Annotated in this window: 50 protein-coding genes; 7 read left to right on the top strand and 43 right to left on the bottom strand. The window is 70.7% G+C overall.

Annotation, left to right across the window (positions count from 1 at the left end; translation table 11 throughout):
* Nucleotides 1-144: 144 nt before the first annotated feature.
* From ACFYZJ_RS31555 to pyrR, 14 genes are all read right to left on the bottom strand, one after another.
* Entirely contained in the window at nt 145-2295 is a 2151-nt protein-coding gene (locus tag ACFYZJ_RS31555) for a primosomal protein N' (protein ID WP_388573621.1), read from the bottom strand.
* 154 nt (nt 2296-2449) lie between these two features.
* Nucleotides 2450-3658 carry a methionine adenosyltransferase gene (gene metK / locus ACFYZJ_RS31550; protein WP_388573619.1) on the bottom strand — a complete coding sequence of 403 codons (1209 nt, stop codon included), beginning with the start codon at nt 3656-3658 and terminating at the stop codon, nt 2450-2452.
* A 238-nt stretch (nt 3659-3896) separates the two neighbouring features.
* On the bottom strand, nt 3897-5099 hold the full coding sequence (coaBC, locus tag ACFYZJ_RS31545) for a bifunctional phosphopantothenoylcysteine decarboxylase/phosphopantothenate--cysteine ligase CoaBC (RefSeq protein WP_388573617.1): 1203 nt from the start codon (nt 5097-5099) through the stop codon (nt 3897-3899).
* Nucleotides 5100-5242: 143 nt separating this feature from the next.
* Nucleotides 5243-5515, bottom strand: a complete 273-nt coding sequence (gene rpoZ, locus ACFYZJ_RS31540; protein WP_200421180.1) for a DNA-directed RNA polymerase subunit omega — start codon at nt 5513-5515, stop codon at nt 5243-5245.
* 67 nt (nt 5516-5582) lie between these two features.
* Entirely contained in the window at nt 5583-6140 is a 558-nt protein-coding gene (gene gmk / locus ACFYZJ_RS31535) for a guanylate kinase (protein WP_388573615.1), read from the bottom strand.
* 37 nt (nt 6141-6177) lie between these two features.
* Nucleotides 6178-6501: an integration host factor gene (locus tag ACFYZJ_RS31530; protein ID WP_103844829.1), complete on the bottom strand. Its 324-nt coding sequence runs from the start codon at nt 6499-6501 to the stop codon at nt 6178-6180.
* A 310-nt stretch (nt 6502-6811) separates the two neighbouring features.
* Entirely contained in the window at nt 6812-7657 is an 846-nt protein-coding gene (pyrF, locus tag ACFYZJ_RS31525) for an orotidine-5'-phosphate decarboxylase (protein WP_388573613.1), read from the bottom strand.
* Nucleotides 7654-8760, bottom strand: a complete 1107-nt coding sequence (locus ACFYZJ_RS31520) for a quinone-dependent dihydroorotate dehydrogenase (RefSeq protein WP_388573798.1) — start codon at nt 8758-8760, stop codon at nt 7654-7656. The genes pyrF and ACFYZJ_RS31520 overlap by 4 nt, the downstream gene beginning before the upstream one ends.
* 86 nt (nt 8761-8846) lie before the next feature.
* On the bottom strand, nt 8847-12155 hold the full coding sequence (gene carB / locus ACFYZJ_RS31515) for a carbamoyl-phosphate synthase large subunit (RefSeq protein ID WP_388573611.1): 3309 nt from the start codon (nt 12153-12155) through the stop codon (nt 8847-8849).
* Nucleotides 12148-13290 (bottom strand): glutamine-hydrolyzing carbamoyl-phosphate synthase small subunit, encoded by a 1143-nt coding sequence (gene carA, locus ACFYZJ_RS31510; RefSeq protein WP_388573609.1) that lies wholly within the window; start codon nt 13288-13290, stop codon nt 12148-12150. The genes carB and carA overlap by 8 nt, the downstream gene beginning before the upstream one ends.
* Nucleotides 13287-13847: a hypothetical protein gene (locus ACFYZJ_RS31505; protein WP_388573607.1), complete on the bottom strand. Its 561-nt coding sequence runs from the start codon at nt 13845-13847 to the stop codon at nt 13287-13289. The genes carA and ACFYZJ_RS31505 overlap by 4 nt, the downstream gene beginning before the upstream one ends.
* Nucleotides 13844-15130 carry a dihydroorotase gene (locus tag ACFYZJ_RS31500; protein WP_388573605.1) on the bottom strand — a complete coding sequence of 429 codons (1287 nt, stop codon included), beginning with the start codon at nt 15128-15130 and terminating at the stop codon, nt 13844-13846. Before ACFYZJ_RS31500 ends, ACFYZJ_RS31505 begins: the two co-directional genes overlap by 4 nt.
* Nucleotides 15127-16131: an aspartate carbamoyltransferase catalytic subunit gene (locus tag ACFYZJ_RS31495; protein ID WP_388573603.1), complete on the bottom strand. Its 1005-nt coding sequence runs from the start codon at nt 16129-16131 to the stop codon at nt 15127-15129. The genes ACFYZJ_RS31500 and ACFYZJ_RS31495 overlap by 4 nt, the downstream gene beginning before the upstream one ends.
* Nucleotides 16132-16234: 103 nt before the next feature.
* Nucleotides 16235-16807: a bifunctional pyr operon transcriptional regulator/uracil phosphoribosyltransferase PyrR gene (gene pyrR, locus ACFYZJ_RS31490; RefSeq protein WP_388573601.1), complete on the bottom strand. Its 573-nt coding sequence runs from the start codon at nt 16805-16807 to the stop codon at nt 16235-16237.
* A 265-nt stretch (nt 16808-17072) separates the two neighbouring features.
* On the opposite strand from pyrR, the gene bldD reads away from it, so the two are divergent.
* Nucleotides 17073-17576, top strand: coding sequence for a transcriptional regulator BldD (gene bldD, locus ACFYZJ_RS31485; RefSeq protein ID WP_103844821.1), 504 nt, complete (start codon nt 17073-17075; stop codon nt 17574-17576).
* Between the two features lie 179 nt (nt 17577-17755).
* Here bldD and nusB read toward each other — a convergent pair whose 3' ends face one another.
* From nusB to ACFYZJ_RS31405, 16 genes are all read right to left on the bottom strand, one after another.
* The gene (nusB, locus tag ACFYZJ_RS31480) at nt 17756-18190 is read right to left on the bottom strand and encodes a transcription antitermination factor NusB (RefSeq protein ID WP_388573599.1); all 435 of its coding nucleotides are present in this window, start codon (nt 18188-18190) and stop codon (nt 17756-17758) included.
* Between the two features lie 2 nt (nt 18191-18192).
* The gene (efp, locus tag ACFYZJ_RS31475) at nt 18193-18759 is read right to left on the bottom strand and encodes an elongation factor P (RefSeq protein ID WP_365674035.1); all 567 of its coding nucleotides are present in this window, start codon (nt 18757-18759) and stop codon (nt 18193-18195) included.
* Between the two features lie 45 nt (nt 18760-18804).
* Nucleotides 18805-19911, bottom strand: coding sequence for an aminopeptidase P family protein (locus ACFYZJ_RS31470; RefSeq protein ID WP_388573597.1), 1107 nt, complete (start codon nt 19909-19911; stop codon nt 18805-18807).
* A gap of 90 nt (nt 19912-20001) precedes the next feature.
* The gene (locus ACFYZJ_RS31465; RefSeq protein ID WP_388573595.1) at nt 20002-20868 is read right to left on the bottom strand and encodes a Pro-rich N-terminal domain-containing protein; all 867 of its coding nucleotides are present in this window, start codon (nt 20866-20868) and stop codon (nt 20002-20004) included.
* 205 nt (nt 20869-21073) lie between these two features.
* Nucleotides 21074-22165: a 3-dehydroquinate synthase gene (gene aroB, locus ACFYZJ_RS31460; protein ID WP_388573593.1), complete on the bottom strand. Its 1092-nt coding sequence runs from the start codon at nt 22163-22165 to the stop codon at nt 21074-21076.
* On the bottom strand, nt 22162-22680 hold the full coding sequence (locus ACFYZJ_RS31455) for a shikimate kinase (RefSeq protein WP_388573591.1): 519 nt from the start codon (nt 22678-22680) through the stop codon (nt 22162-22164). The genes aroB and ACFYZJ_RS31455 overlap by 4 nt, the downstream gene beginning before the upstream one ends.
* Complete coding sequence (gene aroC, locus ACFYZJ_RS31450) at nt 22677-23861, bottom strand: chorismate synthase (RefSeq protein ID WP_388573589.1); 1185 nt, start codon at nt 23859-23861, stop codon at nt 22677-22679. The genes ACFYZJ_RS31455 and aroC overlap by 4 nt, the downstream gene beginning before the upstream one ends.
* A gap of 205 nt (nt 23862-24066) precedes the next feature.
* Nucleotides 24067-24903: a shikimate dehydrogenase gene (locus ACFYZJ_RS31445; RefSeq protein ID WP_388573587.1), complete on the bottom strand. Its 837-nt coding sequence runs from the start codon at nt 24901-24903 to the stop codon at nt 24067-24069.
* A gap of 5 nt (nt 24904-24908) precedes the next feature.
* Nucleotides 24909-26639 carry an endolytic transglycosylase MltG gene (mltG, locus tag ACFYZJ_RS31440; protein ID WP_388573585.1) on the bottom strand — a complete coding sequence of 577 codons (1731 nt, stop codon included), beginning with the start codon at nt 26637-26639 and terminating at the stop codon, nt 24909-24911.
* A 126-nt stretch (nt 26640-26765) separates the two neighbouring features.
* Nucleotides 26766-27230: a Holliday junction resolvase RuvX gene (gene ruvX / locus ACFYZJ_RS31435; RefSeq protein ID WP_388573796.1), complete on the bottom strand. Its 465-nt coding sequence runs from the start codon at nt 27228-27230 to the stop codon at nt 26766-26768.
* A 26-nt stretch (nt 27231-27256) separates the two neighbouring features.
* A complete protein-coding gene (gene alaS / locus ACFYZJ_RS31430) occupies nt 27257-29929 on the bottom strand; it encodes an alanine--tRNA ligase (protein WP_388573583.1) in 2673 nt (890 codons plus the stop codon).
* Nucleotides 29929-30279 carry a hypothetical protein gene (locus ACFYZJ_RS31425; protein ID WP_388573581.1) on the bottom strand — a complete coding sequence of 117 codons (351 nt, stop codon included), beginning with the start codon at nt 30277-30279 and terminating at the stop codon, nt 29929-29931. Before ACFYZJ_RS31425 ends, alaS begins: the two co-directional genes overlap by 1 nt.
* A gap of 2 nt (nt 30280-30281) precedes the next feature.
* Entirely contained in the window at nt 30282-30716 is a 435-nt protein-coding gene (locus ACFYZJ_RS31420) for a DUF948 domain-containing protein (protein ID WP_388573579.1), read from the bottom strand.
* Nucleotides 30717-30943: 227 nt separating this feature from the next.
* Nucleotides 30944-31558, bottom strand: coding sequence for a 30S ribosomal protein S4 (rpsD, locus tag ACFYZJ_RS31415; protein WP_388573577.1), 615 nt, complete (start codon nt 31556-31558; stop codon nt 30944-30946).
* A gap of 339 nt (nt 31559-31897) precedes the next feature.
* Nucleotides 31898-33253: a replication-associated recombination protein A gene (locus ACFYZJ_RS31410; protein WP_388573575.1), complete on the bottom strand. Its 1356-nt coding sequence runs from the start codon at nt 33251-33253 to the stop codon at nt 31898-31900.
* A gap of 47 nt (nt 33254-33300) precedes the next feature.
* Nucleotides 33301-33957, bottom strand: coding sequence for a vitamin K epoxide reductase family protein (locus tag ACFYZJ_RS31405; RefSeq protein ID WP_388573574.1), 657 nt, complete (start codon nt 33955-33957; stop codon nt 33301-33303).
* A gap of 141 nt (nt 33958-34098) precedes the next feature.
* Between ACFYZJ_RS31405 and ACFYZJ_RS31400 the strand changes: the two genes are divergently transcribed.
* From ACFYZJ_RS31400 to ACFYZJ_RS31385, 4 genes are read left to right on the top strand one after another with little or no spacing between them, the layout of a single operon-like run.
* Nucleotides 34099-34965, top strand: a complete 867-nt coding sequence (locus tag ACFYZJ_RS31400; protein ID WP_388573572.1) for an ABC transporter ATP-binding protein — start codon at nt 34099-34101, stop codon at nt 34963-34965.
* On the top strand, nt 34962-35807 hold the full coding sequence (locus ACFYZJ_RS31395) for an ABC transporter permease (RefSeq protein ID WP_388573571.1): 846 nt from the start codon (nt 34962-34964) through the stop codon (nt 35805-35807). The genes ACFYZJ_RS31400 and ACFYZJ_RS31395 overlap by 4 nt, the downstream gene beginning before the upstream one ends.
* Nucleotides 35804-37015, top strand: a complete 1212-nt coding sequence (locus tag ACFYZJ_RS31390; protein ID WP_388573794.1) for a sensor histidine kinase — start codon at nt 35804-35806, stop codon at nt 37013-37015. Before ACFYZJ_RS31395 ends, ACFYZJ_RS31390 begins: the two co-directional genes overlap by 4 nt.
* Complete coding sequence (locus ACFYZJ_RS31385) at nt 37012-37635, top strand: response regulator (RefSeq protein ID WP_388573570.1); 624 nt, start codon at nt 37012-37014, stop codon at nt 37633-37635. The genes ACFYZJ_RS31390 and ACFYZJ_RS31385 overlap by 4 nt, the downstream gene beginning before the upstream one ends.
* 259 nt (nt 37636-37894) lie before the next feature.
* Here the strand turns inward: ACFYZJ_RS31385 and hisS are convergent, their stop codons facing one another.
* Nucleotides 37895-39157, bottom strand: coding sequence for a histidine--tRNA ligase (gene hisS / locus ACFYZJ_RS31380; protein WP_388573569.1), 1263 nt, complete (start codon nt 39155-39157; stop codon nt 37895-37897).
* Between the two features lie 13 nt (nt 39158-39170).
* Entirely contained in the window at nt 39171-39878 is a 708-nt protein-coding gene (locus tag ACFYZJ_RS31375; protein WP_388573568.1) for an MBL fold metallo-hydrolase, read from the bottom strand.
* A gap of 167 nt (nt 39879-40045) precedes the next feature.
* On the opposite strand from ACFYZJ_RS31375, the gene ACFYZJ_RS31370 reads away from it, so the two are divergent.
* Together ACFYZJ_RS31370 and ACFYZJ_RS31365 are read left to right on the top strand one after the other, a co-directional pair.
* Entirely contained in the window at nt 40046-40867 is an 822-nt protein-coding gene (locus ACFYZJ_RS31370) for a peptidylprolyl isomerase (RefSeq protein WP_388573566.1), read from the top strand.
* Between the two features lie 135 nt (nt 40868-41002).
* Nucleotides 41003-42232 (top strand): DUF349 domain-containing protein, encoded by a 1230-nt coding sequence (locus ACFYZJ_RS31365; protein WP_388573564.1) that lies wholly within the window; start codon nt 41003-41005, stop codon nt 42230-42232.
* 88 nt (nt 42233-42320) lie between these two features.
* Here ACFYZJ_RS31365 and ACFYZJ_RS31360 read toward each other — a convergent pair whose 3' ends face one another.
* The 11 genes from ACFYZJ_RS31360 to pdxS all read right to left on the bottom strand — a co-directional run bounded on the left by ACFYZJ_RS31360 (nt 42321) and on the right by pdxS (nt 54019).
* Nucleotides 42321-44837: a RelA/SpoT family protein gene (locus ACFYZJ_RS31360; RefSeq protein WP_388573562.1), complete on the bottom strand. Its 2517-nt coding sequence runs from the start codon at nt 44835-44837 to the stop codon at nt 42321-42323.
* Nucleotides 44838-45043: 206 nt separating this feature from the next.
* Nucleotides 45044-45592: an adenine phosphoribosyltransferase gene (locus ACFYZJ_RS31355; protein ID WP_388573560.1), complete on the bottom strand. Its 549-nt coding sequence runs from the start codon at nt 45590-45592 to the stop codon at nt 45044-45046.
* A complete protein-coding gene (secF, locus tag ACFYZJ_RS31350) occupies nt 45589-46704 on the bottom strand; it encodes a protein translocase subunit SecF (protein ID WP_388573558.1) in 1116 nt (371 codons plus the stop codon). The genes ACFYZJ_RS31355 and secF overlap by 4 nt, the downstream gene beginning before the upstream one ends.
* A gap of 3 nt (nt 46705-46707) precedes the next feature.
* Nucleotides 46708-48489 carry a protein translocase subunit SecD gene (secD, locus tag ACFYZJ_RS31345; protein WP_388573556.1) on the bottom strand — a complete coding sequence of 594 codons (1782 nt, stop codon included), beginning with the start codon at nt 48487-48489 and terminating at the stop codon, nt 46708-46710.
* A 136-nt stretch (nt 48490-48625) separates the two neighbouring features.
* Nucleotides 48626-49111: a preprotein translocase subunit YajC gene (gene yajC, locus ACFYZJ_RS31340; protein ID WP_388573554.1), complete on the bottom strand. Its 486-nt coding sequence runs from the start codon at nt 49109-49111 to the stop codon at nt 48626-48628.
* 165 nt (nt 49112-49276) lie between these two features.
* Nucleotides 49277-50347, bottom strand: coding sequence for a Holliday junction branch migration DNA helicase RuvB (ruvB, locus tag ACFYZJ_RS31335; RefSeq protein WP_388573552.1), 1071 nt, complete (start codon nt 50345-50347; stop codon nt 49277-49279).
* 15 nt (nt 50348-50362) lie between these two features.
* On the bottom strand, nt 50363-50968 hold the full coding sequence (gene ruvA, locus ACFYZJ_RS31330; protein WP_388573550.1) for a Holliday junction branch migration protein RuvA: 606 nt from the start codon (nt 50966-50968) through the stop codon (nt 50363-50365).
* Nucleotides 50965-51507 carry a crossover junction endodeoxyribonuclease RuvC gene (ruvC, locus tag ACFYZJ_RS31325; RefSeq protein WP_388573548.1) on the bottom strand — a complete coding sequence of 181 codons (543 nt, stop codon included), beginning with the start codon at nt 51505-51507 and terminating at the stop codon, nt 50965-50967. Before ruvC ends, ruvA begins: the two co-directional genes overlap by 4 nt.
* Before the next feature lie 116 nt (nt 51508-51623).
* The gene (locus ACFYZJ_RS31320) at nt 51624-52376 is read right to left on the bottom strand and encodes a YebC/PmpR family DNA-binding transcriptional regulator (RefSeq protein WP_388573546.1); all 753 of its coding nucleotides are present in this window, start codon (nt 52374-52376) and stop codon (nt 51624-51626) included.
* A 77-nt stretch (nt 52377-52453) separates the two neighbouring features.
* Nucleotides 52454-53062, bottom strand: coding sequence for a pyridoxal 5'-phosphate synthase glutaminase subunit PdxT (gene pdxT / locus ACFYZJ_RS31315; RefSeq protein ID WP_388573544.1), 609 nt, complete (start codon nt 53060-53062; stop codon nt 52454-52456).
* Between the two features lie 45 nt (nt 53063-53107).
* Nucleotides 53108-54019, bottom strand: coding sequence for a pyridoxal 5'-phosphate synthase lyase subunit PdxS (gene pdxS, locus ACFYZJ_RS31310; protein WP_388573542.1), 912 nt, complete (start codon nt 54017-54019; stop codon nt 53108-53110).
* Nucleotides 54020-54233: the final 214 nt, after the last annotated feature.

Below are 54233 nucleotides of genomic sequence, written 5' to 3'. Positions count from 1 at the left end.
GCGAGGCCGACCGCCTTCCCCGGGCCGCGCAACGGCTGAGACCGCCCCCTTCGCCACTGCCTCCCGACCGCCCCGGGAGGCAGTGCCGTCCCGATCCGCGCCCCGTCGGGTCCGCCCTCGGTGTTCCCGGCTCGGTCGCTGCCGTCAGCCGATGTCCGGTGGGTCGATCCGGATCCGTACCGTGTCACCGTCGGCCCGTGCCGTACGGGTGGCGAGCGCGGTCTTCAGGGCGGTCGCCAGTGCGGCCCCGCTCCCGGGCGGTACGCGGACCAGCGCCCGCTCCCAGCGCTCCCCCGGCGGCGCTCCTCCGACCCTGCGGGGCCGCCCGGCCTCGGTGACCGGCAGCGGCACGGGCCCCAACACCTCGGCGGCGGGCGGGAGTCGGGCACCTGCGAGGAAGTCCGCGACGGCTTCGGCCGGCCCCGACACCGCCGCCATCCGCGACACCGGCGGAAACCCCAGCTCCGCCCGTTCCGCCAGTTCCCGCACCGCGTGCCCGACGGGGTCCCACCGGACGAGCGCCTGCACGGGCCGCAGTGTCGGCTCGGCGACGATCACGACCGTGCCGCCCAGGGACTGCGGCCTGACCAGCGCGCTCGCGCCGATCCAGCGCCGCAGCGCCTCCTCGCCCGCCCGCAGGTCGGGCCGCCCCAGCATCGCCCATCCGTCGAGGAGCAGCGCCGCCGCGTACCCGCCCTCGGCGACGGGCTCGGCCCCCGGGGTGCTGACGACCAGCGCCGGTGTCCCCGGCACCGTGTCCAGCACCTGCTCACGCCCCGAGGTGCGTACCGGAACGGCCGGGAAGGCCCGCCCCAGCTCCTCGGCGGTGCGCCGCGCCCCCACGATCTGCGCGCGCAGCCGGAACCCGCCGCATTGCGGACAGTGCCAGGCGCTCTCCTGCCGCCCGCACCAGCCGCACCTCAGCTCCCCGGCCTCCTGCCCCGCCAGCGGCCCGGCGCAGTGCCGGCAGCGCGCGGGGGCCCGGCACTGCGCGCAGGCCATCCGGGGCACGTAGCCGCGCCGGGGCACCTGCACCAGAACCGGCCCGTGCCGCAGTCCCTCCCGTGCGATCTCCCAGGCGAGCGTGGGCAGCCGTGCCGCCCGCGCCGCCTCGTCGCGCGCGAGGTCCCCGTCGCCGACCGTCCGTACGAGCGGAGCGGTGGCGCGCACCTGCTCGCGGTCGGCGACCAGGGGTGCGGCCCAGCCGGTCTCCACGAGCTGGGCGGCCTCGACGGTGCAGTTCCAGCTCCCCAGCAGGAAACCGCACCTCTCACGGGTGGCGCGCAGCTCCAGCACCTCGCGGACATGGGGAAACGGAGCATGGTCGTCACTGTGACTGGCGTCCCCGTCGTCCCACACGACGACGAGCCCCAGGTTCCGTACGGGGGCGAACATGGCGGCCCGGGTCCCGACGACGGCTCGCACGGCCCCGCGTCGTACGGCGAGCCACTCCCGGTAGCGCCGCTCCGGTCCGGCGTCGGCGGTCAGCACCGCGTGCTGCCCGTCACCGATCAGCTCCCGCAGCGCGGAGTCGACCCGCGCCACGGCCCGCCCGGCGGGCACGACGACCAGGGCGCCCCGACCGGAGGCGAGGGTGGCCTGCACGGCGCGGGCGATCTCCTGCGCCCACTGGGGCCCGGGCAGGGCGGTCCACACGGCCCTGGGCACGCCACCGGAGGCCAGCGACGCCAGGAACTCCGCGCCCCGCCCGTACCGCCGCCACGATCCGGGCTCCGGCGCGGACGGAGGCGCGGGCGGCGTGCCCGACGCCGCGGCCTCGGCGCGCGCGTGCCGCGGCGGGACCGCGAGCTGGAGCACGTCCGCGAGGCTGCCGGCATAACGGTCGGCGACGGCGCGGGCGAGGCCCAGCAACTCGGGCGAGAGGACGGGCTCGGGGGACACGACCTGGGCGAGCGCAGCGAGGGGCCCTGTGTAGTCGGACTCGGCCACCCGCTCGACCAGAAACCCGTCGATGAGCCCGCCGCCCTCGCGCCGCCCCTCCCGCACCGTGCGCCCGCCGGCCCCGAAGCGCACCCGGACCCTGACCCCGGGCCGGGCGACGGCGTCGAGCTCCTCCGGTACGGCGTAGTCGAAGTAGCGGTCCAGATGCAGCACGCCCTTGTCGACCACCACCCGCGCGACGGGCAGTTCCTTGGCCAGCGAGGCCCCCCGCCAGGTCCGCGGCCTGGCGCGGGGCGCCTTGGCCTTGCGGACCGCGTCCCGCAGCAGGGCAAGCTGCTCGGGCGGCGCGGCGTCCGGCCCACCCGCCCCCTGCTGCCCGTTCTCGCTGCTCACGCTTGCATTCTTACCAAACGCCACTGACATCGGCGTGCGTCGCGACGGCTCCGCCCGCCAAGGCCCCTGCCGCCGCCTCCACCGGCCCCGCTCCACGCACCGAGGCCCGGACACCCCGAAGGGTGCCGGGCCTCGTGACAGACGCTCTGGGGGCTTACAGACCCGCCGCCTTGCGCAGGGCGTCCACCCGGTCGGTGCGCTCCCAGGTGAAGTCGGGCAGCTCACGGCCGAAGTGGCCGTAGGCGGCCGTCTCGGCGTAGATCGGGCGGAGCAGGTCGAGGTCGCGGATGATCGCGGCCGGGCGGAGGTCGAAGACCTCGTTGATCGCATTCTCGATCTTCTCGGCGTCGACCTTGGCCGTGCCGAAGGTCTCCACGAACAGACCCACCGGCTCGGCCTTGCCGATCGCGTACGCCACCTGGACCTCGCAACGGGAGGCGAGGCCCGCCGCGACCACGTTCTTGGCGACCCAGCGCATCGCGTACGCGGCCGAGCGGTCCACCTTGGACGGGTCCTTGCCGGAGAACGCGCCACCGCCGTGGCGGGCCATGCCGCCGTAGGTGTCGATGATGATCTTGCGGCCGGTCAGGCCCGCGTCGCCCATCGGGCCGCCGATCTCGAACCGGCCGGTCGGGTTGACCAGCAGCCGGTAGCCGTCGGTCTCCAACTTGATGCCGTCGTCCAGGAGCGCCTTCAGCTCCGGCTCGACCACGAACTCACGGATGTCGGGCGCCAGCAGCGAGTCCAGGTCGATGTCGCTCGCGTGCTGCGAGGAGACCACCACCGTGTCCAGGCGGACCGCCTTGTCACCGTCGTACTCGATGGTGACCTGGGTCTTGCCGTCCGGGCGCAGGTAGGGGATCGTGCCGTTCTTGCGGACCTCGGACAGGCGCTTGGACAGGCGGTGCGCCAGGAAGATGGGCAGCGGCATCAGCGTCGGGGTCTCGTCCGAGGCGTAGCCGAACATCAGGCCCTGGTCACCGGCGCCCTGCCGGTCCAGCTCGTCGTCGTCGCCCTCGACACGGGTCTCGTACGCCGTGTCCACACCCTGCGCGATGTCCGGGGACTGGGCGCCGATCGACACCGACACACCGCAGGACGCGCCGTCGAAGCCCTTCTTCGACGAGTCGTAGCCGATCTCGAGGATCTTGTTGCGGACCAGGGTCGCGATGTCCGCGTACGCCTTGGTCGTGACCTCGCCGGCCACGTGCACCAGGCCGGTCGTGATCAGCGTCTCCACGGCGACCCGGGACGTCGGGTCCTCGCGCAGAAGCGCGTCGAGAATGGTGTCACTGATCTGGTCAGCGATCTTGTCGGGGTGACCCTCGGTCACGGACTCCGAGGTGAACAGGCGACGGGACACAACGCTCCCTGTGGTTGCAGCGGCTGCTGGCTGATCATGGGTGGACGGGACGGGGGCTGCGCCCGGCGTCGTCCGAGAACAGTTTATCGGTCGCGCTCTGCCACCGGCTCAGGTGTCTCGCCTCTCGGAAGCCCTGTGACCTGCGGCACGGGCATTCTGCCGAATGCCCCGCGCTGTTTCCAGGGTCGCCACGCGTCAATGTCCGAGGCTTGAACGAGCCGTAAAGCGCAGGACATGTTCAGGCGAGACGGCCCGAGACGAGGTCCCACACCGTCTCGGCAAGCGCTTCCTTGGGCCCGTAGGGCACCGGGGTCTCGCTGCCGTCGGCGCCCAGCACGACCGCCTCGTTCTCCTCGGAGCCGAACGTCCTGCGCTCCCCCACCTCGTTCACCACGAGCAGGTCGCAGCCCTTGCGCGCCAGCTTCGCCCGGCCGTTCGCCAGCACATCGTCGGTCTCCGCGGCGAAGCCGACGACGATCTGCTCCGGGCGGGCGCGGTCGGCGGAGATCTCGGCCAGGATGTCGGGATTCCTGACCAGGGCGACGGGCTCGGGGTCCTGCCCGTCCTTTTTCTTGATCTTTCCCGACGCGTAGGTCGCCGGACGGAAGTCCGCCACCGCCGCCGCCATCACCACGGCGTCGGCGTCCGCGGCCGCCTTGAGGACCGCCTCGCGCAACTGCACCGCGGTCTCCACCGGTACGACGTCCACTCCGGCCGGATCGGGCAGCCCCGTGTTCGCGGCGATCAGGGTGACTCGGGCGCCCCGGGCCGCAGCCGTGCGCGCGAGGGCGTAGCCCTGCTTGCCGGAGGAGCGGTTGCCGAGGAAGCGGACGGGGTCGAGGGGTTCGCGGGTGCCGCCGGCGCTGACGACGACATGCCGTCCCGCGAGGTCGGGCTCGGTGACGCCGCGGGCAAGGATCCGACGGCAGATCTCGAAGATCTCGGCGGGTTCGGGCAGCCGGCCCTTGCCGGTGTCGACTCCGGTCAGCCGGCCGACCGCCGGTTCGACGACGACCGCGCCGCGACGGCGCAGCGTCGCCACGTTCTCCTGCGTGGCCGGGTGCTCCCACATCTCCGTGTGCATGGCCGGGGCGAAGACGACCGGGCAGCGGGCGGTGAGGAGCGTATTCGTCAGGAGGTCGTCGGCGAGGCCGTGGGCCGCCTTGGCCAGCGTGTCGGCGGTGGCCGGGGCGACCACCACCAGGTCGGCGCTCTGGCCGATACGGACGTGCGGGACCTCGTGGACGTCGTCCCAGACTTCCGTGGAGACCGGGTTGCCGGAGAGGGCGGACCAGGTGGCGGCGCCGACGAAGTGCAGCGCGGAGGCAGTCGGCACGACGCGGACGTCGTGCCCGGACTCGGTCAGTCTGCGCAGCAGCTCGCACGCCTTGTAGGCGGCGATGCCGCCGCTGACCCCCAGAACGACCTTCGGCTTGCCCACCGGGCCTCCCCGCACTCGACATCTGAACGCCGCGGCTCATCGGCGTACGCGTCCATGAGACACCACGGGCCCGACAGTCGCGCTGCCGGGCCTGTGGAAAAGCCTACTGCGATCAGTAGATACTACTTAAAGCCACCGCATGGTCACTGGGCCGGGCCCTCGACGGACTCGGACGTCAGCAGACCCGCGTTGATCTCGCGCAGAGCGATCGAGAGCGGCTTCTCGTGGACGTGGGTGTCCACGAGCGGACCGACGTACTCGAGGAGACCCTCACCGAGCTGCGAGTAGTACGCGTTGATCTGGCGGGCCCGCTTGGCCGCGTAGATCACGAGGCTGTACTTCGAGTCGGTGGCCTCGAGGAGCTCGTCGATCGGCGGGTTGATGATGCCCTCGGGCGCGGTGATGGAAGAGGACACGCTCTACCTTCCGAAAGATGGGGAAAGATCAGTGCCGATCAGACAAACCCTGATCAGACAACCCTGATCACACAACGTTCATCAAGGCTAGCAGCTCGCGCGCCACATCCTCGACCGAGGTGTTGACGAGGGTCTCGTCGAACTCCGGCTCGGCCGCGAGCTCGGTCTTGGCCGCCTCCAGGCGGCGCTCGATGACCTCGGGCGGCTCGGTGCCCCGCCCGGTGAGTCTGCGCACGAGCTCCTCCCAGGAGGGAGGTGCCAGGAACACGAGCTGGGCCTCCGGCATGGACTCGCGGACCTGCCGGGCGCCCTGGAGGTCGATCTCCAGCAGGACCGGCACCCCGGTCTCCAGGTGCTCGATCACGGCGGCCCGCGGCGTCCCGTAGCGGTTGCCGGCGAACTCGGCCCACTCCAGCAGCTCGCCGTTGGCGATCAGCTTGTCCATCTCGTCGTCGGTGACGAAGAAGTAGTGGACTCCGTGCCGCTCACCGGGGCGGGGCTTGCGGGTCGTCGCCGACACCGAGAGCCATACCTCGGGGTGTTCCTTGCGCATATGGGCGACGACCGTGCTCTTGCCGACCCCCGAGGGGCCGGAGAGCACGGTCAGCCGCGGACGTTCACTCATGCAGCGATTATTCCAGCAATCCCGGAGTGCCCCGGACTCAGCTGGCGGTGCCGCCGAACTCACGCTCCAGGGAGGCGATCTGGTTGGAGCCGAGGCCCCGCACGCGGCGGCTCTCGGAGATCCCGAGTCGCTCCATGATCTGCTTGGCGCGGACCTTGCCCACGCCCGGCAGGGACTCGAGGAGGGCGGAGACCTTCATCTTGCCGATGACGTCGTTCTCCTGGCCCTGCTTGATGACCTCGTGAAGGGAGGCGCCGGAGTGCTTGAGTCGATTCTTGACCTCGGCCCGCTCCCGGCGAGCCGCGGCGGCCTTTTCGAGCGCGGCTGCGCGCTGTTCGGGGGTAAGGGGCGGAAGAGCCACGCCTACGTCACCTCGGATGTCGAACTGTCGGATACGGACCGGTGAGGAACCTAGTCGCCCCACACCTGGGGAGCCACGAGCAACACGCTTGCACGTTCTCCCCCACTGCCTTGGGGGCGTGGGAGGTGCCCCCACTCGTCGGAGACTAGCGGGCAAGTCCGCCAGAGTCAGCGAGAACAGCGGAAAAGTCCTGGTCAGCCTCTGCCGAGACGGGCCTTTCGGACATATTGCCCCGGATTTGAGGATGTATCCAGACCTCCGGCCGTCCCGGGAGAACTCTTCCGCGCACTCGTGGGCCACCCCGAGGCGGCTAGCCCGCGTTCAGGGCGCCCCTGATCTCGTCGGCGAAGCGTTGCGCGGCGTCACGCAGCGCGACGACATCGGGACCGTGACGAAGAACACCCCGGCTGACGTTCGGGACGACATTGCGCACCGTGGCGCCGAACACTCCTGGAAGATCGGCCGGTGTGGCCCCCTGGGCGCCGATCCCCGGGGCGAGGAGCGGCCCGTTGATGTCCAGGTCGTACGACGACAGGTCGCCGAGCGTGGCGCCGACGACCGCGCCGAACGAGCCGAGGGGCTCCTCCCCCGCGTTCTCGGCCGCGAGGTGGGCGAGCATCGTCGCCCCGACGTTCCGTCCGTCGGCCCGCAGGGCGTGCTGCACCTCGCCGCCTTCCGGGTTGGAGGTCAGGGCCAGCACGAACAGTCCGGCGCCGCTCTCCCGCGCCAGCTCCACGGCCGGCTTCAGGGAGCCGTAGCCGAGGTACGGCGAGACCGTCAGCGCGTCGGAGAACAGCGGGGCGTCCTTGTGCAGGAACGACTCGGCGTACGCGGCCATGGTCGAGCCGATGTCGCCGCGCTTGGCGTCCATCACGACCAGGGCCCCGGCCGCCCGCGCCTCGGCCACCGCCTTCTCCAGCACGGCGACGCCGCGCGACCCGAACCGCTCGAAGAACGCGCTCTGCGGCTTGAGCACGGCGACCCGGTCGGCCACGGCCTCCACGACCGTGCGGCTGAACCGCTCCAGGCCCGCGACGTCGTCGTTCAGGCCCCACTCGGTGAGCAGCGAGGCGTGCGGGTCGATCCCGACGCACAGCGGGCCCCGCTCGTCCATGGCGCGGCGCAGACGCGCGCCGAAGGGCTCCAGACCTGTCATGCGGACTTCCTCACGTCGGCGCCGACCGCGTCGGCGAGGGTGGCGTACGGGCTCGTACGGAGGCGTGCGACGAGTCCCTTGTGGATCGCACGGGCCCAGAAGGGGCCCTGGTAGATGAAGGCGCTGTAGCCCTGCACCAGCGTGGCGCCGGCCAGGATGCGCTGCCAGGCGTCCTCGGCGTTCTCGATGCCGCCGACGCCCACCAGGGTGATGCGGTCGCCCACGCGCGCGTAGAGGCGCCGCAGCACCTCCAGGGAGCGCGTTTTCAGGGGCGCGCCGGACAGTCCGCCGGTCTCCTTCACAAGTGCGGGCTCTGCCCTCAGACCGAGTCCCTCGCGCGCGATGGTGGTATTCGTGGCGATGATCCCGTCCAGGCCCAGCTCCACCGCCAGGTCGGCGACGGCGTCGATGTCCTCGTCGGCGAGGTCGGGGGCGATCTTGACCAGGAGCGGGACGCGGCGGGCCGGGACCGTGCGGTCGGCGGCCTCGCGCACGGCGGTCAGCAGCGGGCGCAGCGCCTCGGTGGCCTGCAGGTTCCGCAGGCCCGGGGTGTTCGGCGAAGAGACGTTGACGACCAGGTAGTCGGCGTAGGGCGCGAGCCGCTCGGTCGACTTCACATAGTCCTGGGCGGCCTCGGCCTCCGGGACGACCTTGGTCTTGCCGATGTTGACGCCCACGACCGTCCTGAAGACGGGCGTACGGGAGGCCAGGCGCGCGGCGACGGCCAGCGAGCCCTCGTTGTTGAAGCCCATGCGGTTGATCAGGGCGCGGTCCTGGACGAGGCGGAAGAGCCGCTTCTTGGGGTTGCCCGGCTGCGCCTCCCCGGTCACCGTGCCGATCTCGACGTGGTCGAAGCCGAGCATCGACATCCCGTCGATCGCGACGGCGTTCTTGTCGAAGCCGGCGGCCAGCCCGAAGGGGCCGTGCATACGCAGCCCGAAGGCCTCCGTGCGCAGCTCCTTGTAGCGGGGCGCGAGGGCGGCCGCGAGGAAGGTGCGCAGCACGGGGATATGGGCGGCGAGGCGGATCCAGCGGAAGGCCAGGTGGTGGGCCTGCTCCGGGTCCATCCGCCGGAAGACCAGGCGGAAGAAGAGCTTGTACATGTCTCGGGAGTCCTCAAGGGTCCTCATGAGGGCGGGAGTCCTCATGAAGAGGGGGACACCGTTTCCGGTGTCCCCCTCGTCGGCTGCTAGTCGCGGGCCGCGGTCAGGAATTCGGCGTGTTCCTGGAGCGAACGGACGCCCACGTCGCCGTGGTTGAGTGCGTCGATGCCCTGGACCGCCGCGGCCAGCGCCTGGACCGTCGTCAGGCACGGCACGGAGCGGGCCACCGCCGCCGTACGGATGTCGTAGCCGTCGAGACGGCCGCCGGTGCCGTACGGGGTGTTGACGATGAGGTCGACCTCGCCGTCGTGGATCATCTGGACGATGGTCTTCTCGCCGTTCGGGCCGGGTCCGTCGGACTGCTTGCGCACGACGGTGGCGTTGATGCCGTTGCGCTTGAGCACCTCGGCCGTTCCGGAGGTGGCGAACAGCTCGAAGCCGTGCGCGACCAGCTCACGCGCGGGGAAGATCATCGAACGCTTGTCGCGGTTGGCGACCGAGATGAAGGCGCGGCCCTTGGTGGGCAGCGGCCCGTAGGCGCCCGCCTGCGACTTGGCGTACGCCGTGCCGAAGACCGAGTCGATGCCCATGACCTCGCCCGTGGAGCGCATCTCCGGGCCGAGGACCGTGTCGACGCCCCGCCCGTGGATGTCACGGAAGCGCGACCACGGCATCACGGCCTCCTTGACGGAGATCGGCGCGTCCAGCGGCAGCTCGCCGCCGTCGCCGTTCTTCGGCAGCAGGCCCTCCTCGCGCAGCTGAGCGATGGTCGCGCCCAGGGAGATCCGGGCGGCGGCCTTGGCGAGTGGCACCGCGGTCGCCTTCGAGGTGAAGGGGACCGTACGGGAGGCGCGCGGGTTGGCCTCGAGGACGTAGAGGATGTCGCCCGCCATCGCGAACTGGATGTTGATCAGGCCGCGGACGCCGACGCCCCGCGCGATGGCCTCCGTGGAGGCGCGCAGGCGCTTGATGTCGAAGCCGCCGAGCGTGATCGGGGGCAGCGCGCACGCCGAGTCGCCGGAGTGGATACCGGCCTCCTCGATGTGCTCCATCACGCCGCCGAGGTACAGCTCCTCGCCGTCGTACAGGGCGTCGACGTCGATCTCGATGGCGTCGTCGAGGAAGCGGTCGACCAGCACCGGCCTGGAGGGGCTGATCTCGGTCGACTCCGCGATGTACGCGGCGAGGCGGGCCTCGTCGTACACGATCTCCATGCCGCGCCCGCCGAGGACGTAGGAGGGCCGGACGAGGACCGGGTAGCCGATCTCGTCCGCGATGGCCTTGGCCTCCTCGAAGGTGGTGGCGGTGCCGTGCTTGGGGGCCGGGAGACCGGCCTGAGCGAGCACGCGGCCGAAGGCGCCGCGGTCCTCGGCCGCGTGGATCGCCTCCGGGGAGGTGCCCACGATCGGCACGCCGTTGTCCTTCAACGCCTGCGCCAGGCCCAGCGGCGTCTGGCCGCCGAGCTGGACCACGACGCCCGCCACCGGGCCGGCCTGCTGCTCGGCGTGGACGATCTCCAGCACGTCCTCGAGCGTCAGCGGCTCGAAGTACAGGCGGTCGGAGGTGTCGTAGTCCGTGGAGACCGTCTCCGGGTTGCAGTTGACCATCACGGTCTCGTACCCGGCATCGCTGAGCGCGAAGGAGGCGTGGACGCACGAGTAGTCGAACTCGATGCCCTGGCCGATGCGGTTCGGGCCGGAGCCCAGGATGATCACGGCGGGCTTCTCGCGCGGCGCGACCTCGCTCTCCTCGTCGTAGGAGGAGTAGAAGTACGGCGTCTTCGCGGCGAACTCGGCGGCGCAGGTGTCGACCGTCTTGTACACCGGGCGTACGCCGAGGGCGTGCCGCACCTCGCGCACCACGTCCTCGCGCGAACCCCGGATCTCGGCGATCTGCTGGTCGGAGAAGCCGTGCCGCTTGGCCTCGGCGAGCAGGTCGGCGTCCAGGCGGTCGGCAGCGGCCAGTTCGTCCGCGATCTCCTTGATGAGGAAGAGCTGGTCGACGAACCACGGGTCGATCTTGGTGGACTCGAACACCTCCTCCGGCGTGGCGCCCGCGCGGATGGCCTGCATGACCGTGTTGATCCGGCCGTCGGTGGGGCGCTGCGCCGCCTCGAGCAGCTCGTCCTTGTCGCCGGGCTCGCCGGTGAACGCGAACTGGCTGCCCTTCTTCTCCAGCGAGCGCAGCGCCTTCTGGAACGCCTCGGTGAAGTTGCGGCCGATCGCCATCGCCTCGCCGACCGACTTCATGGTGGTGGTCAGCGTGTTGTCGGCGCTCGGGAACTTCTCGAACGCGAAGCGGGGAGCCTTGACGACCACATAGTCGAGGGTCGGCTCGAAGGAGGCCGGGGTCTCCTGCGTGATGTCGTTCGGGATCTCGTCGAGGGTGTAGCCGACGGCGAGCTTGGCCGCGATCTTCGCGATCGGGAAACCGGTCGCCTTGGAAGCCAGGGCGGACGACCGCGACACGCGCGGGTTCATCTCGATGACGATCACACGACCGTCCTCGGGGTTCACCGCGAACTGGATGTTGCAGCCACCAGTGTCCACACCGACCTCGCGGATCACGGCGATGCCGATGTCCCGCAGGATCTGGTACTCGCGGTCGGTGAGCGTCATCGCCGGGGCGACGGTGATGGAGTCGCCGGTGTGCACGCCCATCGGGTCGAAGTTCTCGATGGAGCAGACGACCACCACGTTGTCGTGCTTGTCGCGCATCAGCTCCAGCTCGTACTCCTTCCAGCCGAGGATGGACTCCTCCAGGAGCACCTCGGTGGTCGGGGAGAGCGCGAGGCCGGTGCCGGCGATGCGGCGCAGTTCCTCCTCGTCGTGCGCGAAGCCGGAACCGGCGCCGCCCATGGTGAAGGAGGGGCGGACGACGACCGGGTAGCCCCCGAGCTCCTCGACACCCGCCAGGACGTCGTCCATGGAGTGGCAGATGACCGAGCGGGCCGACTCGCCGTGCCCGATCTTCTTGCGGACCTCTTCCACGACCTCCTTGAACTGGTCGCGGTCCTCACCCTTGTGGATGGCCTCCACCTTGGCGCCGATCAGCTCGACGCCGTACTTCTCCAGGACGCCGTTCTCGTGCAGCTTGATGGCCGTGTTCAGGGCCGTCTGACCACCCAGGGTGGGCAGCAGCGCGTCGGGGCGCTCCTTGGCGATGATCTTCTCGACGAAGTCCGGGGTGATCGGCTCCACGTAGGTGGCGTCGGCGATCTCCGGGTCGGTCATGATCGTCGCCGGGTTGGAGTTGACGAGGATGACCCTGAGGCCCTCGGCCTTCAGGACCCGGCACGCCTGGGTGCCGGAGTAGTCGAACTCGGCGGCCTGGCCGATGACGATCGGGCCGGAGCCGATGACCAGGACGGACTGGATATCGGTGCGCTTAGGCACGCTGGCCCTCCATGAGCTTCACGAAGCGGTCGAACAGGTAGGCGGCGTCGTGGGGACCGGCGGCCGCTTCGGGGTGGTACTGGACGCTGAAGGCCGGCTTGTCGAGAAGCTGGAGGCCCTCCACCACGTTGTCGTTGAGGCAGACGTGGGAGACCTCGGCGCGGCCGTAGGGGGTTTCGGAGACCTGGTCGAGCGGGGCGTCGACGGCGAAACCGTGGTTGTGCGCGGTGACCTCGACCTTGCCGGTCGTACGGTCCTGCACCGGCTGGTTGATGCCGCGGTGGCCGTACTTCAGCTTGTAGGTGCCGAAGCCGAGCGCGCGGCCGAGGATCTGGTTGCCGAAGCAGATGCCGAACAGGGGCGTGCCGCGCTCCAGGACCGCCTGCATGACGGAGACCGGATGGTCGGCGGTGGCCGGGTCGCCGGGGCCGTTGGAGAAGAACACACCGTCCGGGTTCACGGCGTACACGTCCTCGACGGTCGCCGTGGCGGGCAGCACGTGCACCTCGATGCCGCGCTCGGCCATGCGGTGCGGGGTCATGCCCTTGATGCCGAGGTCGACCGCGGCGACGGTGAACTTCTTCTCGCCGATCGCGGGGACGACGTACGGCTCGGTGGTGGCGACCTCGGCGGAGAGGTCCGCGCCCTTCATCTCCGGTGCCTGACGCACCTCGGCGAGCATGGTGCCCTCGTCGGGCAGCGCCTCGCCGGAGAAGATGCCGACGCGCATGGCGCCGCGCTCGCGCAGGTGGCGGGTCAGGGCCCGGGTGTCGATGCCGCTGATGCCGACGACGCCCTGCGCGCGCAGCTCCTCGTCGAGCGAGCGCTTGGCGCGCCAGTTGGAGGGCTTGCGCGCGGGGTCCCGTACCACGTAGCCGGCGACCCAGATCCGCTTCGACTCGGGGTCCTCGTCATTGACGCCGGTGTTGCCGACGTGCGGGGCGGTCATGACCACGACCTGGCGGTGGTAGGACGGGTCGGTGAGGGTCTCCTGGTAGCCGGTCATGCCGGTGGAGAACACGGCTTCGCCGAAGGTCACCCCCACGGCCCCGTAGGCGCGGCCGCGGAAGATCCGGCCGTCCTCCAGGACGAGTACGGCGGGAGACTTGTCGGCTCCCCTGGTGGAGGTCGTCATCGTGCGCCTTCCGTCTTGTGGATCATCTGGTTCAGGGTGTCGACCCAGTCGTGGTGCTCGGCCGCGCGGTCCGAGCGGAAGCCCGAGTCGATCAGCTTGTCGCCGTGCGCCCAGGTCACGACCAGCAGCCCGCCCTCGGTGAGGACCTTGCCGGCGATGCCCTTGTCGAGCCGGGCCCCGCGCAGCTGCGCGGCCGGGACGAAGAAGTCGGTCGCCCCGGGACGTACGACGTCCAGGCCCGCCTCCGTCAGCGTGAGCTCGACACGGCTGCGGGTGCCCAGGCCGTGCGCCACGATGCGGTCCAGCCACTGCCCGGCGGTGGTGGAGCCGTGGTAGCGGCCGCTCATCGTCAGCTTCGCCGCGCCGGGGTCCTCGGGCGCGGTCGGCAGCTCCGGCAGGTCGCTCTGCAGGGTGCCGCGCCACTTCCAGCCCTCGCGCATCAGCCAGTAGACGAGCGCGATGAACAGGGCGAGTCCGACGAGCCAGCCGATGCGGTCGGTCCAGTCGGTGACCTGTGCCGATTTCTTCTCGGCTGCGAACAGGAGTACTGGTGTCACGTGAGCTTCCCGTCGACGAGCGTGGCCTTGCCCCGCAGCCAGGTGTGCGTGACCCGGCCCGGCAGCTCACGGCCCTCGTAGGGGGTGTTGCGGCTGCGCGAGGCGAAGCCCGCGGGGTCCACCGGACCACGGTATGCGGTGTCGACCAGCGTGAGGTTGGCGGGCTCACCTGCCGAGACGGGGCGGCCGTGACCGGTGGCCCGGCCGATCTTCGCGGGCTTGAACGACATGCGCTCGGCGACGCCCGCCCAGTCGAGCAGCCCGGTGTCGACCATCGTCTCCTGGACCACCGACAGCGCGGTCTCCAGGCCCACCATGCCCATGGCGGCGGCGGCCCACTCGCAGTCCTTGTCCTCGTGCGGGTGCGGGGCGTGGTCGGTGGCGACGATGTCGATCGTGCCGTCGGCGAGCGCCTCGCGCAGCGCCAGCACGTCGCGCTCGGTGCGCAGCGGCGGGTTGACCTTGTAGACCGGGTTGTAGGTGCGCACCAGCTCGTCGGTGAGGAGGAGGTGGTGCGGGGTGACCTCGGCGGTGACGTCGATGCCGCGGGACTTGGCCCAGCGGACGATCTCGACGGACCCGGCGGTCGACAGGTGGCAGATGTGGACGCGGGAGCCGACGTGGTCGGCGAGGAGGACGTCGCGGGCGATGATCGACTCCTCGGCGACGGCCGGCCAGCCGCCGAGGCCCAGCTCGGCGGAGACGACACCCTCGTTCATCTGGGCGCCTTCGGTCAGCCGCGGCTCCTGCGCGTGCTGGGCGACGACACCGCCGAAGGCCTTCACGTACTCCAGCGCCCGGCGCATGATCACCGCGTCGTCGACGCACTTGCCGTCGTCGGAGAAGACGGTGACACCCGCCGCCGACTCGTGCATGGCACCCAGCTCGGCGAGCTTCTTGCCCTCCAGCCCGACGGTGACGGCGCCGATGGGCTGCACGTCGCAGTAGCCGTGCTCGCGGCCCAGCCGCCAGACCTGCTCGACGACACCGGCGGTGTCGGCGACCGGGAAGGTGTTGGCCATCGCGAACACGGTGGTGAACCCGCCCTTGGCGGCGGCCCGGGTGCCGGTCAGGACGGTCTCGGAGTCCTCGCGGCCGGGTTCGCGCAGGTGGGTGTGCAGGTCGACCAGGCCGGGGAGCAGCACCTTGCCGTCGGCCTCGACGACCTCGGCGCCCTCGGCGGACAGTCCGGTGCCGACCGCCTCGATGACCTCACCGTCGATCAGCACGTCCTGCGGCCGGCCGCCGAGCACCTTCGCACCACGGATCAGGGTCTTGCTCATCGGTTCTGGTTCTCCTCGGTACGGGCGTTGGTCTCGGCGGCGACGTTCTTCGCATCGAACACGGCACCGCCCAGCAGCAGGTACAGGACCGCCATGCGGATGGAGACGCCGTTCGCGACCTGCTCGACGGCGGTGCAGCGGTCGGAGTCGGCGACCTCGGCGGTGATCTCCATGCCGCGGACCATCGGGCCGGGGTGCATCACGATCGCGTGCTCGGGCATCTTCGCCATGCGGTCGGCGTCCAGGCCGTAGCGCCGCGAGTACTCGCGCTCGGTCGGGAAGAAGGCGGCGTTCATGCGCTCCCGCTGGACGCGGAGCATCATCACCGCGTCGGACTTGGGGAGGGTGCTGTCGAGGTCGAACGAGACCTCGCAGGGCCAGGAGCCGACGCCGACCGGCAGCAGGGTGGGCGGGGCGACGAGCGTGACGTCGGCGCCGAGGGTGTGCAGCAGGTCGACGTTGGAGCGGGCGACCCGGCTGTGCAGCACGTCGCCGACGATCGTGATGCGCTTGCCGGCCAGGTCATGCCCTATGCCGGCGTCCCGGCCGACCAGGCGGCGACGCATGGTGAAGGCGTCGAGCAGGGCCTGGGTGGGGTGCTGGTGGGTGCCGTCGCCGGCGTTGATGACGGCAGCGTCGATCCAGCCGGAGTTGGCCAGGCGGTAGGGGGCTCCGGAGGCGCCGTGCCGGATGACGACGGCGTCGACACCCATCGCCTCCAGGGTCTGGGCGGTGTCCTTCAGGGATTCCCCCTTGGACACGCTGGACCCCTTGGCGGAGAAGTTGATGACGTCCGCGGACAGGCGCTTCTCGGCGGCCTCGAAGGAGATCCGGGTACGGGTGGAGTCCTCGAAGAAGAGGTTGACGACGGTGCGGCCGCGCAGGGTCGGCAGCTTCTTGATCGGCCGGTCCGCGACCCGGGCCATCTCCTCGGCGGTGTCGAGGATCAGGACGGCGTCGTCGCGGGTGAGGTCGGCGGCCGAGATGAGATGACGCTGCATCTTTCAGGCTCCGTAAGGCGGTTCATTCGGGAGATTTGGTACAGAGGGGCGCGTGCCGGGGCGCACTCGCGAGGCGTACGACGGCTCGACGTGCGCCGGAGTGCTAGTGCTGTGCGCCTTGGACGGTCTGCTTCACGCCGAGCAGCACGGTGTCGCGACCGTCCTCCTCGGCGAGCTGGACCTTGACCGTCTCCCGCAGCGACGTGGGGAGGTTCTTGCCGACGTAGTCGGCGCGGATCGGCAGTTCGCGGTGGCCGCGGTCGACGAGGACCGCGAGCTGGACCGCACGAGGACGCCCGATGTCGTTCAGGGCGTCGAGGGCGGCGCGGATGGTGCGGCCGGAGAAGAGCACGTCGTCGACGAGGACGACGAGGCGGCCGTCGATGCCGTCACCGGGGATCTCGGTGCGGGCCAGCGCCCGCGGCGGCTGCAGGCGCAGGTCGTCGCGGTACATGGTGATGTCGAGGGAGCCGACCGGGACCTTGCGGCCGGTGATCTGCTCTAGCTTGTCGGCGAGCCGCCGGGCGAGGAAGACGCCTCGGGTGGGAATGCCGAGAAGCACCACGTCGTCCGCGCCCTTGGCGCGCTCGACGATCTCGTGGGCGATGCGGGTCAGTACCCGCGCGATGTCAGGGCCTTCGAGGACGGGCCGCGCATCGGAATGCTGCGTGTCCATACGAAACGGACCTCCTTCTCCGCCTCACGGGACGGACCTTAAAGGACGTCGGAATTGCGCCATACACGGTACCAGCCCGCGGGCGGCGCCCGGTCACCCCCCTGGCGCACCGCGTCACCCGTCCGGCGTCTCCGCACGCCGCCTACCACGGAAGGGTCGGTCCGGACCATTCGGCTTGACGGGGCAGAGTCACGCTGCGTAACCTCACAGTGAGTTACCAGCCGCGCGGCCGAGCCGCACGTCGACACCGTGTCCGGGGAGCTATATGTCCAGCGAATACGCCAAACAGCTCGGGGCCAAGCTCCGGGCGATCCGCACCCAGCAGGGCCTTTCCCTCCACGGTGTGGAGGAGAAGTCCCAGGGACGCTGGAAGGCGGTCGTGGTCGGTTCGTACGAGCGCGGCGACCGCGCCGTCACCGTGCAGCGTCTGGCCGAGCTGGCGGATTTCTACGGGGTCCCGGTGCAGGAGCTGCTGCCCGGCACCACCCCGGGTGGAGCCGCCGAGCCGCCGCCGAAGCTGGTTCTGGACCTGGAGCGCCTGGCCAACGTGCCGGCGGAGAAGGCGGGCCCGCTCCAGCGCTACGCGGCGACGATCCAGTCGCAGCGCGGTGACTACAACGGCAAGGTGCTGTCGATCCGCCAGGACGACCTGCGCACGCTCGCGGTCATCTACGACCAGTCGCCCTCCGTCCTGACCGAGCAGCTGATCAGCTGGGGAGTCCTTGACGCGGACGCGCGCCGCGCCGTGGCCTCCCACGAGGAGAGCTGACCGCCTCCGGTCCCAGCAGAAAAGGTCCCAGCAGAAACGTGCCGCCGGGGTGGCCGGAGCCAGACGGTTCCGGCCACCCCGGCGGTGTTCTCGGACCGGTCACACCAACCACCACGCTCGAACGCCGGAGGGCCCGCAGCACACGCGCTGCGGGCCCTCCGGCGTGTTCGGGTACTTCTTCAGCTCTCGTCACGGCGCAACGACGGCTTCAGGTCCTTCAGACGGCCGAGGAGGCCGTTGACGAACGACGGGGACTCGTCCGTGGAGAACTCCTTGGCGAGCTGCACCATCTCGTCGAGCACCACGGCGTCCGGCGTCTCGTCGACCCAGATCAGCTCGTAGGCGCCGAGGCGCAGGATGTTGCGGTCGACCACCGGCATCCGGTCCAGCGTCCAGCCCACCGCGTACTGCGCGATCAGCTCGTCGATGCGCTTCGCGTGCTGCGCGTAGCCCTCGACCAGCTGCATGGTGTACTCGCTCACCGGCGGCTGCCGGGTGTCGGTCCGCGAGTGCCGGATCCAGTCGGCGAGGACCGTCAGGACGTCGGCCCCGCGCTGGTCACCTTCGAACAGGATCTGGAAGGCGCGCTTACGGGCCGTGTTACGGGCAGCCACGGTTAGCTGTTCACCCGGCCGAGGTAGTCGCTCGTGCGGGTGTCGACCTTGATCTTCTCACCGGTGGTGATGAAGAGCGGGACCTGGATCTGGTGGCCGGTCTCCAGCGTGGCGGGCTTGGTGCCGCCGGTGGAGCGGTCGCCCTGGACGCCCGGCTCGGTCTCGGCGACGGTCAGCTCGACGGCGGCCGGCAGCTCGACGAAGAGCACCTCGCCCTCGTGCTGGGCGACGGTGGCCTCGAAGCCCTCGATGAGGAAGTTCGCGGCGTCACCGACGACCTTGCGGTCGATGTGGAGCTGGTCGTAGGTCTCCAGGTCCATGAAGACGAAGTAGTCGCCGTCCATGTACGAGAACTGCATGTCGCGCTTGTCGACAGTGGCCGTCTCGACCTTGACACCGGCGTTGAACGTCTTGTCGACGACCTTGCCGGAGAGCACGTTCTTGAGCTTGGTGCGCACGAAAGCGGGGCCCTTGCCGGGCTTGACGTGCTGGAACTCGACGACGGACCAGAGCTGGCCGCCTTCGAGCTTGAGCACCATGCCGTTCTTGAGGTCGTTCGTGGAAGCCACGGTTGCGGAATCTCCTGGACTGACGTACGACCCCGGGGCAGGCACCTACAGCGCCAGCAGCTCCTTGGTCGTGATGGTGAGTAGCTCGGGTCCGCCGTCCGCCTCGGGGCGTACGACGAGCGTGTCATCGATCCGGACACCGCCCCGGCCCGGGAGGTGGACCCCCGGTTCGACGGTGACCGGCACGCAAGCGTCCAGTTTACCCATGGCCGCGGGGGCCAACTGAGGGTCCTCGTCGATTTCGAGTCCCACACCGTGCCCGGTCAGCGGCGGCAGCGCCCCGCCGTACCCCGCGGAGTCCAGCACGTGACGTGCGGCCCGGTCCACGTCGCGGTACGCGGCGCCGGGGGCGAGGGCCTGGCGGCCGGCTCGCTGAGCGGCGAAGACCAGGTCGTACAGCTCGATCTGCCAGTCGGCGGGCGAGGTGCCGATGACGAAGGTGCGGCCGATCTCGCAGCGGTAGCCGTGGTAGGCGGCGCCGAGACAGACGGAGAGGAAGTCACCCTCCTCCACACGCCGGTCGGTGGGGCGGTGGCCGCGGCGGCCGGCGTTCGGTCCGGTGGCGACGGAGGTGGCGAAGGCGGGCCCGTCGGCGCCGTGGTCGACGAGGCGGCGCTCCAGTTCCAGGGCGAGATGGCGCTCGGTGCGGCCGACGAGGATCGACTCCAGCAGTTCGCTCAGGGCCTGGTCGACGATCTCCGCGCCGATCCTCAGGAGGGCGATCTCCTCCTCGTCCTTGACGACCCGCAACTGCTCGACCGCGCCGCCGAGGTCGGTGAGCCGTAGCTTGGGTGCGACCGAGCGCAGCGAGCGGTGCCGGGCCACGGTGAGGTGGTGCTCCTCCACCGCCAGGGACTCGGCACCCTGGGCCGCGGCCAGGTCGGCGGCGGCCACGGCGGTGTCGCCGCCGGTCACCGGCAGCACGTGCACCCGCAGCGCCTCGTCGGGCCGCCCCTCGGCGGGGTGCTCCTCCGGCGGTCCGGCGCACAGCAGCACGTCCTCGTCCACGCCCAGCAGCAGGACGGCGCCCTTGGGCGCGGCGCCCGCGAGATACCGGACGTTGGCGGGGCGGGAGACCAGCGCCGTCCCGCTGCCACCCGCACTGCAGCGTTCCCTGAGCCGCTCCCGGCGGGCCGCGTAGACCTCTGACATGACCCGAGCCTACGAGCGGTGGCTGGATATCGCCGGTCCAGAGGGCCGGACGGGCGGCTGGGCACCCGGAGGAGACACTCCTCTACGGCGTCACCACTTCGGCGGGCTCGCGATGGCGCGGGCCAGGACCTCGTCCAGGACGCGGGCCGTGCCCTCCACGTCGAGCTGCGAGTTGTCGATGATCGGCAGGCCGGAGCCGTACCAGCCGGCCATGCGGCCGTGGATGCGGGCGACCTCCTCGTCGGTGAGCCGACGGTTGCCCGTGCGCTCCGCGTTGCGCTCCAGGACGATCTCCAGGCCGGGCAGAAGGACGACCGGCAGCAGGCCGGGGCCCACATGCCGTTTCCAGCCACCGAGACCGACCACCGGGCGGTCCGGGAAGACGGCGTCGTCGAGGATGCACGAGATGCCGTTGGCCAGGAAGTTGCGGGCCGCGAAGCCGCAGGTGCGGCGGGCCAGACGGTACTGCGCCTCCGAGTTGTCGTTCCACCCCGACTGCGGGTCGGCGAAGCCCGAGCGGACCCATTCCCGGACGTCGTCCAGGCTGATGTGCGCGGTGGGGACCCGGCGGTGCTCGGCCCAGTACTTCGCGACGCTGGTCTTGCCGGCGCCCGCGGGGCCGATGAGCAGCACGGCGAGTGTGGCGGACGCGGGGTCGGGCGTACCTGGGGCCGGCGGTGCGCTCGGCACGCCGACCGGGGCGCCCGGCGGGAGCCGCACGTGGCCGGTGGGGTCCGGCGGGGGCGGGACGGGCGTGTGCTGCGGCGGGAGGTGGGCGGGAGGCGCCCCCGGGGGCACCGGTGGCGCCGTGAAGCCCGGTGACGGCGTGGTGTGCGGTGCGGGGCCCGGGTGGGCGCCCGGCTGTCCCGGGTGGTGTGCGCCCGGTGACCAGGTGGTCGCCGGGCCGTACCCCGGCTGGTGGGGCGGCGGCAGCGGAGCTCCCACTGCGTGCTGCATCCGGTGGCCACTCCGTCTCGTGTCGGGGCTCGCAGGCGTTCGAACCGGCAGCGGGGACGAACCCGCTCCCTACCGAACGGTACCGTCCCCGGCCGCCGTTGTGTGAACGGCCGGGGGCGGCCCGAAGTGCCCGTCCCCGCAGGCGAGTCGGGGCAACCGGCCCCGAGGGGAACGAGTTGCCCGCCCGCCCCCGGGCCGTGCGGAGCTACTGCCCCACTTCGCCGTACGCGGCGAGCAGAACGGCCGGGTCGGGGCCCTCCAGCACGGTGGGCTTGGCCAAGCCGTCGAGGACGATGAAGCGCAACAGGTCGCCGCGGGACTTCTTGTCGACCTTCATCGTCTCCAGCAGCTTGGGCCACTGGTCGTAGCGGTAGTGCAGCGGCAGACCGACCGCCTCGAGGATGGTGCGGTGCCGGTCGGCGGTCGCGTCGTCCAGCCGCCCCGCCAGCCGCCCGAGTTCGGCCGCGAAGTGCATGCCGACGGCCACGGCGGCGCCGTGACGCCACTTGTACCGCTCGTTCTTCTCGATCGCGTGACCGAGGGTGTGCCCGTAGTTGAGGATCTCCCTCAGGCCCGACTCCTTCAGGTCGGAGGAGACGACCTCCGCCTTGACCCGGATGGACCGCTCGATCAGCTCCGCGGTGTGCGGCCCGGCCGGGGTGCGGGCGGCCTGCGGGTCCTCCTCGATCAGCTCCAGGATCACCGGGTCGGCGATGAAACCGGCCTTGATGACCTCGGCGAGCCCCGAGACGTAGTCGTTGACCGGCAGGGAGTCCAGCGCGGCCAGGTCGCAGAGGACACCGGCGGGCGGGTGGAAGGCGCCGACCAGGTTCTTGCCCTCGGCGGTGTTGATGCCGGTCTTGCCGCCGACCGCCGCGTCCACCATCGCCAGCACCGTGGTCGGGATGGCGATCCAGCGCACGCCACGCAGCCAGGTCGCAGCCACGAACCCGGCCAGGTCGGTGGTCGCTCCGCCGCCGACGCCCACGATGACGTCGGTGCGGGTGAACCCCGAGGTGCCCAGCGCCTTCCAGCAGTAGGCGGCGACCTCCGCGGTCTTGGCCTCCTCCGCGTTGGGCACCTGGATGGCCACGGTCTCATAGCCCTGCCCGGCCAGGTCGGCGCGCAGCGCCTCGCCCGTCTCGGCCAGCGCCTCGGGGTGGATCACCGCGACCCACTTGGCCTTGTGGCCGATCAACCCGGCCAGCTCGCCCAGCAGTTGGCGGCCGACCAGGACCTCGTAGGGCTCGGTGCCCGCCGTACCGCCGACCTGGATCCGGGTGACTGCCTCGCTCATGCTTCTTTCAGCTCCAGTGCGTCCAGGACGGCTCGGGTGACTTCTTCGGGGCTGCGCCCGTCGGTGGCCACGACCGCCGTCGCGACCTCCTCGTACAGATGGCGGCGGGCCTCCATCAGCTCCCGCCACTGCCGGCGCGGGTTGACCGCCAGCAGCGGACGGGCCGTGTTCAGCCCGGTGCGCCGGACCGCCTCCTCGACGTCCATCGAGAGGTAGACGACACGGTGCGAGGCGAGCAGCGCGCGGGTCTCGTCGTCGAGGATCGCTCCGCCGCCCAGCGCCAGCACCCCCTCGTGCTCGGACAGGGCCTTGTGCACCGCCGCCGTCTCCAGAGCGCGGAAGGCCGGCTCACCCTCGTCCACGAAGATGTCGGCGATGGGCCGGCCCTGCTCGGCCACGATGTCGTCGTCCGTGTCCCGGTAGCCGACGCCCAGCCGCTCGGCCAGCAACTGCCCCACCGTGGACTTGCCGACCCCCATCGGGCCGACCAGCACGACCACAGGCACGGCGCTCATCGGATCGCCAGGCTGTCGAGGTAGCCGCGTACGTTGCGGCGGGTCTCGGCCACGGAGTCGCCGCCGAACTTCTCCGCCACCGCGTCCGCCAGGACCAGGGCGACCATCGCCTCGGCGACGATCCCGGCCGCCGGGACGGCGCACACGTCGGAGCGCTGGTGGTGCGCCTGCGCCGGCTCGCCGGTGGCGACGTCCACCGTCTGCAGCGCCCGCGGCACCGTCGCGATCGGCTTCATCGCGGCGCGGACCCGCAGCAGCTCACCCGTGGACAGACCGCCCTCGGTCCCGCCGGAGCGGCCCGTGGCCCGCTTGATGCCCTCGGGACCGGTGACGATCTCGTCGTGCGCCTTCGAGCCCGGCACCCGAGCCAGCTCGAACCCGTCACCGACCTCGACGCCCTTGATCGCCTGGATCCCCATCAGTGCCGCCGCGAGCCGTGCGTCCAGCCGGCGGTCCCAGTGCACATGCGACCCGAGCCCCACCGGCACGCCGTACGCCAGGACCTCGACCACGCCACCGAGCGTGTCGCCGTCCTTGTGCGCCTGGTCGATCTCCGCGACCATCGCCTTCGACGTGTCCGCGTCCAGGCAGCGCACCGGGTCCGCGTCCAGCTTCTCGACGTCGGCGGGGGTCGGGTAGACGCCGTAGGGGGCCTTGGCTGAGGCCAGCTCCACCACATGGGAGACGATCTCGATCCCGGCCGTCTCCTTCAGGTACGACCGCGCCACCGCACCCAGCGCGACGCGCGCCGCCGTCTCCCGCGCCGAGGCCCGCTCCAGCACCGGGCGCGCCTCGTCGAACCCGTACTTCTGCATACCGGCGAGATCGGCGTGCCCCGGGCGCGGCCGGGTCAGCGGCGCGTTGCGGGCCAGGCCCTCCAGCACTTCCGGGTCCACCGGGTCGGCCGCCATGACCTGCTCCCACTTGGGCCACTCGGTGTTCCCCACCATGATCGCGACCGGGGAACCCAGCGTGAGACCGTGCCGGACACCGCCCAGGAACGTGACCTCGTCCCGCTCGAACTTCATCCGCGCACCGCGCCCATAGCCCAGCCGCCGCCTCGCCAAGTGGTCCGCCACCATCTCGGTGGTGATCGGCACGCCGGCGGGAAGGCCCTCCAGCGTCGCGACAAGTGCGGGACCATGGGACTCCCCCGCGGTCAGCCAGCGCAACCTGCTCAACGATGCTCCTCAGTGCTCGCGCCCTGGTACTGCCCTGTGTACGCGCGTCCTCGCGTACGGCGACGGCGCGACCGGGTGCGCGGCCCCTGTCCCGCCACCTCCGATCCTCCCACGACCGACGGCGGTGACCGGCCTCAGGTCCATCAGGCGGACGCGGCCGGAGCTCTGCCACAGGGCTGCCGGAGCGTCGGCCCGGGTCCTTCCCCTACCGGGCCGCCAGGGCGTGCTCCCCCGCCTTGCGCATGGCGTCCAGCGGGGCCGGGGCACGGCCCGTCATCTGCTCGACCTGGAGCACGGCCTGGTGCACCAGCAGGTCGAGACCGCTGACGACGGCACCGCCGTAGGCGGACCAGCGTGCGGCGAGGGCCGTGGGCCAGGGGTCGTAGAGCACGTCGAACAGGGCCGCGGGGCGTTCCGGGACGGCGGCGGCCAGGGCATCCGTCGTTCCTGCCGGTGTGGTGGCGACGACCAGTGGCGCACGCAGTGCGCGGTCGGCGTCCGACCAGTCGGCGGTACGGACGTCGACGTCGAGCCGCTCGCCCCACTGCCGCATCTCGGCGGCCCGGGCCTCGCTGCGGACGTAGGCGACCACCGGTCCCGTGCAGATCCGGGCCAGCGCGGCCAGCGCGGAGGAGGCGGTGGCGCCCGCGCCCAGGATCGCGGCGGAGGCGACCTCCTCGATGCCCCGCTCACGCAGGGCGGCGATCATGCCGGGGATGTCGGTGTTGTCCCCGACGCGGCGCCCGTCCTCGGTGAACACGACGGTGTTGACGGCCTCCACCGAGGCCGCCGTGTCACTGATCGCGTCCAGCAGCGGGATGACCGCCCGCTTGAGCGGCATGGTCAGCGACAGTCCCGCCCACTCGGGTCCGAGGTCCGCGAGGAAACCGGGCAGCGCCTGCTCGTCCACCTCGAACCGGTCGTAGGACCAGTCCTTCAGACCCAGCTCCTGGTAGGCGGTGCGGTGCAGCACCGGGGAGAGGGAGTGGGCGATCGGGGAGCCGAGGACGGCGGCCCGGCGCTTGCCGGCGGTGCCCGTCATGAGCCTTACTGACCCTTCTTCTGCTCTTGGAGGTACTTCTCGCGGTTGCGGTTCTGCTCCGCGTTGGTCTCCGCGAAGAGCGTCTCGTTCTCGTTGACCGAGACGAAGTAGTACCAGTTCCCCTTGGCCGGGTTGAGGGCGGCCCTGATCGCCACGTCCCCGGGGTTGTCGATCGGTCCGGGCGGCAGACCCTTGATCCTGTACGTGTTGTACGGGTCGTTGATCTGGCGCAGCGCGTTGACGGATCCGGTGTCGAGCTTGGACTGGCCGCGCAGGTAGTTGACCGTGGAGTCGAAGTCCAGCAGGCCGTAGGTCTCGGTGTTGTCCGGCTTGAGCCGGTTGTAGACGACCGTCGCGACCTTCTCGAAGTCGCGCTTGTACTTGCCCTCGGCCTGCACGAGGCTCGCGACCGTGAGGACCTGCAACGGGTTCTGCAGGTTGAGGCTCCGGGCCCTGGCCTGGATGCCGAACGCGGCGTACTTCTCCTTGGCCGTGTCGACCATCTGCTTCAGGACCTCCTCGGGCTTCATGTCCTTGGAGACCGGATAGGCGGAGGGGTAGAGGAAACCCTCCAGCGGGTCCTTGATGTCCTTGCTGGTGTTGGCCCAGTCGGGGAGACCGAAGGTCGACCACTCCTTCTTGGCGACCTCCTGGGTGGTTCCCGGCTTGAGCTGCAGCCGCTGGTCGATCGCCGCGTAGACCCTGGTGTTGCGCCACCCCTCGGCGATGATCAGGTTGTTCTTGCTCTTGGGGCTGAGCATCAACTGCACGGCGGCGGCCGCGGACATGTGCTTGTTCAGCGTGTACGTGCCCGCCTGGATGCTCTTGCCGTTGGGGTTCTGCTCCTGCGCCGCGACGAACGCGTCGACGCTCTTGACGACATCGGCCTGCTTCAGCACCTGGCCGATGGTGTAACCCCCGGCCCCCTTCGGAATGGTGACGGTGACCTGCTCGCCGTTGCCCTCGCCCGCGTAGTCGGGCGCCGCGCCGAAACGATTTTGGTAGAACTGGTACCCGAAATATCCGACTCCGCCGATACCGCCGCCGAAGACCAGCACGACCACCAGGCAGGCGCACCCGTTGCGGCGCTTCTTGCCCTTCGCCGTCTTGCCGCCGCGTCCGCGCCGGTCACCGCGGCCCCGCCGGCCGTCCGGCTCGTCGTCGGCGTCGTCCTCGTCGTCGCCGTCCGCGAAGAAGGCGTGCTCGCCCTCCTCCGGGTCGGGGTCCCAGTCGGTCTTCGGTTCCGGCTCGGCGCGCCGCCGGTTCGGCGGCTCCGGCGGCGGATACGCGTCGGGCGTCTGGTAGAAGTCGGGCTGCTCGCCGCCGTACGCACCGGGCTGGGCGCCGTAGGGGTCCGCCGGGTCGGGGGCGTACGGCACATGAGCCTGCCCGCCGCCGTCCCAGCCGCCGTTGCCGTAGTCCTGCTGCCCGTGACCGGGGTACTGCTGCCCGTGACCGGGGTACTGCTGCTCGTGCTGCGCCTGGGCGTCGTACCGCTGTCCGTCCGGATGCTGTCCCGACTGCTGGTACTGCTGCTGGTAGTCCTGCTGACCCTGGTGGTGCGTGCCCTGCGGGCCGCCTCCCCAGTCGCCGTAGTGCTGCTGCTCCGGGTGGTGTTGGCCGCCGTAAGGGGACGGGGCCGCGTGGCCCTCGTGTCCTCCCCATCCGCCGTCCCCGTACAACGGGTCCTCCGGATGCCACGGTGCGGGGCCTGGGCCCCGGCCATACTCAGTCATCGATCCCCTAGAGCCGCGAGGCTTCAGGTCGCGCGGCGCTGTGCTCGCCCGGCTCCCGTTCCGCCTCTTTCTGTGCGATGGCTGTTCGAACACCATCGCATCGCGCGGAACGTTACCGTATCGCGATCAGATGACCACTTCGACGCCTTCGCCGGGTGCTTTACCTGACACCCGTTCGGATTCCAGGGCCTGCTGCAGGATGATGACGGCGGCCGCCTGATCGATCACGGAGCGGCCCTTCCTGGACTTCACGCCGGAGGCGCGCAGTCCCTGACTGGCCGTCACCGTGGTCATGCGCTCGTCCACCAGTCTGACCGGAACCGGCGCGATCATGCGTGCGAGTTCCTGGGTGAAACCGCGGACCTTGACCGCCGCCGGACCCTCGCCCCCCTTGAGGGAGCGAGGGAGTCCGACGACGACCTCGATCGGCTCGTACTCCTCGACGAGTTGCTTCAGTCGCCGTTGGGCGGCCGGGATGTCCCGCCCCGGAACCGTTTCCACCGGGGTGGCGAGGATCCCGTCGGGGTCGCAGGAGGCGACCCCGATCCGGGCGTCACCGACGTCGATGGCGAGTCGGCGCCCTCTTCTCATCTTCACGACCGTTTCTTGACCGGTTCTTACTTGGCGGTCTCGGCGACCAGACGCTCCACGGCGTCGACGGCCTCGCCGACGGCGGCCGGGTTCTGGCCGCCGCCCTGGGCGACGTCCGGCTTGCCGCCACCGCCGCCGCCGAGGGTCTTGGCGGCGGTGCGAACCAGGTCACCGGCCTTCAGGCCGCGCTCGCGAGCGGCCTCGTTGGTGGCGATGACCGTGAGCGGCTTGCCGTTGTTGACCGTGAACAGGGCGACCACGGCGGCCCGGCCGCCCTGGATCCGGCCGCGCACGTCGAGGACCAGCTTGCGCAGGTCGTCGGGCGTGGTGCCGTCCGGAACCCGGCCGGTGACGACGGCGACGCCGTGGATGTCCTTGGCTGACTCGGCGAGCCCGGCGGCGGCCTGGAGCACCTTCTCGGCGCGGAACTTCTCGATCTCCTTCTCGGCGTCCTTCAGCCGGGCGAGCATGCCGGAGATCTTCTCGGGCAGCTCCTCCGGGCGGCCCTTGAGCAGCTCGGTGAGCTGGTTGACCACCGTGTGCTCGCGGGCGAGGAAGTTGTAGGCGTCCACGCCGACCAGGGCCTCGATACGGCGCACACCGGAGCCGATCGAGGACTCGCCGAGGAGCTTCACCAGGCCGAGCTGGGCGGTGTTGTGCACGTGGGTGCCGCCGCACAGCTCCTTGGAGAAGTCGCCGATGGTCACGACGCGGACGCGCTCGCCGTACTTCTCGCCGAACTCGGCGATGGCGCCCTGCTTCTTGGCCTCGTCGATGCCCATGATCTCGGCGTGCACGTCGAGGTCGCGGGCCAGCACCTCGTTGATCTTCTGCTCGACGTCGGTCATCACGGCCGTCGGGACGGCGGCCGGGGAGCCGAAGTCGAAGCGGAAGCGGCCGGGCTGGTTCTCGGAACCGGCCTGGGCGGCCGTCGGGCCGAGGGCGTCGCGCAGGGCCTGGTGGGTGAGGTGGGTGGCCGAGTGGGCGCGGGCGATGGCCTTGCGGCGGCGGTGGTCGATCGAGGCATGGGCCTTGGCTCCGACCGTCACCTCGCCGACCTGCACGACGCCCTTGTGGACGTACACGCCCGGGACCGGCTTCTGGGTGTCGCGGACCTCGATGACGGCACCGGAGTCCACCTTGATCCGGCCGGTGTCGCCGATCTGGCCGCCGCCCTCGGCGTAGAACGGGGTGCGGTCGAGGACGATCTCCACCTCGTCGCCCTCGGTGGCGGCCGGGGAGGAGACCCCGTCGACGAGGATGCCGACGATGGTGGACTCGCCCTCGGTGTCGGTGTACCCGATGAAGTCGGTCTCGCCGGCGGTGTCGGCGATCTCGCGGTAGGCGCCGAGGTCGGCGTGGCCGGTCTTCTTGGCCTGGGCGTCGGCCTTGGCGCGCTCCCGCTGCTCCTTCATCAGCCGGCGGAAGCCGTCCTCGTCCACGGACAGCCCCTGCTCGGCGGCCATCTCGAGGGTGAGGTCGATCGGGAAGCCCCAGGTGTCGTGGAGCAGGAAGGCCTTGTCGCCAGGCAGGACGTTCGAGCCGGCGGCCTTGGTCTCGGCGACGGCGGTGTCCAGGACGTTCGTACCGGCGTTGAGCGTCTTGAGGAAGCGGGCCTCCTCGGCGAGGGCGACCTTCTCGATGCGCTCCCGGTCGGTGACGAGCTCGGGGTACTGCTGGCCCATCATGTGGATCACCACGTCGATCAGGTCCTTGACGACCGGACCGGTGGCGCCGAGCAGGCGCATGTTGCGGATGGCGCGGCGCATGATGCGGCGCAGGACGTAGCCGCGGCCCTCGTTGCCCGGGGTGACGCCGTCGCCGATGAGCATGGTGGCGGTGCGCATGTGGTCGGTGACCACGCGCAGGGAGACGTCCGAGTCGTGCGAGGCGCCGTAGTGGACACCGGTCAGCTCGGTGGCCCGCTTGATGACGGCCATGGAGGTGTCGATCTCGTACATGTTCTGCACGCCCTGCAGAATCATGGCGAGCCGCTCGAGGCCGAGGCCGGTGTCGATGTTCTTGCTCGGCAGGTCCCCGAGGATCTCAAAGTTGTCCTTGCCGGTGCCCTCGCCGCGCTCGTACTGCATGAAGACGAGGTTCCAGATCTCCACGTACCGCTCGTCGTTGACGGCGGGGCCGCCCTCGACGCCGAACTCGGGGCCGCGGTCGTAGTTGATCTCGGAGCAGGGGCCGCAGGGGCCGGGGACGCCCATGGACCAGAAGTTGTCCTTCATGCCCAGGCGCTGGATGCGCTCGGCGGGGACGCCGACGACGTCGCGCCAGATCTGTTCGGCCTCGTCGTCGTCCTTGTAGACGGTGATCCACAACCGGTCGGGCTCCAGGCCGTAACCGCCCTTGTCCTGGGGGGTGGTGAGCAGCTCCCAGGCGAGCTTGATGGCGCCTTCCTTGAAGTAGTCGCCGAAGGAGAAGTTGCCGCACATCTGGAAGAACGTGCCGTGCCGCGTGGTCTTGCCGACCTCTTCGATGTCGGGCGTGCGCACACACTTCTGCACGCTGGTGGCGCGCGGGTAGGGCGGCTTGACCTCGCCGAGGAAGTAGGGCTTGAAGGGAACCATGCCGGCCGGGACGAGCAGCAGAGTCGGGTCGTCCGCGATGAGCGACGCCGAAGGGACGACGGTGTGCCCGCGCTCCTCGAAGAAGCTCAGCCAGCGACGGCGGATCTCAGCCGACTCCATCAGTGGTCCTCATTCCGGTTGTACGAGTACGCCGTGGTCTCGACGTACTTCGGGCTGTTGCGGTTCTCGATGGCGGCGTACCGCCGGGGGCCGGGGAGTTCGGGCTCGACGGGGGCGTTCAGACCGAGCGCGTCGCCGAGTTCGGCCTCACGCCGGTTCATGTTGTCGCGGACGTCGAGGGCGAATTCCACCGCGCGGTCCTTGAGCCGGTGGCCGGCCTCGATCGCCTTGTTCGCCGCTGTCGCGGCGAGGCTCTCGGGGGTCAGCTGCTTCAGCTTGCGGTTGACCTTGGTGGTGGCCCACACACCGGCGGCGACGCCCGTGGTGAACCAGAACGTACGGCGGAACATCGCTAGTCCTTCTTCCGCTTCGCCCGTCGCGGGGACGGGACGGTGCGGCCCACGATCACGGTACGTCGGGGGGCCTTGGCGGGCACGTTCTCCCGTCGGCCGGCGATCGCCCGGCGTACGCCGTAGCCGAAGGCCGCGACCTTGACCAGGGGGCCGCCGAAGGTCGACGCGACGGTCGTCGACAGCGCGGAGGCGTTGGAGGTGACCTCCTGGACGTCCGACGCGATGGCGTCGACCCGATCGATCTGGGTCTGCGCGGAGCGCACCGCCGCGGAGGCGTCGGCCAGCAGCGGGACGGCCTGGTCGGTCACGTCCGCCACCAGTTTGGTGGTCGCCTTGAGCGTCTGGGCCAGCCTCGCCAGCGCGACGGCGAGGAAGGAGACCAGGATCGCCCAGAAGACGGCCACCAGGATCCCGGCCACTTCTCCACCGGACACCGTTGTGCCACCCGCTCCCTGGAACGTGCCTGAACATCGAAAAGTCGGTTCCCCGAGCCTATCGCGCCCGGGCGGCCGCTCCGTACCGGATTAGGGCCGGGCACCACGGGGCCGCCGACGACGGGCTCGGGCGGAGCCGACGTGCGAAAGCCCGTCGTCCGCCCGCCCGGAAGGGCGGGAAGACGACGGGCTCGCGGGGTGGGAGTGCTACGTCCGCCGAAAAGTGATCAGCGGGCGTAGTACTCGACGACGAGCTGCTCGTCGCAGATCACCGGGATCTCCTTGCGGTTCGGCTCGCGGTCCAGGCGGAACGCCAGGGCCTTGAGGTTCACCTGGAGGTAGCGCGGGGTCTCGCCGTCGGGGGCGAAGCCACCCTCGCGGGCGACCTGGAAGAGCGTCTTCTCACGGCTGCGCTCGCGGACCATCACGACGTCGTCGGGACGGACGCGGTACGACGGCTTGTCGACCTTGTGGCCGTTGACCTCGATGTGGCCGTGGACGACCATCTGGCGGGCCTGGTAGATCGTGCGGGCGATGCCCGAACGCAGGACCAGCGCGTCGAGGCGCTTCTCCAGCTCCACGATCAGGGCCTCACCGGTCTTGCCCTGGACCTTGGAGGCACGCTCGTAGGCACGCACCAGCTGGCGCTCGGAGATGTCGTACTGAGCGCGCAGGCGCTGCTTCTCCAGCAGACGGACCTTGTAGTCCGAGTTCTGCTTGCGGCCGCGACCGTGCTCACCCGGCGGGTAGGGGCGGGCCTCGAAGTACTTGACGGCCTTCGGGGTCAGCGCGATGCCGAGGGCACGCGACTTCTTGACCTTGGGGCGGGACTGGTTCGCCATGAACCAAACACCTCGTGTTTCTGTGTGTAATCGGCTTCACCAGGGTTAGGGGAGGTCGCATCCGCAGCCGGGGAAACCCTGCGGGTCCGCGCGGGACCTGCCGGGCAGCCGCTCCCCTGGTCTGGGCACATACGTGCAGCACGCGAGTGGCCCACCGACCGCTCCCGGGCTCCGGGTGGTGGTGGGCTGCCCGCGACACCGTTCGACGGTGCGCGACGCTCCTGGACCCCCGTGCCGTACGGCGGTGGGGTTCCGGCTGGATGTCCCGCTCTGGTGGTGCCGGACCCCTTTGGGGTGCCGGACACGGGACGCAGCGCTTCTACCAAGTCTACAGGCCTGCTAGGACTGCCTGCGACCGAGGTGCTTGCGGGTCCACTCCACGGCGTCCGCGTACCGCGCCTCCGCGCCGTGCCGGGTAGGGGTGTAGTACTCGCGGTCCTTGAGGGCGTCCGGGGCGTACTGCTGGGCGGCGATGCCCTCCGGCAGATCGTGCGGGTAGACGTATCCCTGGGCGTGGCCGAGCTTGGCCGCGCCCTTGTAGTGGCCGTCCCGCAGGTGTGGGGGCACGGGTCCGGCCAGTCCCTTGCGGACGTCCTCCAGGGCCGCGCCTATCGCCGTGGTCGCCGCGTTCGACTTGGGGGCCAGGGCGAGGGCGATGGTGGCGTGGCTGAGGGTGAGCGCGGCCTCCGGGAAGCCGATCATCGCGACGGCCTGGGCGGCGGCGACAGCGATCGGCAGGGCGTTCGGGTCGGCGAGCCCGATGTCCTCGCTGGCGGAGATCATCAGACGGCGGGCGATGAAGCGGGGGTCCTCCCCCGCCTCGATCATGCGGGCCAGGTAGTGCAGGGCCGCGTCCACGTCGGAGCCGCGGATCGACTTGATGAGCGCGCTGGCCACGTCGTAGTGCTGGTCGCCGTCGCGGTCGTACTTCACCGCGGCCCGGTCGACGGTCTCCTCGAGCGTCGTCAGGCCGATCTGGGTCTCGCCCTTGTCGAGGGCGGCCCCGGCGGCGGCCTCCAGGGCGGTCAGGGCGCGTCGGGCGTCGCCGCCGGCGATCCGCAGCAGGTGGTTCTCGGTGTCCTCGGGGAGGGTGACGGCGCCCTTGAGGCCGCGCTCGTCGGTCAGCGCGCGGCGGAGCAGGCCGCGGACGTCGTCGTCCGTGAGCGGTTCGAGGGTGAGCAGGAGGGAGCGGGACAGCAGCGGGGAGATCACCGAGAAGTACGGGTTCTCCGTGGTCGCCGCGATCAGGGTCACCCAGCGGTTCTCGACGGCGGGGAGCAGGGAGTCCTGCTGCGCCTTGCTGAAGCGGTGGATCTCGTCCAGGAAGAGGACGGTCTCCTTGCCGAAGCCTCCGCTCGCGCGGCGGGCGCCGTCGATGACCGCGCGCACCTCCTTCACGCCCGCGGTGATCGCCGACAACTCCACGAACCGCTTGTTGGTGGCCTTGGAGACGACATACGCGAGCGTCGTCTTGCCGGTGCCGGGCGGGCCCCAGAGGATCACCGATGAGGGCCCGGCGGGGCCGCCGTTGCCCTCGCCGACCAGTCTGCGCAGCGGGGATCCGGGCTTGAGCAGGTGCTGCTGGCCCACCACCTCGTCGAGGGTGCGCGGGCGCATGCGGACCGCCAGGGGGCTGGTGCTCGGGTCCTTCTCCTGGCGTTCTTCTGCTGCGGCGGTGAACAGGTCGGGCTCCACGAGGAAAACCCTAAGTCACGGCACTGACATGACCCGCGGCCCGGGGCTCACGCCCAGAGCTGGCTGCCCCACCGGGTCAGGATCAGCATGGCGATCACACCGCAGTGCGTGACCGGCAGCACCCAGGTGAACTCGCCGAGGAAGTTCTTCACGCGGCGCGGGGCGGGCAGGAAGTCGTTGCGGACGTTGAACGAGGTCACGTACCAGAACATGGTGATCGTGGCGACCCAGGCCAGCGAGCACCACAGGCACAGCGCGTTGATCCGGTACAGCGACTCGAACTGCAGCCAGGTGACGAACCCCACGCCGAACAGCGTGCCGAAGTTGAACGTCAGCCAGTACCAGCGCGGGAAGCGGGCGCGGGCGAGCAGGCTCATGCCGACGCAGATGACGATGCCGTAGCAGACGAGACCGAGCATCGGGTTGGGGAAGCCGAAGACGGCGGCCTGCTTGCTCTCCATGACGCTGCCGCAGGACACGATCGGGTTGATGCTGCAGCTGGGGGTGAACGTCTTGCCGCTCACCTTGCCCTCAAGGATCTTGAGCTTGTCGATCGTGATGACCCACGCGGCGAGCAGACCGGCGGCACCGGTGATCACCAGCAGCAGGGCGAACGCGCGGCTGCCGCCCACGGTGCCGGGCGACGGGGTGCTCGCCGGCTCGGTGGATCCGGTGGAGACGTCCTTGACTGTCGTCTTGCTCATCACGCCGCTTCCGATGCTCGAGAGGTGGACCTGCGGGTTGGGGTCATTGTGCCGCACACGCGCGCGTGTCCACCGTTCGATGGACATAAGGAAGTACGCACGGTCGTCCCGGAGCGTTCGGTTCCGGCCGAAGCTCCTCATATGACCACACACGCGAACGGACTCGCGGTGGACGTACGGGGGCTGCGCAAGCAGTACGGGGACGTGACCGCGGTCGACGGCATCGATCTGGAGATCCCGCGCGGGGAGGTGTTCGGCCTGCTCGGGCCCAACGGCGCGGGCAAGACCACCACCGTGGAGATCCTCCAGGGCAATCGCGACCGGGACGCGGGCGAGGTGTCCGTGCTCGGGGCGGACCCGGCGCGGGGGACGCGCGCGTGGCGCTCGAAAGTGGGAATCGTCTGGCAGGACGAATCGGCGCCCGCGGAGTTGACGGTCCGGGAGACGGTACGGCACTTCGCGCGCTACTACCCGCGACCGCGGGACCCGGAGCGGGTCATCGCCCTGGTGGGTCTCGAGGCCAAGGCGAGCAGCCGGATCAAGGCGCTCTCCGGCGGCCAGCGCCGCCGCCTCGACGTGGCCCTCGGTGTGATCGGCGACCCCGAGCTGCTGCTCCTGGACGAGCCGACGACCGGTTTCGACCCGGCGGCCCGGCGCCAGTTCTGGGAGCTGATCCGTCTGCTCGCCGACGAGGGCACGACGATCCTGCTCACCACGCACTACCTGGAGGAGGCGGAGGCCCTGGCGCACCGGCTGGCGGTCGTCGCCCGGGGCCGGGTGGTCGCCGAGGGCACCCCTACCGCGCTGCGGGACCGTTTCGGCAGCGAAGCCGTCGTCGAGTGGACGGAGACGGACGGCAGCCGGCGCCGCGAGCGCACCGACACGCCGACCCGGACGGTCGCCGAGTTGGCCCGGCGCTTCGACGGTGAGGTCCCGGGGCTGCGGGTCGGCCGCCCCACCTTGGAGGACGTGTATCTGCGCCTGACCGGGCAGGAGGACGCTCGATGACCACGACGGCCGTACGACCCAGGACCCGGGCCGCCGCTCAACGGCTGCCCGGCGCCTGGACCCTCGGACTGCACCGGGGTGTGCTGGAGATCAGGCAGTTCTTCCGGCAGCGCGACCAGGTGGTGTTCACCTTCGCCTTTCCGGTCGTCTTCCTGTTCCTGTTCGCGTCGATCTTCCACGACGACGTGGGCGTCAAGGGGGTCACCGCCTCGCAGCTGTATGTGCCCGCGATGATGGCCTCGGGGATCATGTCGACGAGCTTCCAGTCCCTGGGGATCTCGATCGCGGTGGAGCGCGACGAGAAGGTGCTGCGCAGGCTGCGTGGCACGCCGATGCCGCCGGCGGCGTACTTCCTGGGGAAGATCTGGCTGGTTCTGTTCACCGGCGTCCTGGAGACGGCGATCCTGCTGCTCGTCGGCACCACGCTGTACGGCGTGGACCTGCCGTCGGACGCCGGGAGGTGGTTCGACTTCGGCTGGATCTTCGTGCTCGGGCTGACGGCGTGCGCGCTGCTCGGCATCGCGATCAGCTCGGTGCCGAAGTCGGGCAAGAGCGCCAGCTCGGTGGTCGTGCTCCCCTTCCTGCTGCTGCAGTTCATCTCCGGTGTCTACATCTCCATCGCCGCCATCCCGCGCTGGATGCTCGACGTCGGCGCGCTGTTCCCGCTGAAGTGGCTGTGCCAGGGGTTGCGGGGCGTGTTCCTGCCCGATTCGGCGCGCGTCCTGGAACAGGCGGGGAGCTGGGAGTTCGGGCGTATCGCCCTGGTGCTCGGGGCCTGGTGCGTCGGAGGATTGGCGCTGTGTCTGCTGACCTTCCGGTGGAAGAGCCGGCGCGACGGATGACGGAACTGCGCCGGGCGCTGGACGCGCACGCGTGGGACCGTTCGATCGGGCTGTGGGACGCGTACTTCGCGGTCGCCTGGGTGGCCACCCTGGCGTTCGTGTGCGCCGCGGACCATCCGGGGTGGCCCGCGCGTGCCGCGGCGGGCGGGCTGCTGGTGGCGCTGGTGCCCTGGTACGCGGTGCTGGGGCGCGGGCTGCTCCAGGAGGACCCGCCCGACGAGCGGCGGGCCCTTGTATACCTCGGTGGGGCGATGGCGCTGTTCCTGCCGTCGGCGATCCTGGCCGACGGGATGCGGCTGGTGTCGTTCGCGCTGATCCCGCAGTGCTTCATGACGCTGCGCACACGCTGGGCGCTGACCGCCGTGACGGTGATCAATCTCGTGCCACTGGCGGGCTGGGCGCTGCTGTGGCACCCCAGTGGCAAGGACCTGTTCTCCAGTTCCCTCTTCGCCGCGGTCACGCTGGTGTTCTCGGTGGTCATCGGCGGCTGGATCATCCGGATCATCGAGCAGAGCTGGGAGCGGGCCGAGCTGATCGCCGAACTGGACGCCAGTCGGCACGAGATCTCCCGGCTCTCGGCCGCACACGGGGCGCTCGCCGAGCGGGAGCGGCTCTCCCGGGAGATCCACGACACGCTCGCGCAGGGCTTCACCAGCCTGCTGATGCTGGTGCAGGCGGTGGAGGCCGAGCTGGAGCACGACGTGCCCCAGGCCCGCCACCATCTGGCGCTGATGGCCGAGACGGCCCGGCAGAACCTCGCCGAGGCGCGGGCACTGGTGGCCGGGGGCGCGCCGGCCGACCTGGAGGGGGCCTCGCTGCCGGACGCGTTGCGGCGGCTGGCGGCGCGGCACGACGCGGAGCTGGAGGTCACGGGGCCGGTGCGGACGTTGCCGGCCGGGCCGGAGGTGGTGGTGCTGCGGTCGTGCCAGGAGGCGCTGGCCAACACGCGTAAGCACGCGGGGAGTTCCGCCTCGGTCGCGATAGCGCTGGCGTACGCCGACGACACGCTGACTCTGTCCGTCCGGGACGACGGTTGCGGTTTCGACCCGTCCGCGCCGACCGGGGGCTACGGTCTGAGCGGGCTGCGGGCGCGGGCCGCCGGGGTGGGCGGCACGGCGGAGGTCCGCAGCGCGCCGGGCGAGGGCACGATCGTCACCGTGCGGCTGCCCGTCCTGCCCGTGCTGCCTGTTCTCGGGGGTGCCTCATGATCCGGATCGTCCTCGCCGACGACCATCCCGTCGTCCGGGAGGGGCTGCGCGCGATGCTCAGCGCGGAGCCCGATCTCGAAGTGGTCGCGGACGCGTCGAGCGGGCCGCAGGCGGAGGCGCTGGCGGCCGAACTCCGGCCGGACATCGTGCTGATGGACCTGCGGATGCCGGGCGGCGGGGGCGTGGACTCGATCGAGCGGATGGCTCAGGCCGGGCTGCCGTGCCGGGTGATCGTGCTGACGACGTACGAGACGGACCGGGACATCCTGCGGGCGGTGGAGGCGGGCGCGGCGGGCTATCTACTGAAGGACCTGCCGCGGGGTGAGCTGGCGGAGGCGGTCCGTGCCGCGGCGCGCGGCGAGACGGTTCTGGCGCCGTCGGTCGCGGCCCGCCTGGTGGACCGGCTGCGGGCCAGGCCGGAGCGGCCGAGGCTGTCGGAACGGGAGACGGCGGTGTTGCGGCTGGTGGCGGAGGGGTGCACGAACGCGGAGATCGGGCGGCGGCTGTTCATCGGGGAGTCGACGGTGAAGACGCATCTGCTGCGGGTCTTCGGGAAGCTGGGGGTGGATGATCGGACGGCGGCGGTGACGAGTGCAATGCGGCACGGCCTGCTCGACTGAGGGGTTCCGCCCCCGCGGCTCCGCCCCGCACCCCGTTCGGGCCCACCACCGGGCCCCGGCGCCTCGAACGCCGGAGAGGCTGAAACGCGGCGACCGGCGAAGAGGCTGATCTCTCCACCGCCGGTCACCATGATCAGCCCGTCCGGCGTTTGAGGACGAGGCCGTTCAGGCCGAAGCGGGCGTCTGGGGGCAGCCCCCAGGGACGGGAAGGGTAGGGGCGCCGGGGGCGAGACCTCCGCGGCCTCCGCCCCCGGAGGGGTCAGCCCAGGCGGGACTCCAGTTCCGCCACGATCTCGTTGACGGCGACCGCGACCTGCTCCCCGGTCTCCATGTCCTTCAGCTGGACCACGCCGTCCGCGAGGTCGCGCTCGCCGGCCACGATCGTGTAGCGGGCACCGCTGCGGTTCGCGTTCTTCATCGCGCCCTTCAGGCCCTTGCCGCCGTAGGCGAAGTCCGCCGCGACGCCCAGCTTCCGCAGCTCCGTGATCTTGGCGAACAGGACCCGGCGGGCCTCCTCGCCCAGCGGGACCGCGAACACGCTGGTGGACGCGGGGAGTTGCAGCTCGATGCCCTCCGCCTCCAGCGCCAGCACCGTACGGTCGACGCCCAGCGCCCAGCCCACCGACGGCAGCGCGGGGCCGCCGATCATCTCCGACAGGCCGTCGTAGCGGCCGCCGCCGCCCACCGCGGACTGCGAGCCGAGGCCGTCGTGGACGAACTCGAAGGTCGTCCGCGTGTAGTAGTCCAAGCCGCGGACCAGCTTGGGGTCGTCCTCGAAGGCCACGCCCGCCGCGGTGATCAGCTCGCGGACCTCCTCGTGGTAGGCCTTGCACGCGTCGCAGAGGTAGTCCCGCAGCAGCGGCGCGCCGTCCAGCTGCTTCTGGACGGACTCCCGCTTGTCGTCGAGGACCCGCAGCGGGTTGATGTCGATGCGGCGCCGCGTGTCCTCGTCCACGTCGAGGCCGCGCAGGAAGTCCTGGAGCGCTGAGCGGTACACCGGGCGGCACTCCTTGTCGCCCAGGCTGTTCAGCAGGATGCGGAAGTTCCTGAGGCCCAGCGAGCGGTACGCCTGGTCCGCCAGGATGATCAGCTCGGCGTCCAGTGCCGGGTCCTCCGCGCCGATCGCCTCCGCGCCCACCTGCGAGAAGTGGCGGTAGCGGCCCTTCTGCGGGCGCTCGTAGCGGTAGTAGGACCCCGAGTACCAGAGCTTGACCGGCAGGTTGCCCGCCTTGTGCAGGTTGGCCTCGAGGGCGGCGCGCAGCACGGACGCCGTGCCCTCGGGGCGCAGGGCCAGCTTGTCGCCGCCCTTCGTCTCGAAGGCGTACATCTCCTTCGTCACGATGTCCGTGGACTCGCCCACGCCCCGCGCGAACAGTTCCACGTTCTCGAAGCCCGGTGTCTCGATGTATCCGTAGCCGGAGTTGCGCAGCGGGGCCGCGATCGCCTCACGGACGGCCAGGTACTTGGCGGATTCCGGCGGGATCAGGTCGTACGTGCCCTTGGGGGCCTTGAAGGTGCTCACGGAAGGTCTCTCGTCACATTCCTCGTCGGGGAGCGTCCTGGGCTCCCTGGCCGGCGGCCACCTGCCGCAGATACGGGTTGGTGGCGCGCTCACGGCCGATGGTCGTCTGGGGGCCGTGGCCGGACAGCACCACGGTCGAGTCGTCGAGCGGCAGGCACACGCGGGCCAGCGAGTCGAGCATCTCGGCCATGTCACCGCCGGGCAGGTCGGTGCGTCCGATGGAGCCGGCGAACAGCAGGTCGCCCGAGAAGAGGATCGGCGGGATGTCCGCCGCCTCGGGCAGGCCGAAGGTCACCGACCCCTTGGTATGGCCGGGCGCGTGCGCGACGGAGAGCTCCAGACCGGCCAGCCGCAATGCCGTGCCGTCGGTCAGCTCCTCGACGTCGTCCGGCTCCCCCACGGTCAGCTCGCCCATCAGCGGCATCCCGATGGAACGCCCGAGCGCCTTCTCCGGGTCGCTCATCATGTACCGGTCGTCGGGGTGGATCCACGCCGGTACGCCGTGCGCGCCGCACACCGGGACGACCGAGGCGACGTGGTCGATGTGGCCGTGGGTGAGGACGACCGCCACGGGCTTGAGCCGATGCTTCTTCAGCGCGTCCTCGACTCCCTGGGCGGCCTCGTGGCCGGGGTCGATGATCACGCACTCCTCACCCGCGGCGGGGGCGACCAGGTAACAGTTGGTCCCCCAGGCCCCGGCGGGGAACCCGGCAATCAGCACGATCGTCCTTCGTTGTGTCGTACGGGCGTCACTGGCTGTGGGTCAGAGCCTACCGGCGCTGCCGATTCCTCAGCGAACCCATATACGGTACGGGGCACACGCATGCGGTCGGCACACCAGACGCACGCGTACCGGTCGGCGGACGAGACGCATGAGGAGAAAACCCCGTGGTCAGCCAGGAACAGCGGCGGCGACAGCTCGCCCGGGAGAAGTTCTTGCGGCAGCAGCAGCGGCGTACGGAGGCGCGGCGCAAGGCGCGGATGCGCAATTCCGTGATCGCGTCGGTGCTCGGCGTGTTGCTGGTGGGCAGCGTGGTGTCGTACACGGCCGGGGTCTTCAAGAACGACGACAAGAAGGCCAACGCGGGCGCGGAGGTGTCCCCGAGCGCCACCCCGACCGGCAAGGCGCCGGACCCCTGTGCGAAGCCCGCCCCGGGCAAGGTGAAGTCGCTGAGCTGGAAGAAGGAGCCGGCGATGACCATCGACACGTCGGCGAAGTACACGATGACCCTGGCGACCACGTGTGGTGACATCGGCATCGCGATGAAGACGGCCGCGGCCCCGCACACCGTGAACTCGTTCAACTTCCTCGCGGCGCAGGGCTTCTTCGACCACACCAAGTGCCACCGGCTCACCACCAACGGCATCTACGTGCTGCAGTGCGGCGACCCGAAGGGCTCGGGCATGGGCGGCCCCGGCTACACGCTTCCGGACGAGAACCTCAAGGACAAGAGCCTGAAGGGGAACGTCTATCCGGCGGGCACGGTCGCCATGGCGAACACCGGGCAGAAGCACACCGGCGGGAGCCAGTTCTTCCTGGTGTACCAGGACAGTCAGTTGCCCCCCAGCTACACACCGTTCGGCACCATCGACGCCGCCGGCATGAAGGTGCTGAAGAAGATCGCGGCCGCCGGCGAAAGCACGGGCCAGGGCGACGGAGCCCCGAACGCAACCGTCGTGATCAACAAGGCGACGATGACGAAATCCTGAACGTCAACAGCTGAATTTCGGTCGCGCGGGATGCGGACAGCCGCCCCGCCGGTCGCCTATGTTGGCCGTGACGAAACTGTGGACGATGCCCGGGGGCGCTGAGGCTCCCCGCAGGCATCATGTGGAGGAGGCGCTGTGAGCAGCGACCCGTGGGGCCGCGTCGACGAGACGGGGACCGTGTACGTGCGTACGGCCGACGGCGAGAAGGTCGTCGGTTCCTGGGCGGCCGGCTCCCCCGAGGAGGCGCTGGCCTACTTCGAGCGCAAGTACGAGGGCCTGGTTGTCGAGATCGGCCTCCTCGAGAAGCGCGTGCAGACCACCGACCTGTCGGCGAAGGACGCCATGGCCGCGATCGACCACCTGCGCGAGCAGGTGGACGCGCACCACGCGGTCGGCGACCTGGACGCGCTCCGGCAGCGGCTGGACAAGCTCGTGGAGACCGTCGAGGCACGCCGCGAGGAGCGCAAGGCGCAGCGGGCCAAACAGTCCGACGAGGCCCGCAAGGCCAAGGAGGACCTGGTCGCCGAGGCGGAGCAGCTGGCGCAGTCCGACCAGTGGCGGGCGGCCGGTGAGCGGCTGCGGGCGCTGGTGGACACCTGGAAGGGGCTGCCGCGGCTCGACCGGAAGTCGGACGACGAGCTGTGGCACCGCTTCTCGCACGCGCGGTCGGCGTTCTCCAAGCGTCGCAAGGCGCACTTCGCGCAGCTGGACGCGCAGCGCGAGGAGGCCCGCAAGACCAAGGAGAGGCTGGTCGCCGAGGCCGAGGCGCTGTCGGGCTCGACGGACTGGGGGCCGACGGCGGCGCGCTACCGCGAGCTGATGGCCGAGTGGAAGGCCGCGGGCCGCGCCCAGCGCGAGCACGAGGACGACCTGTGGAACCGGTTCCGCGGTGCCCAGGACGTGTTCTTCGCCGCGCGCAGCGCGGTCTTCGCGGAGCGGGACGCCGAGCAGGCCGAGAACCTCAAGCTGAAGGAGGAGCTGGCCGAGGAGGCGGAGAAGCTGCTGCCGATCACGGACCTGAAGGCCGCGCGGGCCGCCTTCCGCTCGATCAACGAGCGCTGGGAGGCCATCGGGCATGTGCCGCGGGACGCGCGGGCCCGGGTCGAGGGCCGGATGCACGCGGTGGACCGGGCCATCCAGGAGGCCGAGGAGGCCGAGTGGCGGCGTACCAACCCGGAGGCGCGAGCGCGCGCGGAGGGCCTGACCGGTCAGCTGCAGGCGGCCGTGGACAAGCTGCGCGCGCAGATCGAGCAGGCCCGGGCGGCGGGCAACACCTCGAAGGCCGAGAAGCTGGAGCGCGAGCTGGAGGGCCGCCAGGCGCTCCTGGACCAGGCCCTCAAGGGCCTGCAGGAGTTCGGCGGCTGACAGAGGCTGACAGAGTCGATCGGCAAGGAGAAACGGGCTCCCGTACGTCGGTACGGGAGCCCGTTTCGTATGCTGTGGCGCCCGCCGGTTACGGCCGGCGGGCCGAGGTGACGCGGTAGACGTCGTAGACGCCCTCCACGCCCCGTACCGCCTTCAGGACGTGACCCAGGTGCTTCGGGTCGCCCATCTCGAAGGTGAAGCGGGAGGTGGCGACGCGGTCGCGGGACGTCTGGACGGCCGCCGAGAGGATGTTCACATGCTGGTCGGACAGGACCCGGGTGACGTCGGAGAGCAGCCGCGAGCGGTCCAGCGCCTCCACCTGGATGGCGACCAGGAAGACGGAGGACTGGGTGGGCGCCCACTCCACCTCGAGGATGCGCTCGGGCTCGCGTGACAGTGACTCCACGTTGACGCAGTCGCTGCGGTGAACCGATACGCCATTACCCCGTGTGACGAATCCGATGATCGGGTCGCCGGGGACGGGCGTACAACAGCGGGCCAGCTTGACCCAGACGTCCTCGACGCCCTTGACGACCACACCCGGATCGCTGGTGGCGCGCCGCTTGCGGCCACGGCCCCGCGACGGCGGAACGGCCTCGTCGATCTCCTCGGTGGCCGCCTCCTCACCGCCGAGTGCCTGGACCAGTTTCTGCACGACGTTCTGAGCCGCGACATGGCCCTCGCCGATCGCCGCGTACAGGGACGAGATGTCCGGGTAGCGCATCTCGTGGGCGAGGGTGACCAGCGAGTCGCCGGTGAGGATGCGCTGGATCGGCAGGTTCTGCTTGCGCATCGCCCGCGCGATCGCGTCCTTGCCCTGCTCGATCGCCTCGTCGCGCCGCTCCTTGGAGAACCACGCCCGGATCTTGTTGCGGGCACGCGGCGACTTCACGAAGCCGAGCCAGTCGCGGGAGGGGCCCGCGCCGGGCGCCTTGGAGGTGAAGACCTCCACCAGGTCGCCGTTGTCCAGGGTGGATTCCAGCGGTACGAGGCGTCCGTTGACCCGAGCCCCTATCGTCCGGTGGCCGACCTCGGTGTGGACGGCGTAGGCGAAGTCGACCGGGGTGGCGCCGGCCGGCAGCGCTATCACGTCGCCCTTCGGGGTGAAGACGAATACCTCGTTGCGGGACAGGTCGAAGCGCAGGGACTCCAGGAACTCGCTGGGGTCCTCGGTCTCCTTCTGCCAGTCCAGCAACTGCCGCAGCCACGCCATGTCGTTGATGGCGTCCTTGTCCTTGGCGCTCGAACGCGGCGTGTCCGTACGCACCTTGGAGGCGCCGGCCACGGCCTCCTGCTTGTACTTCCAGTGCGCGGCGATGCCGTACTCGGCGCGGCGGTGCATGTCGAACGTACGGATCTGCAGTTCGACGGGCTTGCCGTTGGGGCCGATGACCGTCGTGTGCAGCGACTGGTACATGTTGAACTTGGGCATCGCGATGTAGTCCTTGAACCGCCCCGGAACCGGGTTCCAGCGGGCGTGGACCGTGCCCAGTGCCGCGTAGCAGTCGCGGACGGTGTCGACGAGGACGCGGATGCCCACCAGGTCGTAGATCTCCGCGAAGTCACGGCCGCGGACGATCATCTTCTGGTAGACGCTGTAGTAGTGCTTGGGGCGGCCGGTGACGGTCGCCTTGATGCGGGCGGCGCGCAGGTCGGCCTGGACCTCGTCGGTGACGATCGCCAGGTACTCGTCGCGCTTGGGGGCGCGCTCGGCGACCAGGCGGACGATCTCGTCGTACATCTTGGGGTAGAGGATCGCGAACGCGAGGTCCTCCAGCTCCCACTTGATGGTGTTCATGCCCAGCCGGTGGGCGAGCGGCGCGTAGATCTCCAGGGTCTCGCGCGCCTTCTTCTCCTGCTTCTCGCGCTTGAGGTAGCGCATGGTGCGCATGTTGTGCAGGCGGTCGGCGAGTTTGATGACCAGGACGCGCGGGTCCTTGGCCATGGCGACGACCATCTTGCGCACAGTCTCGGCCTGCGCGGCCTCGCCGAACTTGACCTTGTCCAGCTTGGTGACGCCGTCGACGAGGAGGGCGACGGTGTCCCCGAAGTCGCGGCGCAGCTGGTCCAGGCCGTACTCGGTGTCCTCCACCGTGTCGTGCAGCAGGCCCGCCATCAGGGTCGCCGGGTCCATGCCCAGCTCGGCGAGGATGGTGGTCACGGCGAGGGGATGCGTGATGTACGGGTCGCCGCTCTTGCGCTTCTGGCCGCGGTGCCAGCGCTCGGCGACCTGGTAGGCGCGCTCGATCTGGCGCAGCGTCGAGTTCTCGATCTTCGGGTCGTTGCTGCGCACTATCCGCAGCAGCGGCTCCAGGACCGGGTTGTACGGGTTGGCGCGCTGCACGCCGAGCCGGGCGAGGCGGGCGCGGACGCGGTTGGAGGAGCCGGAGCGGACCGGCGGGGGCGGCGTCGGGCGGACGGCCGGGGTGCGCTCGGGAGAGGCCGGCTTGGGGCGCGGCTGCTCGGCCGCCTGGTCGGCAGGCGCGGACTGGGCGTGCTCCACCGTCCCGTGCGGGGCGTTCGTCGCGCTGCGCGCGGGGGTGGCCGCGGCCTTCGACGCGGGGTCGGGCTTGGCGGCGGTCAGTGGCTGGGCCTCGTCTGGCAAGAGGGCTCCTCGTGCGCGATCCGGGTCCCCCGGTCAGGCTCCGGAGCACCCATGGTAGCGATCCCGGGCTCCGGGCTCGCCCCCAGGCCGCAGGGACGGCCTGCTATGGGAGAAACGCACGAGGCGGGCCCCGGATTCCTCCGGGGCCCGCCTCACGGTGTCCTGCGGCCCGACCGAGCCTTGAACGCAGGTGCACGGCTCGGGGCTCAGATCTGGAGCAGTGCCTCCAGCGGGGCGCCGGCCAGGGCCGGCTCCAGGCGGGCCCGGCCGCCGAGGAAGCCCAGCTCCATGAGGACCGAGACGCCCGCGACCTCGGCGCCCGCCCGGCGGATGAGTTGCAGTGACGCCTCGGCGGTGCCGCCGGTGGCGAGGACGTCGTCGACGACCATCACGCGGTCGGAGGCCGACAGGTCCTCGGCGTGCACCTCGATCTCCGCGGAGCCGTACTCCAGGTCGTACGCCTGCCGCAGGGTCGCTCCGGGCAGCTTGCCCGCCTTGCGTACCGGGACGAAGCCGACGCCCGCGCGGACGGCGACCGGGGCGCCGAGGATGAATCCGCGCGCCTCCAGGCCGACGATCTTCGTCGCGCCGTGCCGCACGGTCAGCTCCGCCAGCGCGTCGGTGAGGGCGGTGAAGGCCGCAGGGTCCGCGAGCAGCGGGGTGATGTCCTTGAACATCACTCCCGGCTCCGGGTGGTCCGGCACGTCCCGGATACGGCTGAGCAGGAGTGCCTGTATGTCGGTCGTCTCGGTCATCGGCGCTTTCCGGAGGGTCGGCCGCGACCGCGGTTGCGGGACGCGGGCTGGCTGCGCTGGCCGACGACGGCCGGTGCGGCGTCGTCCTGCGGCTCGTCGGCGCCGAAGTCGCCCTCGACCGCCCCTTCGGCGGGCTCCGCCTCGGTGGCCTGCGCGCGCTTGGCGAGGACGCGGCGCTTGAGGGCCTTCATCTGCGGCTCGCGCTCCTTGAGGTCGGCGACGAGCGGGGTGGCGATGAAGATCGAGGAGTAGGCACCGGCCGCGAGGCCGACGAACAGCGACAGCGAGATGTCGTTGAGCATGCCGGCGCCCAGGAAGCCGCCGCCGATGAACAGCAGGCCCGCCACCGGCAGCAGCGCCACCACGGTGGTGTTGATGGAGCGGACCAGGGTGCTGTTGATCGAGCGGTTGGCGACGTCGCTGAAGGTCCAGCGGGTCTGCTTGGTGATGTCCTTCGTCTGCTCCTTGAGGCTGTCGAAGACGACGACCGTGTCGTAGAGCGAGTAACCGAGGATCGTGAGCAGACCGATCACGGTGCCGGGCGTGACCTCGAAGCCGACGAGGGCGTAGATGCCGGTGGTGATCGTGATGTCGTGGATCAGTGCGACGAGGGCCGCGACGGCCATGCGCCACTCGAAGGCGATCGCCAGGTAGATCACGACCAGCACCATGAAGATCGCCAGGCCCTCCCAGGCCTTGTTGGCGATCTGCTCGCCCCAGCTGGGGCCGACCAGGTCGGCGTTGATCTGCTCCGAGGGGACGCTCAGCTCCTTGGCCAGGGTGTCCTTGATCTGGTCGGACTTGCTGGTGTCGATCCCCGCGATCTGGATGCGCAGGCCGCCCGTGCCGAGCTTCTGCACGACGGCGATGTGGCCGGAGGCGTCCTTGGCGTAGGTCTCGGCCTGGGTCACCGAGACGCTGGTCCTCGGCGTGGTGAAGACGGCTCCGCCCTGGAACTCGATGCCCATGTTCAGGCCGCGCACCACCAGTCCGACGATGGCCGTGATGGTGATCAGGATCGAGACGCCGTACCAGATCTTGCGCTTGCCGACGAAGTCGTAACCGACCTCGCCTCGGTGGAGCCGGGCGCCGAGGTTGCCGAGCTTCGACATCTCTCACGCCTCCTTCGGGTCGACGGGGGCGGAGGGACGACGGGTGCGCCGCAGGGGCGGCTTGGCTCCGAGGCGCTTGGGGTCCAGCCCGGACCAGCTGTGGCCGCTCGCGAAGAACTGCCGGCGGGCCAGGATCGTCAGCAGCGGCTTGGTGAACAGGAACACCACGACCACGTCGAGCAGGGTCGTCAGGCCGAGCGTGAAGGCGAAGCCCTGGACCTTGCCGACGGTGACGATGAACAGCACCGCGGCGGCGAGGAAGGACACGAAGTCGGAGACGAGGATGGTGCGCCGGGCGCGCGGCCAGCCGCGTTCGACGGCGGGGCGCAGGGAGCGGCCTTCGCGGATCTCGTCCCGGACGCGTTCGAAGTACACGATGAACGAGTCGGCGGTGATGCCGATCGCGACGATGGCGCCGCACACGGCGGGCAGGTTCAGTGCGAAGCCGATGGTCGGGCCGAGCAGCGCCATGATCACGTAGGTGAGGATCGCGGACACCACCAGGGACGCGACGGCGATGGCCGCGAGGCCGCGGTAGTAGACGACCAGGTAGATCACGACCAGGGCCAGGCCGATGGCGCCGGCGATCAGACCGGCGTGCAGCTGCTCACCGCCGAGCGCGGCGGTCACCGTGGTGACGCTCGACTCCTTGAAGGAGAGCGGGAGCGCACCGTACGACAGCATGTTGGACAGGCTCTGGGCGTCCTGCTGGGTGAAGCTGCCGGAGATCTCCGCGTTGCCGCCGGTGATGGCGGTCTGGACGTACGGGTGGGAGACGACCTCGTCGTCGAGGACGATCGCGAACTCGTTCTGCGGGGTCGTCTTCTGCGAGAGCTGACCGGTGATGTCGGCGAACTTCTTCGCGCCGCTGGAGTTGAAGGTCATCTGGACCTGCCAGCCGGCGGCGCCCTGCGTGTCGTAGACGGCCTGGGCCTTCTTGATCTCCGTGCCGTCGACCGCGACCGGGCCGAGCAGGAACTTGTTCCACACCTTGCCGTCCTTGCCACAGGCGACGGTGGGCTCACCCTTCTTGGCGCCCTTGCCGGCCGTGGCGCGCTGCTCGGGCTTGGAGCAGTCGAGGGCGGCGTACTGGGCCTGGAGCTTGGCCGCGTCACCGGAGGCGGAGCCGGTGCTCGCGGACGCCGTGGCGCTCGCGGAGGGCTTGGTGGAGGCGGCGGCGGACGCGGAGCCGCTCGCGGAGGGGGTGGCGGTCGCCTTCAGCGCGTCGGTGACGGGGCGGCCCTGCGAGGTGGCGGAGGACGACGGGCTCGGGGAGCCGGACGTCGCCTTGCTCTTGCTCGCCGAGCTCGACGGGCTGGGCGAGGCGCTGCCGCCCGCGCTGGAGCCGGGGCTCGGGCTCGCCGAGGCGCCGGGGCCGGAGGCCTCGCGCTGCAGGACCGGGCGGAAGTACAGCTTGGCGGTGGTGCCGACCTGTTCCCGGGCCTCCTTGGAGTTCGTGCCCCGGGGGATGTTGACGATGATGTTGCGGTCGCCCTGGGTCTGGACCTCCGCCTCGGACACGCCCAGACCGTTGACCCGGCGGTTCATGATCTCGACCGCGGTGTCCATGTTGGTCTTGTTGATCGCGTTGGGCTGACCGGGCTCGTTGACCGCCGTCAGCGTGATGCTGGTGCCGCCGGCGAGGTCGATGCCGAGACGCGGGGTGGTGTGTCCGGAAGCGAACATTCCCCCGGTGAGCGCCGCGATGGCGATCAGGATGAGGGCCAGCGAGCGCCCTGGCTTGCTCGGGGCGCTCGCGCTTCGGCCCCTCTTCGGTGCTGCCACCTTCTCGTACTCCCTCTCGAGCCGCCGCGCGCGGGGTCAGCGCACGGGCGGCCATGCCATTGTGTCGGGATTCCGCGCGAAAACCGCACAGCCCGAGCCGGGACGCGCCGATCACGCGCCCTGGCCCGGGGTGCGGTCACTTCTCGTCGGACTCGCCGTCGGTCTTCTTCGGCTCTGCTTCGTCGGCCTTCGCGTCGGTCGCGGCGTCCGCGTCCTTCTTGCCGAGGTCGACCTTGTCGTCGGAAGGGCCCGAAGAGGCGTCGGCGGCGGGCTCGTCGGTCTCGGTGAGGGAGGAGGCGTCATCCGGCACAACGGCGCCGTCGGCCTTCAGGTCGTGCTCGATGCCGTGGACGATGCGGTTGTACTCGTCGTCGGTCAGGACGGCGCCGATCGCGTTCTTCGCGAAGAGCAGCTCAACGCCCGGGCCCGCGTCAAGGAGGACCGTGTCGTCGTTGACCTCCTTGACCGTCGCGTACATGCCCCCGATCGTGCGGACGCCGCTGCCGGGCTGCATGTCGTTGCGCATTTGCGCGGCCTGCTGCTGCTTGCGCTTGGCCGAGCGGGTCATCAGGAACATGGCCCCGATGAGCACGATGAACGGGAGGAGGGTCACGATATTCACGGGACGGAATTTCCTTCGCACGACCGCTCGATCGGCGGCCTGGTGGATGGGGGTGTGATGGGCGCCGCCCGCGAGGGCGGCATCGGCGGAGTCTAAGCGAGTCCGCACGCAAGGAACAACGCTCAGCATGGCACCCGGGTTCCTGCTGGTGCGAGTCCCGCGCCGTCACGCCCCGAACAGGTCCTGTTGTCCGTTTCCCCCGGTCGTCCCGCGTGGCGCGGTCAGCCCGAGGTGCGCCCAGGCGGCCGGTGTCGCCACCCGTCCGCGCGGGGTGCGGGCCAGCAGACCCTCCCTGACCAGGAACGGCTCGGCGACCTCCTCCACCGTCTCGCGCTCCTCCCCCACGGCCACGGCGAGCGTGGACAGGCCGACGGGGCCGCCGCCGAACAGCTTCAGCAGGGCCTCGAGGACGGCCCGGTCGAGGCGGTCCAGGCCGCGCGCGTCGACCTCGTAGACGGCGAGGGCCGCCGCCGCGATCTCACGCGTGATCACTCCGTCCGCCTTGACCTGGGCGTAGTCCCGCACGCGGCGCAGCAGCCGGTTGGCGATACGGGGGGTGCCACGGGAACGTCCGGCGATCTCGGCGGCGCCCTGGGAGTCGATGTCCACGTCGAGCAGGCCCGCCGAGCGGTGGATGACGCGCTCCAGTTCGGCGGGCTCGTAGAACTCCATGTGCGCGGTGAAGCCGAACCGGTCGCGCAGCGGAGGCGGCAGCAGACCCGCGCGCGTGGTCGCGCCGACCAGCGTGAACGGCGGTAGTTCCAGTGGGATGGCGGTGGCTCCGGGGCCCTTGCCGACGATCACGTCGACGCGGAAGTCCTCCATCGCCATGTACAGCATCTCCTCGGCGGGCCGGGACATGCGGTGGATCTCGTCGAGGAAGAGGACCTCGCCCTCCTGCAGGGAGGAGAGGATGGCGGCGAGGTCGCCGGCGTGCTGGATGGCGGGGCCGCTGGTGATGCGGATCGGGGCGCCCATCTCGGCTGCGATGATCATCGACAGGGTTGTCTTGCCGAGGCCGGGGGCGCCGGACAGGAGCACGTGGTCGGCGGTGGCGCCGCGCGCCCGTGCCGCGCGCAGCACCAGGTCGAGCTGCTCGCGGACCTTCTCCTGGCCGATGAACTCGTCCAGGTCCTTGGGGCGCAGGGCGGCCTCGACGGCTTGGTCCTCACCGTCGGCGACAGGGCCCACCAGCCGCTCGGAGGCGGGGGTGTCGGTCGTGTCGTCCCAGTTCACTCACGTACTCCTGGCTCAGCGGGCTCGGTTCAGGGTCTGCAGGGCCGCCTTGAGGAGGGCACCGACCTGGGGCGTGCCCCCCGCGGCCTCGGCCTGCGGGGCGACCGCGGCGACCGCCTCCTCGGCCTCCCGGTTGGCGTACCCGAGGCCGACCAGGGCGGCGTGCAGCTGGTCGCGCCAGCCGGAGGCGGCCGGTGCGGCGGCGGCGGGCGCGCCGACCGGCTCGCCCAGCCGGTCCTTCAGCTCCAGGAGCAGCCTCTGGGCGCCCTTCTTGCCGATGCCGGGGACGGCGGTGAGCGCCTTCTCGTCCCCGGTCGCCACGGCACGGCGCAGGGCGTCCGGCGAGTGCACCGCCAGCATCGACTGCGCCAGGCGCGGGCCGACGCCGCTCGCGGTCTGCAGCAGCTCGAAGACCTGGCGCTCGTCGTCGTCCGCGAAGCCGTACAGGGTCAGCGAGTCCTCCCGGACGACCAGGGACGTGGCCAGCTTGGCCTGCTCGCCGAGCCGGAGCCCGGAGAGCGTGTTCGGCGTGCACTGGACGGCGATGCCGATGCCGCCCACCTCGACCACCGCGGAGTCCGGGGCGAGGGCGGCGACCGGGCCGCTGACGAAGGCGATCATACGGTACGGCCTTTCGTTACGTGCTTCGATGCGTGCAGGGCGACGGCCTGCTGGAGTCGGTTCTGCGCGGGGGCGCGCCAGATGTGGCAGATGGCGAGGGCGAGGGCGTCGGCGGCGTCGGCGGGCTTGGGCGGCGCGTCCAGCCGCAGCAGCCGGGTGACCATCGCGCCGACCTGGGCCTTGTCGGCGCGCCCCGTGCCGGTGACAGCGGCCTTGACCTCGCTGGGCGTGTGCAGGGCGACGGGGATGCCGCGGCGGGCCGCGCACAGCATGGCGATGGCGCTGGCCTGGGCGGTGCCCATCACCGTGCGCACGTTGTGCTGGCTGAAGACGCGCTCGACGGCGACGAATTCGGGCCGGTGCTCGTCCAGCCACTGCTCGATGCCCTGCTCGACGGCGACGAGGCGGTGGCCGAGGTCGGCGTCCACCCGCGTGCGGACGACGCCGACGCCGAGCATGGTCAGCGGCCGACCGGGCACGCCCTCGACCACACCGACACCGCATCGCGTCAGCCCCGGGTCCACCCCCAGCACGCGCACGTAACCCCTCCCGTCGATCGCCTGTTTGTGCAGGCTATCGGGCGGCACTGACAACGACCGGCAAAGCGACGGGCCGACGGGAGTGTCCCGTCGGCCCGTCGAGCCCAGCGGTGGCGTTACGCGCCGACCTTCTCCATGATGTCGTCGCTGACGTCGAAGTTGGCGAAGACGTTCTGCACGTCGTCGCTGTCCTCGAGCGCGTCGATCAGCTTGAAGATCTTCTTGGCGCCCTCCTCGTCCAGCTGGACCTGCATGGTCGGGACGAAGTTGGCCTCGGCCGAGTCGTAGTCGATCCCGGCCTCCTGCAGGGCGGTACGGACCGCGACCAGGTCGGTGGCCTCGCTGATGACCTCGAAGTTCTCGCCCAGGTCGTTGACCTCTTCGGCGCCCGCGTCGAGCACGGCGGCCAGGACGTCGTCCTCGGTCAGCTCACCCTTGGGGACGATCACGACGCCCTTGCGGTTGAACAGGTACGAGACCGAGCCCGGGTCGGCCATGGAGCCGCCGTTGCGGGTCATGGCGACACGGACGTCGGAGGCCGCGCGGTTGCGGTTGTCGGTGAGGCACTCGATGAGCACCGCGACACCGTTGGGACCGTAGCCCTCGTACATGATCGTCTCGTAGTCGGCGCCGCCCGCCTCCAGGCCCGCCCCGCGCTTGACGGCGGAGTCGATGTTCTTGTTCGGGACCGACTGCTTCTTCGCCTTCTGGATGGCGTCGTAGAGAGTCGGGTTGCCGTCGGGGTCCGCGCCGCCCGTCCGGGCCGCGACCTCGATGTTCTTGATCAGCTTCGCGAAGAGCTTGCCGCGCTTGGCGTCGATCACGGCCTTCTTGTGCTTCGTCGTGGCCCATTTAGAGTGGCCGGACATCTGCCTGTCTCCTTCGCGTAACCCATCTCTGCAACCAACTCCCCCAGACCTTAACGGCTGGGAGACCCCCGGAGATCCTACAAGGACTCCGCTGCCCGGTTGGCGCGCACCATGTCGACGAACAGGGCGTGCACGCGGTGGTCGCCGGTCAGCTCCGGGTGGAACGACGTGGCCAGGGCGTTGCCCTGGCGTACGGCGACGATGTGGCCGTCGTGTTCCGCGAGCACCTCGGCGTCGGCACCGACGGACTCGACCCAGGGGGCGCGGATGAAGACGCCCTCCACGGGGTCGCCCTCGACCCCCTTGACGTCGACGGCCGCCTCGAAGGACTCGTTCTGCCGTCCGAAGGCGTTGCGGCGCACGATCATGTCGATGCCGCCGACGGTCTCCTGGCCGGAGCGCGGGTCGAGGATCTTGTCGGCAAGCATGATCATGCCCGCGCAGGTGCCGTAGACGGGCATGCCGTCGCGCACGCGCGCGCGGAGGGGCTCCATCACTCCGAAGAGGATGGCCAGCTTGGAGATGGTGGTGGACTCGCCGCCGGGGAGGACGAGGCCGTCGACCTCGGCGAGCTCTTCGGGGCGCCGCACCGGCCTGGCCACGGCGTCCGCCGCGGCCAGGGCGATGAGATGCTCCCGTACGTCGCCCTGGAGGGCCAGGACGCCTATGACGGGTGCGTCAGTCATGTGATCGTGCAGTCCTCGTGCTGTTCCTGCGGTTCCCGCGGTGACTCACCAGCCGCGGTTGGCGTAGCGCTCGGTCTCGGGGAGGGTGTCGCAGTTGATGCCGACCATGGCCTCGCCGAGGTTGCGGGACGCGTCCGCGATGATCTTGGGGTCGTCGTAGAAGGTGGTGGCCTTCACGATGGCGGCGGCGCGCTTGGCCGGGTCGCCGGACTTGAAGATGCCGGAGCCGACGAAGACGCCCTCGGCACCGAGCTGGCGCATCAGCGCGGCGTCGGCCGGGGTGGCGACACCACCGGCGGAGAACAGCACGACCGGGAGCTTGCCCAGCTCGGCGACCTCCTTGACCAGCTCGTACGGGGCGCGCAGCTCCTTGGCGGCGGCGTACAGCTCGTGGTTGTCCAGGCCGCGCAGACGGGCGATGTCGCCCTTGATCTGGCGCAGGTGGCGTACGGCCTCGACGACGTTGCCGGTGCCGGCCTCGCCCTTGGAGCGGATCATCGCGGCGCCCTCGGCGATGCGGCGCAGGGCCTCGCCGAGGTTGGTGGCGCCACAGACGAACGGCGTGGTGAAGGCCCACTTGTCGGAGTGGTTGACCTCGTCGGCCGGGGTGAGGACCTCGGACTCGTCGATGTAGTCGACGCCGAGGGACTGCAGGACCTGGGCCTCGACGAAGTGGCCGATCCGGGACTTCGCCATGACCGGGATGGAGACGGCGTCGATGATGCCCTCGATCATGTCCGGGTCGGACATGCGAGCCACCCCGCCGTCCTTGCGGATGTCGGCCGGGACCCGCTCCAGGGCCATGACGGCGACGGCGCCCGCGTCCTCGGCGATCTTCGCCTGCTCCGGCGTGACGACGTCCATGATCACGCCGCCCTTGAGCTGCTCGGCCATGCCGCGCTTGACGCGGGCGGTGCCGGTCTCGGGGGTCTGGGGGGTGGAGAGCTCGCTGGACACGGGTTTCGACCTCACTCGAAAAAGACGGATTTCTGCTGGACCGAGGAAACGGGACGGGTACAGGCCACCGCAAGGGCCAATGGTGAGCCGGTGGATCGTTTTGTTCCGGGACGGGCCTTAGGGCTTGCAGATCATCAAGGTGTTGCTTCCCGTCCCGTGGCTCGTTGGTGTGGTATGCGCATCCCGGACGAGATCCGTGCCCAACTCGCTGTGA

The sequence above is a fragment of the Streptomyces sp. NPDC001848 genome, assembly GCF_042891915.1.
In the GTDB taxonomy this organism is placed as follows: Bacteria; Actinomycetota; Actinomycetes; order Streptomycetales; family Streptomycetaceae; genus Streptomyces.
The sequence above is the reverse complement of the archived record's forward strand: the minus strand, read 5'-3'. Positions and strand labels throughout refer to the sequence as shown.

What these genes read in the sequence shown, in the direction of transcription:
- ACFYZJ_RS31470 (WP_388573597.1), bottom strand. Translation starts at nt 19,911, where the DNA reads ATGTCAGAGGTCTACGCGGCCCGCCGGGAGCGGCTCAGGGAACGCTGC.
- ACFYZJ_RS31400 (WP_388573572.1), top strand. Translation starts at nt 34,099, where the DNA reads ATGACCACACACGCGAACGGACTCGCGGTGGACGTACGGGGGCTGCGC.
- pyrR (WP_388573601.1), bottom strand. Translation starts at nt 16,807, where the DNA reads ATGGACACGCAGCATTCCGATGCGCGGCCCGTCCTCGAAGGCCCTGAC.
- pyrF (WP_388573613.1), bottom strand. Translation starts at nt 7,657, where the DNA reads ATGACAGGTCTGGAGCCCTTCGGCGCGCGTCTGCGCCGCGCCATGGAC.
- pdxT (WP_388573544.1), bottom strand. Translation starts at nt 53,062, where the DNA reads ATGACTGACGCACCCGTCATAGGCGTCCTGGCCCTCCAGGGCGACGTA.
- secF (WP_388573558.1), bottom strand. Translation starts at nt 46,704, where the DNA reads ATGTCGAAGCTCGGCAACCTCGGCGCCCGGCTCCACCGAGGCGAGGTC.
- rpsD (WP_388573577.1), bottom strand. Translation starts at nt 31,558, where the DNA reads ATGGCGAACCAGTCCCGCCCCAAGGTCAAGAAGTCGCGTGCCCTCGGC.
- ACFYZJ_RS31445 (WP_388573587.1), bottom strand. Translation starts at nt 24,903, where the DNA reads ATGACGGGCACCGCCGGCAAGCGCCGGGCCGCCGTCCTCGGCTCCCCG.
- ACFYZJ_RS31465 (WP_388573595.1), bottom strand. Translation starts at nt 20,868, where the DNA reads ATGCAGCACGCAGTGGGAGCTCCGCTGCCGCCGCCCCACCAGCCGGGG.
- ACFYZJ_RS31355 (WP_388573560.1), bottom strand. Translation starts at nt 45,592, where the DNA reads ATGACCGAGACGACCGACATACAGGCACTCCTGCTCAGCCGTATCCGG.
- ACFYZJ_RS31390 (WP_388573794.1), top strand. Translation starts at nt 35,804, where the DNA reads ATGACGGAACTGCGCCGGGCGCTGGACGCGCACGCGTGGGACCGTTCG.
- ACFYZJ_RS31455 (WP_388573591.1), bottom strand. Translation starts at nt 22,680, where the DNA reads ATGAGCGCCGTGCCTGTGGTCGTGCTGGTCGGCCCGATGGGGGTCGGC.
- alaS (WP_388573583.1), bottom strand. Translation starts at nt 29,929, where the DNA reads ATGGAGTCGGCTGAGATCCGCCGTCGCTGGCTGAGCTTCTTCGAGGAG.
- ruvX (WP_388573796.1), bottom strand. Translation starts at nt 27,230, where the DNA reads ATGAGAAGAGGGCGCCGACTCGCCATCGACGTCGGTGACGCCCGGATC.
- carA (WP_388573609.1), bottom strand. Translation starts at nt 13,290, where the DNA reads ATGACGACCTCCACCAGGGGAGCCGACAAGTCTCCCGCCGTACTCGTC.
- mltG (WP_388573585.1), bottom strand. Translation starts at nt 26,639, where the DNA reads ATGACTGAGTATGGCCGGGGCCCAGGCCCCGCACCGTGGCATCCGGAG.
- ACFYZJ_RS31520 (WP_388573798.1), bottom strand. Translation starts at nt 8,760, where the DNA reads ATGTACAAGCTCTTCTTCCGCCTGGTCTTCCGGCGGATGGACCCGGAG.
- ruvA (WP_388573550.1), bottom strand. Translation starts at nt 50,968, where the DNA reads ATGATCGCCTTCGTCAGCGGCCCGGTCGCCGCCCTCGCCCCGGACTCC.
- gmk (WP_388573615.1), bottom strand. Translation starts at nt 6,140, where the DNA reads ATGAGTGAACGTCCGCGGCTGACCGTGCTCTCCGGCCCCTCGGGGGTC.
- aroB (WP_388573593.1), bottom strand. Translation starts at nt 22,165, where the DNA reads ATGAGCGAGGCAGTCACCCGGATCCAGGTCGGCGGTACGGCGGGCACC.
- ACFYZJ_RS31495 (WP_388573603.1), bottom strand. Translation starts at nt 16,131, where the DNA reads ATGCAGCGTCATCTCATCTCGGCCGCCGACCTCACCCGCGACGACGCC.
- ACFYZJ_RS31395 (WP_388573571.1), top strand. Translation starts at nt 34,962, where the DNA reads ATGACCACGACGGCCGTACGACCCAGGACCCGGGCCGCCGCTCAACGG.
- ACFYZJ_RS31425 (WP_388573581.1), bottom strand. Translation starts at nt 30,279, where the DNA reads ATGTTCCGCCGTACGTTCTGGTTCACCACGGGCGTCGCCGCCGGTGTG.
- ACFYZJ_RS31405 (WP_388573574.1), bottom strand. Translation starts at nt 33,957, where the DNA reads ATGAGCAAGACGACAGTCAAGGACGTCTCCACCGGATCCACCGAGCCG.
- ACFYZJ_RS31320 (WP_388573546.1), bottom strand. Translation starts at nt 52,376, where the DNA reads ATGTCCGGCCACTCTAAATGGGCCACGACGAAGCACAAGAAGGCCGTG.
- bldD (WP_103844821.1), top strand. Translation starts at nt 17,073, where the DNA reads ATGTCCAGCGAATACGCCAAACAGCTCGGGGCCAAGCTCCGGGCGATC.
- ACFYZJ_RS31385 (WP_388573570.1), top strand. Translation starts at nt 37,012, where the DNA reads ATGATCCGGATCGTCCTCGCCGACGACCATCCCGTCGTCCGGGAGGGG.
- ACFYZJ_RS31500 (WP_388573605.1), bottom strand. Translation starts at nt 15,130, where the DNA reads ATGAGCAAGACCCTGATCCGTGGTGCGAAGGTGCTCGGCGGCCGGCCG.